Below are 57,122 nucleotides of genomic sequence, written 5' to 3' on the forward strand. Positions count from 1 at the left end.
CTCCTCGGCCGTGGCGCTCGCCAACCTCGACATCTTCGAGCGCGAGGGCCTCAACCAGCACGTGCTCGACAACGAGTCCGCCTTCCTGGGCACCCTCAGCAAGCTGCGCGACCTGCCGATCGTCGGCGACGTCCGCGGCAACGGGTACTTCTACGGCATCGAGCTCGTCAAGGACAAGGTCACCAAGGAGACCTTCAACGACGAGGAGACCGAGCGCGTGCTCTACGGCTTCCTCTCGAAGGCCCTCTTCGACAACGGCCTGTACTGCCGCGCCGACGACCGTGGCGACCCGGTCGTCCAGCTGGCCCCGCCGCTGATCTCCGACCAGTCGACCTTCGACGAGATCGAGCAGATCCTGCGGACCAGCCTCACCGACGCGTGGGCGAAGCTCTGATCCCCTGAGGATCCCCGAGCCCTCTTCCCCACCCTCCGCCGAAGGGCGGTCCCGCTTCCCGCGGGGCCGCCCTTCGGCGTTCGCGGCGGACCCCGCCGCCCGGCGGCACGGCCCCGGACGCCGGACGGCCCCGGACGGCCCCGGACGGCAGCACCCCGGGATCACCCGGGATCACCGTCTGATCACAGTCGTACGACCAAACATGCCTGAATGCGGGTGATTTGCCCGTGATGGACCAGAGCGCCGCAACCGCGCCCGTCCCCGGTCGTTCTAATCTGACGACTGTCATATCCCTGCGGCCACCCAGGATGGAACCCCATGCCAGCGGCACCGCCCGACAACGACGTGCTGTGGGCCCGAGGGATCGTCAAGTCCCACGACGGCACCCCCGCCCTGCGCGGCATCTCGATCGGCGTCCGCGAGGGCGAGGTGCTCGCCGTCACCGGCCCGCGCGGCTCCGGCAAGAGCACCCTGCTCGGCTGCCTCTCCGCCCAGCTCCCGGTCGACGAGGGCGAGGTCTGGTTCAACAGCGCCCCCGTGCACACCCTCGGCCGGACCGGCCGCGAACGGCTCCGCCGCGACCGCTTCGGCTTCGTCGGCTCCGAGCCGCACCTGGTGCCCGAACTGACCGCCCGGGAGAACGTCGCCCTGCCGCTGCTGCTCGCCGGCGCCGGTCACAAGGCCGCCTACACCGCCGCCGGCGAATGGCTGGAGCGCCTCGACGTCGGCGACGCCGCCCGGCACCGCCCCGACCGGCTGGTCCAGAGCCAGCGCCAGCGGATCGCCGTCGCCCGCGCGCTGGCCCCGCTGCCGCCCGTCGTCTTCGCCGACGACCCCACCGCCCCGCTGCACCGCGAGGCCGCCGACCAGGTCCTGCGGATACTGACCAGCGCGGCCCGCTCGCACCAGCTCACCCTCGTCCTGGCCACCCACGACCCCGAGCTCGTCCGGTTCGCGGACCGCGCCGTCGCCCTCGTCGACGGACGGCTCACCGCGCCCGCCGCCCCCGTCCCGCGCGGCGCCGCCGCCCCGGGCACGGCCGGGGCGTCCGCCGTCACGGCCACCCGCCGCTGACCGCACCGAACCGCCGAGCCGACGAGCCGCCGGCGCCGAGCCGCTGAAAGAGTCGCCGTGTTCTACCTCCGCCTGGCCCGGGGCTACCGGGTGTCCGACCTCGGCCGCTGGCTGCTCACCACGCTGGCCGCCGGCCTGGTCGCCGCCTTCCTGCTGCGCTCCCTCGGCCGGGCCATGAGCGACCCGCACGGCGGCGCCGACCCGCTGGTCCGGCTGCTCTGGTGCCTGCCGCCGCTCGTCGCCGTCGCCTGGTTCGCCGCCGTCGCCGCCCGCTCGGTACCCGCCCGGCGGCCCGCCCGGATCGCCGGACTCACCGCCGCCGGCGCCGGCTCCGGCCGTATCCGGGCGCTGATCGCCGGCGAGGTCGCCCTCGCCTGCACCCTCGGCAGCGTGCTCACCCTGCTGCTCTTCCTGGTCCTGCGCAACGACATCGCCGGGCCCTCGCTCGCCCCCGACCTCGGCATGGGCGTCCCGCTGCCGGCCGCCGCGCCCGTCACCCTGCTCGCCCTGGTGCCGCTCACCTCGGGGATCGCCGCCGCCTGCGCGGTGCCGCACCCCGCGGCCATGCCCGGCGCCCGCGTCCACGACCGCACCGGCTTCGCCGCCTGGCGGATCGCGCTGCCGGTCGGACTCGTCGTGATCGGCGCCGCCCTCGAACTCATCGCCCTGCGGCCCGGCGCCGCCGAGGACGGCCGCCCCATCCACCTGCCCGCCGGGCTCGGCTCCACCAGCACCGCCGCCCTCGGCGGCTGGGCCGCCAGCGCCCTCGGCCTCGCCCTGCTCACCGGCCCGCTGCTCGGCTGGACCGGCCGGCTGCTCGCGCTCGGCCGGCCCACCCCGCTGCGCCTGCTGGCCGGCCGCGGGCTCACCGCCCAGGCCCGCCGGCTCGGCCCGCCGCTGGCCGTCCTCACCCTCGTCCTCGCGGTGGTGCTCACCACCATCCGCTACTGGATCGGCACCCCGGACAGCGCCGACGCGCTGCCCGCCGTCGAGGCCTGCCTGGTGCTCGGCTGCGCGGCCGCCGCGGTGGTCGCGCGCCTCGCCGAGGTCCGCACCGACCGCCGGGCCGTCACCGGCGCGCTGCTGCGCCTGGGCACCTCGCCCCGGCTGCTGGTCGGCGCGGTCGCGCTGCGCACCCTGGCGGTCGGCACCACCCTGCTGCTCACCGGCGGGGCGACCGCCGCACTGGCGGCCGCCGGGCTGCGGTAGGGCCCGGCTCCGCTCAGCCGGCCGCGGCGAGCTGACCGCAGGCGCCGTCGATCTCCTGGCCGCGGGTGTCGCGGACGGTGGTCGGCACGCCGTGCGCCTGCAGCCGGCGGACGAACTCGCGCTCGTCCTCGGGCCGCGAGGCCGTCCACTTGGAGCCGGGCGTCGGGTTCAGCGGGATCAGGTTCACGTGCACCCGCTTGCCCTTGATCAGCCGGCCGAGCAGGTCCGCGCGCCACGCCTGGTCGTTGATGTCCTTGATCAGCGCGTACTCGATGGAGATCCGGCGGCCGGACTTCTCCGCGTAGTTCCACGCGGCGTCCAGCACCTCGGCGACCTTCCACCGGGTGTTCACCGGCACCAGCTCGTCGCGCAGCTCGTCGTCCGGGGCGTGCAGCGAGAGCGCCAGGCGGCAGCTCAGGCCCTCGTCGGCGAAGCGGTGCATCGCCGGCACGAGGCCGACCGTGGAGACGGTGATGCCGCGCTGGGACAGGCCGAAGCCGTCCGGCGCCGGGTCGGTCAGCCGGCGGATCGAGGCCAGCACCCGGTTGTAGTTGGCCAGCGGCTCGCCCATGCCCATGAAGACCACGTTCGACAGCCGCGCCTCCCCGCCGGGGACCTCCCCGGTCTTCAGGTCGCGCATCCCGGCGGCGATCTGCTCGACGATCTCCGCGGTGGACAGGTTGCGGGTCAGCCCCGCCTGGCCGGTCGCGCAGAACGGGCAGTTCATGCCGCAGCCGGCCTGCGAGCTGATGCACATGGTGACCCGGTCCGGGTAGCGCATCAGCACGGACTCGACCAGCGTCCCGTCGAACAGCCGCCACAGCGTCTTGCGGGTCGCGTCGTCGTCGCAGGAGACGTGCCGGACGACCTTCATCAGCTCGGGCAGCAGGCTCTCGGTGAGCTTCTCCCGGCTCGCCGCGGGGATGTCCGTCCAGCTCGCCGGGTCGTTCGACATCCGGCCGAAGTAGTGGTTGGAGAGCTGCTTGGCGCGGAACGGCTGCTCGCCCAGCTCGGCGACGGCCTCCTTGCGCTCGGCGGGGCTCAGGTCGGCGAGGTGTCGCGGGGGCTTGGCGCCGCGCGGCGCGACAAAGGTGAGTTCTCCGGGCTTAGGCATGGTTGTTCCAGTGTCGCAGACGCGCGAGGGCCCCGGACGCCGTGCGTCCGGGGCCCCGCCGTGATCGGTGCCTCAGCTGCCGACGAAGGCCGCCAGCAGCAGCCAGACCACCGGGGCGGTCGGCAGGAGCGAGTCCAGCCGGTCCATGATCCCGCCGTGGCCGGGCAGCAGCGTGCCCATGTCCTTGATCCCGAGGTCGCGCTTGATCATCGACTCGCCCAGGTCGCCCAGGGTCGCGGTGACGGCCGCGCAGCCGCCCAGGATCAGGCCCTGCCACCAGCTGCCGTCGTCGATGATCAGCTGCATCAGCAGGGCGCCCGCCAGCATCGACAGCGCGATGCCGCCGGCCAGGCCCTCCCGGGTCTTGCCCGGGCTGATCGTCGGGGCCAGCTTGTTCTTCCCGAACTTGTAGCCCACCGCGTAGGCGCCGGTGTCGCTGCAGATCGTGACGATCAGGAACAGCACGATCCGCTGGGGGCCGTCGTCGGCCGCCAGCATCATCGCCACGAAGGTCGCCAGGAACGGCACGTAGAAGGCGGTGAACACGCCTGCCGTTATGTCGCGCAGGTAGTTCTCCGGCGGCGCGGCCATCCGCCAGACCATCACCGCCAGCCCGGTCAGCGCGAGCGAGGCCGCCGCCCACTGGACGCCGGCCCAGTAGCCGGTGGCGACCATAGCGACGCCGCCCACCACCAGCGGCACCAGCGGCGCCTTGATCTGCTTGCGCTCGGAGAGCCGGCTGGTCAGCTCCCAGACGCCGACCGCCACGGCGGCCATCACGACGACCAGGAACAGCGCCTTCACCACGAACAGCGAGGCGACGATCACCGCGCCGAGGCCGACCCCCACGCCTATGGCGGCCTGGAGGTTGCGGCCGCCGCGCTGCTTGCGCGGCTCCGGTTGCGGGGCGGGCTGGGCGGCCACGGGTGTCTCCTGCCCTGGGTGGGACGACGGCGCGAAGGCGGGCTGCCCGGCCGCCGGGTGGCTCGGCGGCGGCGCGGGATGCACCGGAGCCCCCGGGTGCGGCGGGGTGCCGTGGCCGGGGGCGGGGGTGGCGTCGCCGGTTATCGCGCGCAGCACGACGGTCTCCGACCCGCCGGGGGCGTCCGGACCGGACGGCTCGTCCCGGAACAGCGGACCGCTCAGCCGACCGGCCTCCCGGGCCGGACCGGAGCCGTCAGCGGCCTGCGGGCCGGGGTCGGGCGCGCCGGGGAACGGGCCGGGGTCGGCCGGTACGGGAGGCATGACCTGAGTCTCCTCCGCGTCGCCGCCCCAGTACACCGGAGGCTGCTGCGGGTGATCCGAACGGATGCCGCCGCCGCCCGGCGCGCCCGGGTGGACCGGGGCACCGGGGTGGCCCGGGGCCGGCGCGGGAGCCGGGTACTCGCCGTACCCCGGCGCCGGGTGGGCCGGGGTACGGGGTGCCTGCGGCTGCGGCGCCGGTCGGTAGGGCTGGAACTGCTGGTCGGACGGGCCCCAGTAGCCAGGGGCGTCAGGGGCGTCGTTCATCAGACCTCGAGCAGCTCGGCTTCCTTGTGCTTCAGCAGCTCGTCGACCATGGCCACGTACTTGGCCGTGGTGTCGTCGAGCTCCTTCTCGGCGCGGCGGCCGTCGTCCTCGCCGACCTCGCCGTCCTTCACCAGCTTGTCGATGGCGTCCTTGGCCTTGCGACGCACCGAACGGATCGAGACCTTGGCGTCCTCGCCCTTGGTCCGCGCGATCTTGATGAACTCGCGGCGGCGCTCCTCGGTCAGCTCGGGCAGCACCACCCGGATGATCGAGCCGTCGTTGGACGGGTTGACGCCCAGGTCGGAGTCGCGGATCGCCTGCTCGATGGCCTTCAGCGCGGTCTTGTCGAACGGCGAGACGACCGCCATCCGCGGCTCCGGCACCGAGAACGAGGCCAGCTGGTTGATCGGCGTGATGGCGCCGTAGTACTCGGCGACGATCTTGGCGAACATCGCCGGGTGCGCACGGCCGGTGCGGATGGCCGCGAGGTCGTCCTTGGCGACGACGACGGCCTTCTCCATCTTCTCCTCGGCCTCGAGGAGGGTCTCTTCGATCACTGTGGTCTCCCTGTCCGGTTCATCTGCTGTGGTCCCGACCGGTCCCGGCGTCGAGGCCGGTCACGGCGTCGGCGCCGTCCGGTGCGGCTGATTGCTGCTCAGGCCCGGACGGAATCCTGGCTGATGAGTGTGCCGATCTTCTCACTCTTCACCGCGCGCGCGATATTGCCCTCCGCCAGCAGTTCGAAGACCAGCATCGGGAGGTTGTTGTCCTTGCACAGCGTGATCGCGGTGAGGTCGGCGACCTTGAGGTCGCGCGCGATGACCTCGGAGTACTCCAGGGCGTCGAACTTGACCGCGTCCGGGTTGGTCCGGGGGTCGGAGTCGTAGACGCCGTCCACGCCGTTCTTGCCCATCAGCAGGACGTCCGCGTGGATCTCCAGGGCGCGCTGGACGGCGGTCGTGTCGGTGGAGAAGTACGGCATGCCCATACCGGCGCCGAAGATCACCACACGGCCCTTCTCCAGGTGCCGGACGGCTCGCAGCGGCAGGTACGGCTCGGCGACCTGGCCCATCGTGATGGCGGTCTGGACCCGGGTCTCGATGCCCTCCTTGACCAGGAAGTCCTGCAGCGCGAGGCAGTTCATGACGGTGCCGAGCATGCCCATGTAGTCGGAGCGGGCCCGGTCCATGCCGCGGACCTGCAGCTCGGCGCCCCGGAAGAAGTTCCCGCCGCCGATGACCACCGCGACCTCGGTACCGGCGCGGACGACGGTGGCGATCTCACGGGCGATCGCGTGCACGACGTCCGGGTCGACGCCGAGCCCGCCACCACCGGCGAAGGCCTCACCGGACAGCTTCAGCAGCACCCGGCGGCGCGAACCGGCCTTGGGGTCCTGCGCGGTCTCCTGCGTCTCCTGCATGGACTTCTCCTTTTTGCACCTGCTGGCTCACAGGCCCGGGCGTGCGGGGCCCCGGTCTGCGCGTACACGCGAGGAGGCCACTGCCGCGGGAACCGGTTCGGTGTCCTGCACGGCAATGGCCTCCTCGTCGTTCATGGTGCCGACGCGGGCCGCCCGTTGACGGTTGGCGCTGGGTGAGCCCGTTCGGCGTTCCTCCCGCCCCGGTCAGCGGGCGGGGGCGGTTCCCAGCCTAGAGGGGCCGGGGACCAGGGGGAACGTGGCTCAGGCGCCGACGCGGAAGCGGGCGAAGCGCTTGAGGGAGACGCCGGCCTCCTCGAGGACCTTGGCGACGGTCTTCTTGTTGTCCTTCGCGAAGGCCTGCTCCAGGACGGAGTTCTCCTTGACGAAGCCGGTGACGCGACCCTCGACGATCTTCGGCAGGGCGGCCTCGGGCTTGCCCTCCTCGCGAGCGGTGGCCTCGGCGACGCGGCGCTCGTTCTCGATGGCCTCGGCCGGGATCTCCTCGCGGGACAGGTACTTCGGCGCGAAGGCGGCGATGTGCTGCGCGACGTCCTTGGCGACCTCGGCGTTCTCCTTGTCCAGCTCGACCAGGACGCCGACGGCCGGCGGCAGGTCGGGGCTGGTCTTGTGGAGGTAGACCGCGACGAAGCCCTCGCCACCGAACTGGGCGAAGCGACGGAAGACGATCTTCTCGCCCAGGGTCGCGTTGGCCTCGTCCACGAACTGCTGGACGGTCTTGCCGGCCTCGATCTCGGAAGCCAGGGCGGCGTCCAGGTCGGCCGGGGCCGTCTTGGCGACGTGGGCGGCGATCGCGTCGGCGACCTCGACGAAGTTGTCACCCTTGGCGACGAAGTCGGTCTCGCAGTTCAGCTCGACCAGGACGCCGGACTTCTTGTCCTCGGCGATCAGCGCGGCGACGGCGCCGTTGGAGGCGTCACGGCCCTCGCGCTTGGCAACGCCCTTCTGGCCCTTGATGCGCAGGAGCTCGACGGCCTTCTCGACGTTGCCCTCGGCCTCGTCCAGGGCCTTCTTGCAGTCCATCATGCCGGCGCCGGTGAGCTCACGGAGCTTCTTGACGTCCGCGGCGGTGAAGTTCGCCATGGTGTGAATCTCTTCTCGCGTCTCGCGTGTCTGCGTGGGGATGCGCCGGGACCGTTGGTTCGGTCCCGGCGCGGGAGAGAGGGGCACCCGCCGGCTTCGTACCGGCCGGTGCCCCTCACCCTTGGTACGTCAGGCCTGCTCGGCCGGAGCCTCGGCGGCCGGGGCCTCGGCGGCGGCGGGGGCCTCCTCGGCCTTCTTCTCGCCCTCGATGAGGTCCTTCTCCCAGTCGGCCAGCGGCTGGTCGGCGCCCGGCTCGGCCTTGGCGTCGCCCTTGGCGACACCGGCGCGGGCCTTCAGGCCCTCGGCCACGGCGTCGGCGATCACGCGGGTCAGCAGGGTGACGGAGCGGATCGCGTCGTCGTTGCCCGGGATCTTGTAGTCGACCTCGTCGGGGTCGCAGTTGGTGTCGAGGATGGCGACGACCGGGATGTTGAGCTTCCGGGCCTCGCCGACCGCGATGTGCTCCTTCTTGGTGTCCACGATCCACACGGCGCTGGGAACGCGCTGCATGTCGCGGATACCGCCGAGGGTCTTCTCCAGCTTGTCGTGCTCGCGCTGGAGGACCAGGAGCTCCTTCTTGGTGAGGCCGGAGCCGGCCACGTCCGAGAAGTCCAGCTCGCCGAGCTCCTTGAGGCGCTGCAGACGCTTGTAGACGGTCGAGAAGTTGGTCAGCATGCCGCCGAGCCAGCGCTGGTTCACGTAGGGCATGCCCACGCGGGTGGCCTGCTCGGCGATGGCCTCCTGGGCCTGCTTCTTCGTGCCGACGAAGAGGACGCTGCCGCCGTGGGCAACGGTCTCCTTGATGAACTCGAAGGCGCGGTCGATGTAGTTCAGCGACTGCAGGAGGTCGATGATGTAGATGCCGTTGCGCTCCGTGATGATGAAGCGCTTCATCTTCGGGTTCCAGCGGCGGGTCTGGTGACCGAAGTGGACGCCGCTCTCCAGCAGCTCCCGCATCGTGACGACGGCCATGGCCGTGCTCCTCAGGTGTTACGGCCCGGCTGTGGCGTTCCCTCGTGGGGTGGCCGCCCTCGGCCGGGTCAGTCTCGGTTTGTCCGTGGCAGCCAGGTGACAGCCACGCCTGACGCCCCGAACGTGCCGAGCCGCTACCACCCTCCCGGTCCTGGGACCGTTCGGGCTCGGGCGGACCGAGCGGCACTCGCACCTGGCGGGGGCTGCGGTCGAACCGTGTCCGTCCACCGGTGGCGGGGCGTGCGAAGTCGACCCGGCGGACCGGGTCGCGTGTGAAGTGTACGGGAAGCGCCGAGGGGCGGGCGACTCCGCGAGCGGCGGAGGGCCCGGGGCGGGCGCGCTCGCGGGGGCGGAAGGGGCCTCGATCGGGCCCGGCGTCTCCCGGCGGTATGCCGCCGGGACTCCCCGCGTATGCCGTTTCTACACCGGATGGCGGCGTCCGTACACCCGTTGGGGGGACGGGCGCGGGGCGGGGAGGCGGTTTGTCCACAGGAATCCGGAAGTGGGTGGAGCGGGGGGCGGGAGCGCGGTGAGCCTGGGCGCATGACTGTTCGTGCAGGGATGGTGCTGGTGGTCCTGCTGCTGCTCGCGCCGTCCGGGTCGGCCGGGGTGCCGGGGGTCTCCCCGATGGGCTCTGCCGCCAGGGGTTCTGTCGCAGGGGGTTCCGCCGCAAAGGGTTCTGCCGCGGGGGGCCGTGTGGTCGCGGGGGGCCGTGTCGCGGGCACGGCGGGCGGCGGGGGCGGGCGGGCCTGGCCGGTGGGCGGGCCCGGCAGCGTGCTGGGGCGCTTCGAACCGCCGCCGAAGCCCTGGTCCGCCGGCCACCGCGGGGTGGACCTGGCCGCCGCGCCGGGCGCGCCGGTCCGCGCGGCCGCGGGCGGGGTCGTCGCGTTCTCGGGGCTGGTGGCGGGGCGCCCGGTGGTGACCGTCACCCACCCGGGCTCCGGCAGTCCCCCGCTCCGGACCACCTACCTGCCCGTGCTGGGCGCCGTACCGGTCGGCACGACCGTGGCCGCCGGGCAGCCGATCGGGCTCCTCGCCCCGGACGGCCGGCACTGCGCCGGACGGGACTGCCTGCACTGGGGGCTGCTGCGCGGGGGCCGCTACCTCGACCCGCTGGCCCTGTTCGGGACGGGCGCGGCACGGCTGCTGCCGCTGGGCGGCGCGGGTGGGGCGGACAGCGGGGTGGGCGGAGTGAGCGGGGTGGGCGGCTCAGGGCCGGTCGAGGCCGTGCAGAGCCAGGGCGACAGCGGCATCGGCGATCGCCTCGGGGCGCTCGACCAGGCATCCCGGCCGGCTCCCGCCGGCCGTCTGCTCGACCTGACGGACGGCCGCCTCCACGATCCCCTGCAGCAGCGCCGCGGCCAGCCGGGGCCGCTCGTGGCCCAGGTCCTCCAGCGCCTGGACGACCAGCCCGACCAGCTTCCCGTGCGCCGCGCGGATCCGCTCGCGCGCCGCCTCGTCGAGTTCCAGCGCCGAGATCGCCACGACCGCCCGGTGCCGCGGGTCGGCGGCCAGCGCCAACTGGCCCCGGACGTACGCCTCGATCCGCTCGGCCGCGGTGTCACAACTGCCCATGCCGGCCTCGATCTCGGCCGCCCAGAGCGGGAAGTCCACCTCGCACAGCGCCTCGACCACGGCGGCGCGGGAACGGAAGTACTCGTAGACCGAGGAACGCGCCAGCCCGGTCCGCGCCGCGAGGGCCGGGAAGGTCAGGGCCTCCATGCCGCCCTCGGTGAGCAGGGTGCGGGCGGCGTCGAGGAGGGCTGCCCGCTGCAGCTGGCGATGCTCGGCCACCGTGGCCGCTCGGATCTTGGGCACGCACCCACTGTACGGAGCCCTACCTCCGGCCGGTACGGTGCCGCGCAATCGAAGGACGGAGGGGCCCCGGCGGGCCACCCCGGCGTACCGGGCGAGGGGCCGGGCGCCGCCGGAACCGGGCGCTACCGGACGTCCGACAGCTTGGCCCGCAGCTGCAGCACGGACTTGGTGTGGATCTGGCTCACCCGGCTCTCCGTCACGCCGAGCACCTGGCCGATCTCGGCGAGGGTGAGGCCCTCGTAGTAGTAGAGCGTCACCACCGTCTTCTCCCGTTCGGGGAGGGTGTTCACCGCCTGGGCCAGCAGCCGGCGCAGCTCGCGGTCCTCCGCCACCTCGACCGGGTTGTCGGCACCGTGGTCCTCCAGGGTGTCCATCAGGCTGAGCCGGTCGCCGCCCTCCCCCACCGGATGCAGCAGCTCGTCCAGGGCCACCACGTTGGCCAGCGACAGCTGGCTGAAGATGGCGTGCAGGTCCTCGATCGCGATGCCCATCTCGGCCGCGACCTCGGGATCGTGCGGCGTTCGGCGCAGCCGGGCCTCCAGGGTGGCGTACGTCCGCTCGACGGCCTTGGCCTTCTGCCGGACGGAGCGCGGGATCCAGTCCAGCGCCCGCAGCTCGTCGATGATCGCGCCGCGGATCCGGCTGATCGCGTAGGTCTCGAACTTGATGGCCCGGTCGACGTCGAACTTCTCGATCGCGTCGATGAGTCCGAAGACGCCGGAGGAGACGAAGTCGGCCTGCTCGACGTTGGCCGGCAGGCCGACCCCGACCCGGCCCGCCACGTACTTGACGAGTGGTGAGTAGTGCAGGATCAGCTGTTCGCGCAGGCGCGGGTCGCCGGTCGCCTTGTAGGCGCGCCAGAGTTCTTCGAGCGCGCTGCGGCCCTGGGCCGCGGGCTCGACCGCCTCGGGCGCGGCCGCCTCGGGCGCAGCGGTCCGGGGCACCGCCGCCTCGGGTCCGGCCCCGCCCGGCGCACGCCCACCCGGCTCGCGCCCGGTGGGCGTGCGGGCACCGGTCCGCTGCGCCCCCGGCGCCCCCGGTACCCGCGGCGCCCGTTCCCGCCGGGGCGGGGAGACCGGCGGAGGGGCCGCGTCGGGCGCCGGCGCGTCGCCGGTCGGGTGGGGCGCGCCCGCGGCGGCCGCGCCCTCCACGGCCGCGTGGCCGGCGGCGGCACCCTCACCGGCCGCGCCGTCCGCGTCCGCAGGCTGGCCTGGCACCGCCGCCGGCCGGCCGCCCTGGCGCGACAGGCCTCCCATCGTCCCCGTCTGCTTCGACGGGAACTCGGTCACGGGGCGCCGATCGGTCCTCGGCCCTCCCGAGGACCGGGCGCCACCGGTCACTCTGTGGCCGGGAATGTGTGTGGGCATGCGTAGGTCTGCGCCGTTCTGCCGGGTCATGTGCTGATAGGGAAGGCAGGTGGAGCGTAGCGTGACCGACTCGATGCAAAGCGCTACCGCCACTCGGTCGTCCCCCGATCCGGTGGCGTTCGCCCGCCGGAACCGGGCACCCGATCGGAAGAACCGGATCAGCAGGTCAGCCGCGCGATATCGCTCGGACACCCCGTGGCGGTCCGCCGTCCTGAGCCGCCCTCCGTTCTGGTCCGTCCTCCGCTCCCGCGATCACCTCCTCCGCACCACGCGCCAGTGCGCGCCGTGCCGCTCCACGAAGCCGAGCGAGCCCAACTCGTAGAGCTTCTGCAGCACTTCGTCCGGCGGCAGGCCGGACTGCCGGGCCAGCCGCTCGATCGGCGCGCCCTCGGCCGTCGCCGGGACGGCCTCCAGGACCCGGGCCACCCCCGGCTCCAGCAGGTCCCGGGGCAGCACCGGGCCGGCCTGCTGCGGCGCCAGGTCGTCCCCGATCGCCCCGATCAGCTCGGTGACCTCGGCCGCGTCGGTGACCAGGGTGGCCCCGCTGCGGATCAGGGCGTGCACCCCGGACGAGAGCTCCGAGGTCACCGGGCCGGCCACGCCCATGGTGTGGCGGTTGAGGTCGCGTGCCCGTCTCGCCGTGCTCAGGGCGCCGCTGCGCATCGCCGCCTCCACCACCACGGTGCCCCGGGTGAGCGCCGCGATGACCCGGTTGCGCAGGACGAAGCGGAACCGGTTGGGGTGTTCGCCGGGCGGGAGCTCGCTGACCAGCAGGCCCTGGACGCCGATCCGCCGGATCAGTTCGGCGTTCCCCTTGGGGTAGGCCACGTCGACCCCGCAGGCCAGCACGGCGACGGTCGTCCCGCCCACCGCGAGCGCCCCGCGGTGCGCGGCCGCGTCGATCCCGTAGGCGGCGCCGGAGACCACCACCCAACCGCGCTCGGCCAGTTCGGCCGACAGTTCGCCCGCGACGTGGGCGCCGTACGCGGTGCAGGCCCGGGAGCCGACCACCGCCACCGAGCGGAGCGCCAGCAGCCGCAGCGAGCCGGTGCCGGTCGTCCACAGCCCGATCGGGCGTCCGTCGCCCAGGTCGTCCAGTTGACTGGGCCACTCCGTGTCCCCCGGAATGATGAAGCGCCCACCCGCGTCCTGTACCCGTTTCAGGTCGTCGGCCGGGTCCGGCCCGGGGAGCCGTGCCTGGTAACCGGCGAGCCGGGCGGGGTCCAGGCCAGGGTGTGCGGGGACGGTGCCGTCCCGGATCGCCCGCACGACCTCGGTCGCGGGGAGCCGGCCGAGCCAGCGGCCGACCACCGCGTCCCCCGGCTCGCTGACCCGGTTGAGCAGGGCCCGGGCCAGGCGCTCCGGCTCGGGTTCGACCGCCGTCCGGTCCGTGCCGGGCGGTCGGGGGTTCCTCAGCGACTGGTTCACGTCTCACCGCTTCCGTTGTCGTCGATCGTTCGTCGGCGGTCGCGGGCACCGGCCCGGCCGTCGTTCGGGCCGCCGCGCTGGCCGGGGATGCCGCCGAGCTGGCCGAAGACCCGCTCGGTCAGCGGGAGGGCGCCCTGCTCCACCCCGGTGCGCAGGACCAGGGCGGTGCGCACGTCCCGCTGGTCCGGTCGGTCGCGGCCGGCGAGGTCGGCGACCGTCCAGGCCACCCGGAGCACCCGGTCCAGCCCCCGGGCGGTGAGCAGCCCCCGCTCCAGCTGGCGGGCGACGTCGTTGAGCGCGTCCGACGCGAGCTGCCACCGGGTGCGCAGCTCGTGGCCCGGCACCTCCGCGTTGGTCCGCCACGGGGTGTTGGCCAGCCGGTCCGCCGCCCGCTCCCGGGCGGCCAGCACCCGGGCCGCCACGGTCTCGGTGCTCTCCGCCGAGGCGTCCCGCTCCATGAGTTCGGCCCTGGTCACCGGGGCGACCTGGACCTGGAGGTCGACCCGGTCCAACAGCGGCCCGGAGAGCCGCCCTTGGTAGCGGCTGACCATCACCGGGGTGCACTCGCAGCCCTCGCCCCGCCGCGAGTACCGGCCGCAGGGGCAGGGGTTGGCCGCCAGGCAGAGGAGGAAGCGCGCAGGGAGCCGGAGCGATCCGGCCGAGCGGGCGACCACCACCTCGCCCGACTCCAGCGGCTGGCGCAGCGCGTCCAGCACCCGAACGGGGAACTCGGGCGCCTCGTCCAGGAAGAGCACGCCCCGGTGGGCCAGCGAGACCGCACCCGGTCTCGGCAGGCCGCTTCCGCCGCCGACGATCGCGGGCATCGTGGCGGAGTGGTGCGGGGCGCAGTAGGGCGCGGTGTCGATCAGCGGTCGCCCGGCCGGGAGCAGGCCCGCCACCGAGTGCACGGCGGTGACCTCCAGTGCCTCCTTCTGGGTCAGCGGCGGGAGCAGTGCGGGCAGCCGCTCCGCCAGCATCGTCTTGCCCGCGCCGGGCGGGCCCTTCAGGTACAGGTGGTGTCCGCCGGCGGCGGCGATCTCCAGGGCGCGCCGGGCCTCGTACTGGCCGGCCACGTCGGCCATGTCGAGGTGGGCCCGGTCCGCGGGCAGGCCGCGGACGCTCGCGCTGGGCAGCATCAGCCCGGCCATCAGCGGGTCCGGCCGGCCGCTGATCGGATCGGGCGGTTCCTCCGGCACGGGCATCCCGGTCAGGATCGCGACCAGTTCGCGCAGGCTCCGGACGCCGATCACCGACACTCCGGGGACGAGCGAGGCCTCGGGCGCCGTCTGCTCGGCGACCACGACCCGCTCGTACCCGGCGTCGGCCGCGGCCAGCACCGAGGGCAGCACGCCGCGGACGGGCCGCACCCGGCCGTCCAGCCCCAGCTCGCCGATGAGCAGCAGGTCGGCGATGGAGGCCGGCTCCAGCCGCTCGGCGGCGGCCAGCACGGCACAGGCCACCGCGAGGTCGAAGCCGCTGCCGCTCTTGGGCACCGAGGCGGGGCTCAGCCCGACCGTCAACTTGCGCTGCGGCCAGGCCTCCCCGCTGTTGCAGACGGCGGCACGGACGCGGTCGCGGGCCTCGGTGAGGGCCTTGTCGGGCAGGCCGACCAGGGTGAACGCGGCCACCCCGGGCTCCAGATCGGCCTGGACCTCGACGACCACGCCGTCGACCCCGACGAGGGCGACGGAACAGGTGCGGGCGAAGGCCATCTCAGACCACCCCCCGCAGGTGGTCGACCAGGGCCGCACCCCGCGCCCGGTTGACGACCGCCACCAGGTCGATCCGCACGCCCCCGGGCGGTGCGGGCGGCCACTGCGGATCGGCCGGCCCGGGCTCGTACCCGGGCCCGGCGAGCCGGGCGAAGTGGTCGGGCCAGCGCTCGGCCAGCCAGCGCTCGGCGAGGCGCCGCAGCCGGGCCGCCTTGGCCCGGTCGATGGCCTCGCTGGGCTGTTGGAAGCCCCGCTCGGAGCGGGTCTTCACCTCGCAGACCGCGACGGTGTCGCCGTCGAGGGCGACGATGTCCAGCTCGCCCTCGGCGCAGCGCCAGTTGCGGTCCAGGATGCGGAGCCCGGCCTCGGTGAGGCGGCGGGCGGCGACCCGCTCGCCGTAGCGGCCGAGCCCGTTGTTGGTGCTGCGGCCCGGGGCCCCTCGGGGGCTCCCGGCGCTCGTGGCGCGATCCGGCCCGGCCTGCTCCCGTACGGCCCGGCCCGGTTCGCGGACGTCCTGCGTGACGGTGTTCCGCGTGTTCTGCACGACGGTGTGCTGCATGGTGACCACCTCCGCCGAGGAGGCTGCACCGTCGCGCACGATCAGGCCGGGGAATTTCGCTCCCCTGTGGATAACTCGGGCCTGTGGAAAACCTCTGTCACCCTCAGGAGTGAGAAGCCCCGTTCACGCGAAATTCGGCTGGACAACGCGGGCCCGAGTCGTTCAACGTCAGTTCCCGAAGCCGGACTCGTCCGAGGGCAGCTCCAGATCGCTCTTCGCGAGTTCCTCGATGTTCACGTCCTTGAAGGTCAGCACCCGGACCTTGCGGACGAACCGGGCCGGCCGGTACATGTCCCAGACCCACGCATCCGCCATCGACACCTCGAAGAACACCTCGCCCTGGACCGAGTGCACCTGCAGCTCGTAGTCGTTGGTGAGGTAGAACCGTCGCTCGGTCTCGATCACGTACTTGAACAGGCCGACGACGTCCCGGTACTCCCGGTAGAGCTTGAGCTCCATCTCGGTCTCGTACTTCTCGAGATCTTCGGCACTCATCCAGGCGTCCCCTCAACTCGTCACGTCCACCCATTGTGGACCACCGCACCCACGCTCAGAGCCGTTCCGGATCGACCGGCGGGCCCTCCCTGAGCAGTCGCTCCAGGAAATCCGCCAGTCCGGCCGGATAGACCGTCTCGGCCGTCGACCTCAACTCGTCGACCGTCCACCAGCGCGCCCCGAGCAGTTCGGCGTGTTCGTCCTCGCCCATGCCCGAGTGGTCCAGATCCGTCTCGGCGGTCCGGGCCAGGTGGAACCACTGCTCCTGCTCGTAACGCTGCCCCCGAAAGGAGAACGACACCGTGCCGTACGCCACCAAGGGCCCCAGGTCCACGCCCCGCAAGCCCGTCTCCTCCGCGAGCTCCCGCTCCGCGGCCTCCCGGACGCCCTCCCCCGCTTCCAAGCCGCCGCCGGGCGTGAACCACCACGTCTCGCGGGGTTCGGCCGGGTCGGCGCCCAGGAACAGGAGGATGCGGTCCAGTCCGTCGAGCAGCAGGATCCGCGCGGCCTTCCGCCGTTGTGCTGTCATGGCCGCGCTCCACGCTCCTTCCGTCCGCATCGGTGGCGCTTCCGATCCTGCCACCCGGCGCGGCCGTCCGGGGCGATGTTCGGCAGAGCGGCCCGCCCCGCGACGCTCCCGGTCAGGAGGCGGCGTCCTCCCGGCGGAACCGGCGCGCCAGACCCGCCACCCCGCTCACCGCGCACACCACGATGATCAGCGCCGCGCCGCCAACGGTCGCGTACGCGGCCGGCGCGAGCGGGCCGGGCGAACCGGCCTTCGGGCCGGCGAGGCCGTCGAAGGCGGCCGTCCGGTCCAGCAGGCCGGTGCGGCCGAACGGAAGGAGAGTGGCCTCGACCCTGGCCTCCACCCCATCGGCCGGGACGGTCCCGCCGTCGACCTCCAGGTGGGTGCGGGAGTCGAGCGAGCCCTGCCGGTTGTCGCCGAGCAGGAACAGGCGGCCCGGCGGTACCGTCACGCTGAAGGAGTCGCCGCCCTTCGGGCCCTGGTCCGCCAGGTAGGGCTCGTCCACCGGCTGGCCGTTGACGGTCAGCCGGCGGTCCTCCCTGGTGGTGGCGACGGTGTCCCCGCCGACCGCGACCACGCGCTTGACCATGAGCTGGCCGCCCCAGGCCTGGTCCCGGAAGACCACCACGTCGCCCCGGCCGACCGAGCCGCCGTCGACCTTGCGGGCGAGCACGGTGTCCCCGACCTGGAGCGTGGGGGACATCGAGGCGGTGGGGATGTCGTAGGGCCGGTAGTCGACGGCGATCAGCACGAAGCCGCCGATCATCAGCACCAGCCCGAGCGCGATCGCCACGCCCTGCAGCACCGCGGAGACCCGGAGGCGCGGGCGGGCGGGCGCGGCCGCGCGGTCGTCGGCCGTCTGTTCCACCACACCGCTCATAGCAACCGTCCACCTCTGGCCGACCGGAGAACGCCACTGGCGCGCCGGGGTCACGGGCGCGAAAGCCGGCGGGCCGTGGCACGTCCGAGCAGATTACTCGTCGGTACCACGGCCCGCGCAAGAGCTGGGGAGAACCCCGTCGACCTCAGGACTCCTTCCGGCGCCCCACCCGAGCCCGCACCCGACGCACCAGCGGGAGCAGGACGACCGCACCCACCGCACCGGCCACGGGAGGCGCCAGCGGCGCGCCCGCCGCCAGGCCCTTCTGGTCGAAGGTGTCCGGCACCGGGAGCGTCGACCAGTGGCCGACCGGCCAGGCCACCACGAAGGCGCGCCCGATCACGTTGTCCACCGGAACGGCCCCGCCGCCCGGCTGGTCCATGTGGTAGCGGGAGTCCAGCGAGTTGGAGCGGTGGTCGCCCATCACCCAGATCCGGCCCTTGTCCACCTTCACCGGGCCGAAGGGCAGGGTGCCGCACGCGGGGTTGCCCTGGAAGACGTAGGGCTCGTTCAGGGCGACGCCGTTGACCTTCAGCGGGCCGTTGCCGTCGCACTCGACGGTGTCCCCGCCGACCGCGACGACCCGCTTGATCAGGTCCTTCTCGTTGGCGGAGGGCATCAGGCCGACGAAGCTCAGCACGTCCTGGACGCCACGGACGAAGGAGTTGTCGCTCTGCTGGGCCGGCTCGTCGTTCAGCCAGCCGCCCGGGTCGTGGAACACCACGACCTCACCGCGCTCGGGCTCGGCCCCGAACCAGGGGGTCAGCTTGTCCACCAGGACGCGGTCGCCGACCTGCAGCGTGTTCTGCATCGACTCGGAAGGAATGGAGAACGCCTGGACGAAGAAGGTCTTGATCACGAGCGCGAGGACCAGCGCGATGCCGACCAGGATCGGCAGCTCCTTCCAGAAGGAGCGCTGCTTGCGCGGCTTGTCCGACGCCTCCGGCTCCGCGTCCTCCGCCGGCTCGGAATCCGGCCGTTCGGGCTCCGGCCGCTGGGAGTCGGGCCGCTGGGGCTCTGCCGAGCCCTCCATGCCGTCACCGTGCTCGTCCGCGGTCTGGGCCGCCGCGTCCTCGACCGAGGCCGAGGCCGCCGTGGACTCGGCGGACCGGGCCACTCGGCGGCCGGAGCCCTCGGGCTCTCCGGCGCCTGAGCGGGCGCCGATCACCACATCCCCCACAACGTCTCCTCCCTGCTGTGCGGACGCCCGCGCGCCCGCTCTCACAGTGCCGCACAGCGGGCACCACGCCGACCGATGGCCATGAACGCCTCAGGGCTGCCCACAGCGGGCTCCCCTGACACCAGCACGGCCACGGCACGCGGCCGGGACCTCCGGCCGCACCTGCACTTCTCTATCACTCCGAGGCATCCGGCTCGCGATCCCACACGCGCGGCCCGGCCGGTCGAGCGCGGGACGCGGCTCACTCCGGGGGCCGCCCCGGCCGGCGAACGACGAGCGGAAGGATGCCCAACACACCCATAACGAGCGGGGGTTCTACGGGAAGCGGCCCAACCGCCACCGAATCCGGCGCAGTTCCGTCAGCCCGCGCGGCCCGCGCGAGAGAGGAGAGTGAACTCGGCGCATCGAGTTGATGCATGCGGCCCAGCGGCCAGGTGATCGCGAACGCGCGACCGACCACGCCGCTCAGCGGGATCGTCCCCTGGCCCGGATTCCCCATGTGGAAGCGGGAGTCGGCGGAGACGTCCCGGTGGTCGCCCATGACCCAGAGCCGCCCCGCCGGCACCTTCACCTTGAACGGCTGCCGGGACGGCGGGTTGCCCGCCGCCAGGTAGGGCTCGCTCACCGGCGTGCCGTTGACGCTCAGCCGCCCCTGCGCGTCGCAGCACTCGACGGTGTCCCCGCCGACGCCGATGACCCGCTTGATCAGATCCTGCTCGTCGCTGGACGGCAGCAGCCCGACGAAGGTGAGGACCTGCTTGGACGCCCGCAGCACCGGGCCGTCGTCCGAGGCCTTGTGGTCCTGCTCCAGCCAGCCGCCCGGGTCCTTGAACACCACCACGTCGCCGCGCTGCGGCTCACTGCCGAACCAGGGGGTCAACTTGTCCACCAGCACCCGGTCCCCGACCTGGATGGTCTGCTCCATCGAGCCCGAGGGGATCACGAACACCTGGATCAGGCAGGTCTTCAGCACCAGCGCCACCACCAGGGCGACCAGGATGATCAGCGGGAACTCGCGCAGCAGCGAGCGCCTGCGGCGACGAGCGGCGCGCCGGGCACTGCGGCGGCGCTCGGCCCGGCCCCGGCCCGACGGGGCGGTGTCGGGCCCGGCGCCCCCGGGCCCGGCGCCTCCGGGCGGCCCGGCCTCGGCCGGTTCCCCGGCCGGACGGTCGACGACCCGTCCCCTACCTCTGGTCCCCATGACCACCCGTCCCCGCGAGGGTGGTGAAGGCGGCCGGGCGGTCCAGGCTCGTCCAGCGGGAGAACGGGTAGACCACCCAGTCGGCCCGGCCGATCACCTTGTCCTCGGGCACGAAGCCGCCGCCGGGCTCTCCGAGGTGGTCGCGCGAGTCGCGGGAGGCGCTGCGGTGGTCGCCCATCACCCACAGCTCTCCCGCGGGGACGACCACGTCGAAGGCCACGCTCGACGGGTCGTCGCCCGGGGCCAGGTAGGAGGTCTCGTCCAGCGGCACGCCGTTGACGGTGAGCGGTCGGCCCGGGCCGGTGCTGGTCACCCGGTCCCCGCCGACGCCGATGACGCGCTTCACGAAGACCGTGTCCGCCGCCGGGACCAGTCCGAGGTCCCGGCCCACCGAGCGCAGCTCGTCCCCGATCCCGGGCGGCTGCTCGGACTCCCGCAGGAAGGAGCCCGTACCGTCGAAGACCACGACGTCGCCCCGCTGGGGGTGACCGCCGAAGGCGTAGGCGAGCTGGTTCGCGATGATCCGGTCGCCGGGGCGCAGGGTGTCCTCCATCGACCCGGAGGGCACCGCGTACGGGCGCGCGACGAAGGCGTTCACCAGCAGCAGGGTGAGCAGGCAGATCCCCGCGAGCATCAGCAGGTCCCAGGAGCGCGACCGGCCCGGCTCCTCCTCGGCCTCCCCGGCCTCCTCGCCGCCGCCCTCGGCCTTCTCGCCGCCCTCGGCCTTCTCGCCGCCCTCGACGACGTCGACGCCCGCGCCGCCCTCGACGTCCCCGGGCCCCCCGGCGCCCTCGGGGCCCTCGGGGGAAACGACCGCGGACCGCGACAGCGGCTCCGCACCGGTGGGTGCGGGACTGCCGTCGCGGTCCGCGGGTGGCTCGTGCGTGCTCATCGGGGGCTGAGCTTACCGTGTGGTCGGCCCCGCCCCCCGAGCGCTCCGGTCCCCGGCCGGGCCGGGGGTCGGAGATCAGTTGTCGCGCTTCTCCTTGATCTTCGCGGCCTTGCCGCGGAGGTCACGCAGGTAGTACAGCTTGGCGCGGCGAACGGCACCGCGGGTGACGACCTCGATCTTCTCGACGACCGGGGTGTGCACCGGGAAGGTGCGCTCCACGCCGACGTTGAAGCTGACCTTGCGGACGGTGAAGGTCTCGCCGACACCGGCGCCGTGGCGGCGGATGACGACGCCCTGGAAGACCTGGACACGGGAGCGGTTGCCCTCGATGACCCGGACGTGGACCTTCAGGGTGTCACCGGCGCGGAAGGCCGGGATGTCGGTGCGCAGCGAGGCCGCGTCGACAGCAGCGAGCTTGTTGCTCATGATGCTCTCCATCGCAGGCGCCACGGGCCGCCCACGGAAGTTCGTCGCAATGGGGTCTGCTGCGGGCCGCATCGGCTGGCGGCGATCCCCCCGTGGCGGGGGCGCCGGTCCACGTAGCTCCTACGGAAGGAGCCCAGCGACAGACAGCAGCGGCCTATTCTTCCACACCACCGGCCACGGACCGAAATCGGCCGAGCCGCTCGTCCCAGGCCAGGCCGAGGACGCTGAGCGCCTCCCGCTCCTTCTTGTCGAAGTCGCCGTGCTGCCAGCGCGCGACGAGGTCGGGCCGGTTGGCCAGGGTGCGCGCGAAGGCCTGCTCGCGCCGCCAGCGGGCGATCTTGCCGTGGTTGCCGCTGAGCAGCACCTCCGGCACTTCCCAGCCGCGCCACTCGGCGGGCTTGGTGTAGACCGGGCCCTCCAGCAGGTCGGCCATGGCGCCGGGCGCGAAGGAGTCGTCCCGGTGGGACTCGGCGTTGCCGAGCACGCCGGGCAGCAGCCGGGCGATCGCCTCGACCATGACCAGCACCGCGACCTCGCCGCCGGCCAGCACGTAGTCGCCGATCGAGGCCTCGACCACCGGCATCCGGGTGGCCGCCTCCTCGATCACCCGCCGGTCGATGCCCTCGTACCGGGCGGGGGTGAACGCGAGCCAGGGGCGCCCGGCCAGCTCCTGGGCCAGCTCCTGGGTGAACGGGCGGCCGCTCGGGGTGGGCACCACCAGGGTGGGCAGTTGGCCCTCGGGGCCGCCGGCGATCACCGCGTCCAGCGCCTCGCCCCACGGCTCGGGCTTCATCACCATGCCGGGGCCGCCGCCGTACGGGGTGTCGTCCACCGTGCGGTGCACGTCGTGCGTCCACTCCCGCAGGTCGTGGACGTGCACGTCCAGCTGGCCGCGGGCGCGGGCCTTGCCGACCAGCGAGATGTCCAGCGGTTCCAGGTACTCCGGGAAGATCGTGACGACGTCGATCCGCATCCCGCTCTGGACGGTCGGCGCGGCAGGCGCGGTCTGGACGGCCGACACGGCCTGTGCGGACGGCGCGGACGCCTGCGGCACTTCCTGGAAGGGCTGCTCGACGGTCACTCCGACTCCTCCGCAGCCACGTCGGATCCCGAGCCCGAACCCGCGCCCTCGCCCGACTCCTCCGCGGTCTCGCCGCGCGAGCCCGCGACCTCGGCCTGCTCCGGGTCGATGAGCCCGGCCGGCGGGGTGATCACGGCGCGCTGGTTCTCCAGGTCGATGGTCGGCACGATCTGGCTGACGAAGGGCACCAGCACCTCCGTCCCGTCCGCCTTCTTCACGGTGAGCAGGTCCTGGTACGGCAGGTGGACGACCTCGGTCAGCTCGCCGACCAGGGTGCCGTCGAGCAGCACCACGTCCAGCCCGATCAGCTGGTGGTCGTAGTACTCCTCCGGGTCCTCGGGGCGCTCCTCGGGGTCGACCTCCGAGATGAGCAGGGTGCCGCGCAGCGCCTCCGCCGCGTTGCGGTCCTTGACGCCGGCGAAGCGCAGCAGCAGCCGGCCGCTGTGCACCCGGCCGGACTCGACGGTCAGCGGTCCGACGGACGCCGGGTCGGTCAGCACGACGGCGCCCGGGCCGAGCCGGAGCTCCGGCTCGTCGGTGCGGACCTCGACGCTGACGTCCCCCCTGATGCCGTGGGCACGGCCGATCCTGCCGACGACGAGCTGCACGGTGATCGTTCTCCTGGAGTTCCTGTACCGATTCGGATTGCGCGCCGGCGCCCGACGCGCCGGGATGCGAAAAAGGCCGACCGGGACGACATGCGTCCCGGTCGGCCTCAAGCCCCTGACGGCTGCACGAGCAGCTGCGTCAGCGAATGTTGTCCACGTCGACCAGGTCGACCCGGACGTTGCGACCGCCGAGGGCGCCGACCACGGTGCGCAGAGCGCGCGCCGTGCGGCCGCCCCGGCCGATCACCTTGCCGAGGTCATCGGGGTGCACCCGCACCTCGATGGTGTTGCCCCGACGCAGGTTGCGCGAGCGCACCTGCACCTCGTCGGGGTGCTCGACGATGCCCTTCACCAGGTGGTCGAGGGCGTCCTCGATCACGATCAGGCCTCGGCGGCGGCGTCGGCCTCAGCCTCGGCCTTGTCCGACTTCTTGGCCTTCGGGGTGATGGCGACGCCGGTGGTGGCGTCCTCGAAGCCGGCGACGGCCTTGGCGAACAGGTGCGAGAAGTCCTCGACCTTCGGCTCCGCGACCTTCAGCGGGGCCGGAGCCGGCAGGCCCTTGAACTTCTGCCAGTCGCCGGTCAGCTTCAGGATGGCGAGCACCGGCTCGGTCGGCTGGGCGCCGACGGACAGCCAGTACTGGGCGCGGTCGCTGTCGACCTCGATCTTCGAGGGGTTGTAGGTCGGCTGGTAGATGCCGATCTCCTCGATCGCGCGACCGTCACGCTTGGTGCGGGCGTCGGCGACGACGATGCGGTAGTGCGGGGAGCGAATCTTGCCGAGACGCTTGAGCTTGATCTTGACTGCCACGGGAGTGGATTCTCCTGGTGTTGACGTGGGTGAGCGACCGCGCCGTCCGCGTGGGGTTGCGGGGCGCAGCGTTCAAGGGACACGCCAGCCGTAGGAGAGAGGGGTCCTGCTCGGCTGCCGAGTACTCAGCTGTCCATTCTGCCATACCGGCGCGAACCGCCTTCACCCGGCCGTAAACCTCCCCGGCGCGCGCACCTCCGTGCCGCCTGCCGCCCGGGGCTCGACCGGGAGCCCCCGCTCCCGGTCCAGCCCTTGGAGACCCACCGTCCGACCGCTCGGCCCGCCGACTGCCCGCACAGTCGCCGACCGTTCTCCGGTTCCCCCCGGTTTCGAGCGGTCCCGGCCCGGATTACGCGATCTTGAACGGTTGCTGGCACGCACCGCAGACGATGGACGCCTGCGCGAGCACCGACGGCACGACGCGGACGTTGCGCCCGCAGCCGCAGACCGCCTTGACCCGGACGCCGCCCCCGGAGGAGCCGTGCCGGGCGGCCGGTCCGCGGAAGGCCCGCGTCCCGCCCTCGCCGGCCACCGCTTCCTGGTGCGCGCCCAGGGCGCGGTCCAGGCGCTCGATGGTCCCGGCGTAGCGCTCCTGGGTCTCCTTGAGCATGGTCACCTGGGAGAAGCCGCTGCTGGCGTGCGGCTCCACCGGGTGCGCCAGGCCGAGCTCGGAGGCGAGCATCAGGAAGCGCCGGTTGTGGTAGCGGCCGGCCCGCGAGGTGTCCCGGATGTCCCGGGCCGCGGCCAGACCGTGGGCAGCCTCGTGGAGGAGCCGCTCGAAGCCGAGCCGCGTGCCACAGGCCGAGGAGGACTCGCCGATCAGGGCCTCGGGCGAGGCCAGGTCGGGGAGGTCCTGGTGGTAGGCCTGGATGTCGCTCCAGGCGGCGGCCAGTTCGGCCGCGAGAACGAGGGGCTGTGTCGTGCTCACGCTAGACCAACGATGGAGTGCGAGCCGATGTTCCGCATGTTCCCGTTCTCCGGGAATTCCCAGGGAACTCCCAGGAATGCAAGGCCGCGCGCGAATTGCGCGTTCCGGATCTGACGCAAGACCAACCCCCTGCCGGTTTCGGCGCGCCGCGAGGTCGACGTGCCTGGTGAATTCCGTCCTGGGGCGGGCTGTCGCCGACAGGACGTACGGCCCGTGAGCCCTGCCGAGTTGACAGGGCCACGGGCCGTACACCGTACCGCTATTCCGTTAATGCCGGGAGTTGACCGGTCAGTAGCAATCCGGGCCGCCGGTGCGGCCGGGAAGAGTTACCGATTTCTTACCCCGCCGCATTACGGGCAAATGTCGCCCGAGCCGGTCGACAACCTCACCCGATCGGGCGCGGAACACGATCCGTACACCCGATCGGACCACGATCAATGCGGCCGATCGGGTGATCCGGTCAGTACGCGCGCGCGACGATCGCGACGTTGCCGTCCTGGTCGTCCGACGCCGGCACCGAGCCGTCCGCCGCGACGATGCAGCGCACCGTGACGCCCTGCTCGGCCAGCTTGGCCTCGCCCTCCGCGCCGAGGTCCGCCCAGGAGATCCGGCCCCAGCCGGTGGCGGCGGCCTCGACGGCCTCGTCGATGGTCTTGACGTCCACCGTACGGGCCTCGCGGCGCTCGCGGGACTGGCGCAGCAGCAGCGCCTGGTCCTCCTCCAGGACGCCCGGCAGCAGCGCGGCCAGCGCGTCGATGGCGACCGGCTCCTTGCCGCCCGGGATGCGGCGGGCCAGCATCGCGGTGCCGTTCTCCAGGTCGCGCGGGCCGACCTCGATGCGCAGCGGAACGCCCTTGAGCTCCCAGTCGACGGCGCGGCGGCCGAACGGGGTGTCGGTGCGGTCGTCGACCACGACCCGGATGCCGGCGGCCTCCAGCTGGGCGCCGATCTCGCGGACCTTGGCGATGACGGCGTCGTCGCCCTTGATCGCGAGCACGACGGCCTGGACGGCGGCCAGGCGCGGGGGCACCCGCAGGCCGTTGTCGTCGCCGTGGGACATGATCAGGCCGCCGACCATGCGGGTCGAGACGCCCCAGGAGGTCTGCCAGACGTGCTCGCGCTCGGCGCCCTGCAGCTGGTAGGTGGTGTTGAACGCCTTGGCGAAGTTCTGGCCCAGCTCGTGGCTGGTGCCCAGCTGCAGCGCCTTGCCGTCGCCCATCATGCCCTCGAGCGTGAGGGTGTTGATGGCGCCGGCGAAGCGCTCCTTGGCGGTCTTGCGGCCGAGCACGACGTCGATGCCGAGCACGTTCGTCATGAAGTCGCCGTAGACGTCGGTGTGGATCATCGACGCGTACGCGCGGGCGTCCTCGTAGGTGGCGTGGGCGGTGTGGCCCTCCTGCCAGAGGAACTCGGTGGTGCGCAGGAAGACGCGCGGGCGCAGCTCCCAGCGGACCACGTTGGCCCACTGGTTGATCAGCAGCGGCAGGTCGCGGTGGCTCTGGACCCACTTGGAGAAGTACTCGTTGATGATCGTCTCGGAGGTCGGCCGGACGACGACCGGCTCCTCCAGCTGCTTGCCGCCGCCGTGGGTGACCACCGCGAGCTCGGGCGCGAAGCCCTCGACGTGCTCCGCTTCCTTGGTCAGGTAGGACTGCGGGATGAACATCGGGAAGTAGGCGTTCTGCGCGCCGGCCTTCTTGATCCGGGCGTCCATCTCCTGCTGCATCCGCTCCCACAGGCCGTAGCCGTACGGTCGGATGACCATGGTGCCGCGCACCGGACCGTTGTCGGCCAGCTCGGCCTTGTTGATGAGGTCCTGGTACCAGCGCGGGAAGTCTTCCGCCTGGGGGGTGAGAACGGGTGCCTTAGCCATGGGCGGAATGGTACGGGGGGTGGCCGCCCGACTTCGAATCGGTTCACACCCGCGTCAGCGGATCACCGCCCGCAGGGGGCGCACGACCGCGACACGCGCGCACCACCCCGCACCCCTCTGGACGCCGGGCCCGACCCGCTGTTCGCTGGAGTGGGGCGGGACTTTGGGGGAGCCGTAGCAGCACACCGAAGGACCGGATGGGAGGCCGCGATGGCTTCAGCTCGGACGACCGGCAGGACCGGCACGAGCGGCACGGCCGTACGACCGACGGGCGCCCGGCAGACGGGCGCGCGACCAGCGGACGCACGCTCGCCGGACGCACGCCCGCACCGCCCGCTCCCCGGGGCCGCCGGGCCCGCGCGGGCGCGCGACTGGGCGGAGATCCAGGAGCGCATGCTGGTGCCGCTCTACGAGGCCGTCCACGACCGGCTGGAGGTCGGCCCGGCGAGCAGCGTGCTGGGGCTGGGCTGCCGCTCCGGGCTGGCGCTGCTGCTGGCCGCCGGGCGCGGCGCCCAGGTGGCCGGGCAGGAGCCGCTGGACGAGCTGCGCGAGCTGGCCCGCGGACGGCGGCTGCGGGTGTGCGCCGGGTCCCGTCCGGCCGCCGCCGTCCCCCGCTCGGCCCATTCGCTGGTGACGGTTTTCGAGCAGTTGCCGGGCGCGGCCGATCCCGGCGCGGTGGTCGCCGAGGCGGCCGGGCTGACGGTGCCGGGCGGGCACGTGGTGCTCGCCGTCTGGGGCCCGCCGGAGCGCTGCGAGAGCGCGCCGGTGCTGGACGTGGCGCGCCGGTTGGCGGGCCGAACCACCGCGCGCGACCCGTTCGAGCTGAGCGTGCCCGGCGCGCTGGAGGACCTGCTCGCCCCGGCCGGCCTGCGCCCGGCCGGCAGCGGGCGGGTGGCCTGCCCGTTCGCCTATCCGGACCTCGACAGCGCGGTGCGCGGGCTGCTCTCCACCGGGCTGTTCGAGGCGGCCGAGGAGTTCTCGGGCGCCACGCTGGTGGCCAAGGAGCTGGAGGAGGCGCTGCAGCCGTACCTGCGCCCGGACGGCTCGGTGCGGATGGAGAACGTGTTCCGCTACCTGATCGCCGAGCGGCCGCGCTGAACCCGCGCGGCAGCGCGGGAGCGCCGAGACCGGGGGCGCCCGCCACCACGGCGGGCGCCCCCGGCCTCCGACCTCACGCCTCCCCTGCCGTCCGACCTCGCGCCTCCCCGGCCCTCCGGCCGCTCACGCCTCCTCGGCGCCCTCCCGCGGCACCCCGGCCGCCCGGTAGGCCTGCTCCTCGTCCAGCGTCTCCGCCTCCAGCAGCGCCGCCGCGAGCGCGTCCAGCCGGTGCCGCTGCTCGATCAGCAGCCGGACCGCCTCGTCGTAGCACTCGGAGACGATCCGCCGGGCCTCCTCGTCCACCGCGTCCAGCGTGGTCGGCGCGGCCGACAGCCCGTACGCGCCCTGCGGGTCGCTGGGCACGGCGGTGAGCCGGCCGACCCGCTCGCTCATCCCCCAGCGCCCGGCCATCCCGCGGGCGATGTTGGTGACCTGCTCCAGGTCGCTCTCCGCGCCGGTGGTGATCACGCCGTAGACCACCTGCTCGGCCGCCATCCCGCCGAGCGCGCCGATGATCCGGCCGCGCAGGTAGGGCTCGGTGTACGAGTAGCGGTCGTTCTCCGGGGTGGAGAGGGTGACGCCGAGGGCCCGGCCGCGCGGCACGATGGTGATCTTGCGGACCGGGTCGGCGCCCGGCTGGAGCATGCCCAGCAGGGCGTGCCCGCTCTCGTGGTACGCCGTCCGCTCGCGCTCCTCCTGCGGCATCACCAGCGGCCGTACGGCGCCGAGTTGGACCTTCTCCAGGGCGTCCGAGAGGTCCCGCTCGTTGACCGCGTCCTGCTGCCGCTTGACGGCCAGCAGGGCGGCCTCGTTGACCAGGTTGGCGAGTTCGGCGCCGGTCATCCCGGGGGTGACCTTGGCCAGTTGGGTGAGGTCGGCGTCGCCGGACAGCGGGACGGTCCGGGTGTGGATGCGCAGGATGGCGGCGCGGCCGTCCCGGTCGGGCGGGCTGACGGTGATCCGCCGGTCGAAGCGGCCGGGGCGCAGCAGCGCCGGGTCGAGCACGTCGGCGCGGTTGGTGGCGGCGATCACGATGACGCCCTCGGAGCCGCTGAAGCCGTCCATCTCGGTGAGGATCTGGTTGAGCGTCTGCTCGCGCTCGTCGTGCCCGCCCATGCCGCCGCCGGCGCCGCGCTGGCGGCCGATGGTGTCGATCTCGTCGATGAAGATGATCGCCGGGGCCACCTTGCGGGCCTCGGCGAACAGTTCGCGGACCCGGCTGGCGCCGACGCCGACGATCATCTCGATGAACTCGGAGGCGGAGGCGGAGAAGAACGGCACGTCCGCCTCGCCGGCCACGGCCCGGGCGAGCAGGGTCTTGCCGGTGCCGGGCGGGCCGCTCAGCAGCACGCCGCGCGGCATCTTGGCGCCGAGCCTGCGGTACCGGTCGGGGTTCTTCAAGTAGTCGACGACCTCGGTGAGTTCGGCCTCGACCTCGTCGATGCCGGCCACGTCGGCGAAGGTGGTGCGCTTGCCCTGCTCGGCGGTGACCGGCTTGGGCGGGGCCTTGCGGCCGAGCGGCCCGCCGCCGAGGCCGCCGGCCATCCGGCGGGCGAGCAGCACCCAGATGAAGACCAGCAGCAGCATCGGGGCGAGCGAGAGCAGCAGGTTGGTGAGGAAGCTGCGCTGCTGGACCGGCGAGGTCGCGGTCACCTCGACGCCCTGCTGCTGCAGGGTGGTCCACAGGTTGTCGCCCGCGAACGAGGGCCGCTGGGTGTCGAACTCGGTGTAGTTCCCCTTGCCGCCGTCCGGTTTGGGCTGGGCGCTCTTCAGGGTGCCCTCGATCGCGTCGCCCTTGGCGTAGATCTTGGTGATGTTGCCCTTGTTCAGCTGGTTGTTGAACTCGGTGTAGGAGATCGTGGTGGCGCCCTCGTTGCCGAAGAACGACAGCAGCAGGTCGGAGATCAGGAACACCACGAGGGCGGTGAGGACGAGGCCCGTCCAGCCGCCGGGCATCCGGCGGCGGGGCGGCGGCGGGGGCGGGGCGCCCTCGGACCGCCAGGGCTGGTCGGGGGTCTGGCGCGGCGGCACTGGTTCGGTCACCCACCGGACGATACGGACAGGCGCTCGGACGAGCCAACCGCAACGCCGCGCCCGGACCCCCGCCGCGGGCCTCGGGGCCCGCCCTACCCGCCGGAGCCCGGCCACTCCTCGGCGGTCAGCGCGAAGCGCTCGTGGTCGCGCCAGTCGTCCTGCAGGTAGAGCATCCGCGGGGTGTAGCCCTCGTGCCGGAAGCCCAGCCGCTTGGCCATCGCGATCGAACGCTCGTTCTCCGGCTGCACGTTGATCTCCAGCCGGTGCAGGCCCAGCCCGCCGGCGGCGGCCGGGGCGAAGCAGCGGTCCAGGACGAGCCGCAGGCCCTCGGTCATCCGCCCGGTGCCGGCGAACGGCAGGTACGCGTCGTAGCCGAGCGTGGCGTTGCAGAAGCGGCCCATCACGATGTTGGCGACGTTCACCTTGCCGACCATCCCGCCGGACTCCCGGTCGAAGATCAGGAAGGTCCGCAGGCCCGCCCCCTGGCGCTTCAGCAGGTCCGGCAGGCCGTCCGGCTCGACCGGGTTCCACCGCCCGATGTGGTCGGCGGAGCGGCGGACCGCCTCGGCGTAGGGCGCTTTGTCCTCGGGCCTCGGGGCCCTGATCATCACTCGCACGGCAACATCATCGGACATGCGAGCGGCCCGCCGCCCGGAATACCGGGCAACGGGCCGTGCGGCCACGAGAACCGGCGAGGACCGGTTCTCGTGAGGACTACAGCAGGTCCTTGAACTCCTTCGGCAGCTCGAAGTCGGCCGGGCCCTTGCCCGCGCCGAGCCCGAACGCGCCGCCGTCGGCCGGGGCCTGGGCGCCGCCCGGGCCGAGCGCGCGGCGCTCGGCGGCCGCGGCCTCCTCCTGCGCGCGCTTCAGCGGGTTGCCGCTCTTGCGCTTGCCCTTGGCCTGCGGGGCCTTCTTGCCGGACTTCTTCGCGCCGCCGCCCATGCCCGGGATCCCCGGCATGCCCGGGATGCCCTTGCCGGAGGCCATCGCGGACATCATCTTGCGGGCCTCGAAGAACCGCTCGATCAGGTTCTTCACCTCGCCGACCTGGACGCCCGAACCCTTGGCGATGCGGGCCCGGCGGGAGCCGTTGACCAGCTCCGGCTCGGCGCGCTCGGCGGGGGTCATCGACTTGATGATCGCGCCGACCCGGTTGACGTCCTTGTCGTCGATGTTGTTGATCTGCTCGCGGATCTGGCCCATGCCGGGCAGCATGCCGAGCAGCTTGGAGATCGAGCCCATCTTCTGGACCTGCTCCAGCTGCGACAGGAAGTCGTCCAGCGTGAACTGCTTCGGGCCGCCGCGCAGCTTGGCGGCGATCTTCTCGGCCTCGGCCTGCGAGAAGGTCTGCTCGGCCTTCTCGATCAGCGAGAGGACGTCACCCATGCCGAGGATGCGCGAGGCCATCCGGTCCGGGTGGAAGGCGTCGAAGTCGTCGACCTTCTCGCCGTTGGAGGCGAACATGATCTGCCGGCCGGTGACGTGCGCCACCGACAGGGCGGCACCGCCGCGGGCGTCGCCGTCGAGCTTGGACAGCACGACACCGGTGAAGTCGACGCCGTCGAGGAAGGCCTGCGCGGTGGTGACCGCGTCCTGGCCGACCATCGCGTCGACGACGAACAGGACCTCGTCCGGGTTGACGGCGGCGCGGATGTCCGCGGCCTGCTGCATCAGCTCGGCGTCGATGCCGAGGCGGCCGGCGGTGTCGACGATGACGACGTCGTACTGCTTCTGCTTGGCGTACTCGATGGAGTCGCGGGCGACCTGCACCGGGTCGCCGACGCCGTTGCCCGGCTGCGGGCCGTAGAAGGCCACGCCGGACCGCTCGGCCATCACCTCGAGCTGGGTGACGGCGTTCGGGCGCTGGAGGTCGCAGGCGACCAGCAGCGGGGTGTGCTTCTGCTTCTTCAGCCAGTGGCCGAGCTTGCCCGCGAGGGTGGTCTTACCGGCACCCTGCAGACCGGCGAGCATGATGACCGTCGGGCCGTTCTTGGCGAACCGCACCCGGCGGGTCTCGCCGCCGAGGATCGCGATGAGCTCCTCGTTGACGATCTTGATGATCTGCTGCGCGGGGTTCAGCGCGCCCGAGACCTCGACGCCGAGCGCCCGCTCCTTGACCTGCTTGATGAAGGCCCGGACGACCGGCAGCGCGACATCCGCCTCCAGCAGCGCGATGCGGATCTCGCGGGCGGTGGCGTCGATGTCCGCCTCGCTCAGGCGGCCCTTGCCCCGGAGGTTCTTGAACGTCGCTGCGAGGCGATCGGAAAGGGTGTCGAACACGTCGGCGCGGGTCCTCTGCGGCATCGGAATCGGTACGGTCGTCGCCCACAAGGGTATCCGGCCGCCCCGGCAACGGTCTCCACCCCTGCACGACCGCCGCCGGCACGGCCGTTCAGCCCAGCGCCGCGCGCACCGCCGCCGCCACCTCCCCGGCCCGCTGGGCGGCCAGCGGGCGGCCCGCCGGGTCGGTCAGGTAGAAGGAGTCGACGGCCTCCGCGCCGAGCGTGGAGACGTGCGCGGTGCGCACCCGCACGCCCGCCCCGTCCAGCGCCCGGCCGATCCGGTGCAGCAGCCCGGGGGCGTCGTGCGCGCGCACCTCCAGCACCGTCGCGGTCGCCGAGGCCACCGCGGGCGCCACCGCGACCAGCGGCGGCGGGGTGGGGATGCCCTTGCGGCGCGGGGCGGCGGCGTCCCGCTCGGCGAGGCGCCGGGCGACGTCCAGCGAGCCGTCCAGCGCCCGGCGCAGGTCGGCGCGCAGCCGGGCGGCCTCCGGCAGCTCGCCGAACTCGGCGGCCACCCGCCAGGCGAGCAGCAGCACCGGCCCGGCGCCGACCGGGTCCAGCTCGCGCAGGCTCGCCGAGCGGACGGTCAGCCGGTGCAGCGCGAGCACCCCGGCGACGGTGCCGAGCAGCCCGGGCCGGTCCGGGACGGCCAGGTTCAGCTCGACGCCCATCGGCTCGGCACCCGGGTCGGCACCCGGCTCGTCCCCCTGCGACGGCGCCCGCAGTCCCCCGGTCCGCAGCGCCTGGGCCCGCAGCGCCAGCGCCGGCCCGCCGGTGCGGGCGGCCTCGACGGCCAGCCGCTCCTGCTCCGCGGTCGGCGCGGCCTCGACGACCGGGCTGCCGGCCCCGGCCAGCCGGTCGGCGACCCGGGCCACCAGGCCGTCGACCAGCGAGGCCCGCCAGCCGCTCCACGCCGCCGGGCCGGTGGCCAGCGCGTCGGCCTCGGTGAGCGCGTGCAGCAGTTCCAGCTCGGGCAGCGTGCCGATCACCTTGGTGATCGCCTCCACGGTGGCCGGGTCGTCCGGGTCCCGCCGGGTCGCGGTGTCGACCAGGGTCAGGTGCTGGCGGACCAGCACCGCGAGGGTCTGCACGTCCTCGGGCGGGAAGCCCATCCGGGCGGCGAGGTCGCGGACGATCACCTCACCGGCCTCGCTGTGGTCGCCGGGCCAGCCCTTGCCGATGTCGTGCAGCAGCGCGGCGACCAGCAGGAGGTCGGGCCGGGCCACCCGGCGGGTCATCGCGGCGGCCCGCACCGCCGTCTCCACCAGGTGCCGGTCCACCGTCCAGCGGTGCACGGCGTTGCGCTGCGGGCGGCAGCGGACCCGCTCCCAGTCCGGCAGCAGCCGGGTGACCAGCCCCTCCGCCTCCAGCGCCTCCCACACCGGGACGGCCGCCTCCCCCGCACCGAGCAGGGTGACCAGCTGCTCGCGCGCCTCGTCCGGCCAGGGCACCGGCAGCGGGCGGCACTCGGCGGCCAGCCGGCGCACCGTCGCGTACGAGACGGTCAGGCCGTTCTGGGCGGCGGCGGCCGCGGCGCGCAGCGGCAGCACCGGGTCGGCGGCCGGCCGGGCGCCCTGGGCGAGCACCGCCTCGCCGTCCTGCTCGACCACGCCCTCGGCGAGCGGACGGCGCTCGACGGCGCCGCGGGCCACCGCGCCGCCGCCGCGGCCGGCGCCGGTGAACGGGATGGCCAGCCGGCCCACCCGGCGGCCCCGGCCGGAGCGGGCGGCCAGTATCCGGTCGACGGCCCGCCAGGTGACGTCGCTCGCGTAGGCGACGGTGCGGGCGGCCTCGTAGACCTGGCGCAGCAGGGTGTCGGCGTCGAGCACGCCGAGCCGCTCGGCGACCTGGTCCTGGTCCTGGAGGCCGAGCCGGTCGGTGGCCCGGCCGGTGGCCAGGTGCAGCGCGTCCCGGACGTCGGCCAGGCGCTGCGCGGCGGCGTCCAGGCCGTCCCGGGGCGCGTCGGCGAGCCAGGTGGCGGCGATCGCGTCGAGCGCGACCAGGTCGCGCAGGCCGCCGCGGGCCTCCTTGAGGTCGGGCTCCAGCAGGAAGGACAGCTCGCCGTGCCGCTCGGCCCGCTCCCGGCCCAGCTCGCGCAGCTCGGGCAGCCGGGCGGGGGCGCTCGCGCGCCAGTCGGTGAGGACGGCGGAGCGCAGCGCGGCGGTGAGCGCGCCGTCCCCGGCGAGGTGGCGGGCGTCGAGCAGGCCGAGCTGGGCCTTGAGGTCGGCGGCGGCGACGGTACGGGCCTCGGCGACGGTGCGCACCGCGTGGTCGAGCTTGGCGCCCGCGTCCCAGACCGGGTACCAGATCCGCTCGGGCAGCTCGCGGGCGATCGGGCCCTCGTGCAGCAGCAGGACGTCCAGGTCGCTGCGCGGGGACAGTTCGCCGCGCCCGTAGCCGCCGACCGCGACCAGCGCGACCCCGGAGGCCGGGGCGCCGGCGGCGGCGAGCAGTCCGGCCAGCCAGTCGTCGGTGAGCCCGGCGAGCGCGGTGCGGCGCGGGCGGCCCGCCGGGCCGGGGGCGTCGAGCAGCGCGGCCCGGGCGGCGGGGTAGTCCTGCGGGGCGGAAGGACTGCTGGGGGTGCTCATGCGCGTGGGTCCCGTCCGTCGTGCCGGGGCTTGTCGGACAAGCCCGAGGGGGAAACGCCACCGGCGGGCCCGTTCCCCCGAAGGGGTGACGGGCCCGCCCGGGCCGGATCAGAGGGCGTCGGGGCCGCGTTCGCCGGTGCGGACCCGGACGGCGGTGTCGACCGGGACGCTCCAGACCTTGCCGTCGCCGATCTTGCCGGTCCTTGCGGCCTTGACCAGGACCTCGATCAGGTCGTCGGCGTCCTCGTCCTCGACCAGGACCTCGATCCGGACCTTCGGGACCAGGTCGACGGTGTACTCGGCGCCCCGGTAGACCTCGGTGTGGCCGCGCTGGCGGCCGTAGCCGCTGGCCTCGGTGACGGTCAGGCCGTGGACTCCGAAGGCCTGCAGGGCGGCCTTCACCTCGTCCAGGCGGTAGGGCTTGATCACGGCGGTGATGAGCTTCATCGGGCGTCGACCTCGGTCTTCTCGGCGGGCTTCACGGCGGTCCTCTCGGCGGCGGCTCCGGTCAGGCCGGTGACGGCCCGGGCCAGTCCGGCACCCACGGCGCTGAAATCGTAGGCGGACTCGGCGTGTTCGGCCTGGTCGATGCCGGCCACCTCGACCTCCTCGGCGACCCGGAAGCCGACCGTCCTGTCGATCGCCTTGGCCAGCAGCCAGGAGACGGCGAAGGAGTACGCGGCGACCACGGCCACGCCCATCGCCTGCTTGCCGAGCTGCTCCAGCCCGCCGCCGTAGAACAGTCCCTTGGCGGCCTGGCCGACCCCGCCGGTGGCGAACAGGCCGATCAGCAGCGAGCCGATCGCACCGCCGACCGCGTGCACGCCGACCACGTCGAGCGAGTCGTCGAAGCCCCAGCGGTACTTGAGCGAGACGGCGGCGGCGCAGACGACGCCCGCGATCAGGCCGATCGCCACCGCGCCGAGCGGGCTGACCGAGCCGCAGGCCGGGGTGATCGCGACCAGGCCGGCGACGGCCCCGGAGGCGGCGCCCAGCGTGGTGAACGAGCCGTGCTTGAGCTTCTCGTAGGCCAGCCAGCCGATCAGCGCCGCACCGGTGGCGACCTGGGTGTTGACGAAGGCCATCGCGGCGACGCCGTTGGCGGCCAGCGCCGAGCCGGCGTTGAAGCCGAACCAGCCGAACCACAGCAGGCCGGAGCCGAGCATCACCAGCGGCAGGCTGTGCGGGCGCATCGGGTCCTTCTTGAAGCCGACCCGCTTGCCCAGCACCAGGCAGAGCGCGAGGCCCGCGACGCCGGCGTTGATGTGCACGGCCGTCCCGCCGGCGAAGTCGATCACGCCGTTGCGGTCGCCCAGCCAGCCGCCGTTGCCGTTGTCGGTGAAGAACACCCAGTGCGCGACGGGGAAGTAGACGATGCTCACCCAGAGCGCGACGAACAGGCCCCAGGCGGCGAACTTGGCCCGGTCCGCGATGGCGCCGCTGATCAGCGCCGGGGTGATGACCGCGAACATCAGCTGGAACATCGCGAAGGCGGTGACCGGGATGGTCCCGTTGAGGTCGTTCAGCCCGATGCCGCGCATCCCGAGGAAGTCCAGGTTGCCGATCAGGCCGGCGAAGGAGTCGGGCCCGAAGCTGAGCGAGTACCCGTAGAGGACCCAGAGCACGGTGACGATGCCGAGCGAGAGGAAACTCATCGCCAGCATGTTCAGGGTGCTCTTGGCCCTGACCATGCCCCCGTAGAAGAAGGCCAGGCCCGGGGTCATCACCATGACCAGGGCCGCACTGATGAGCACGAAGGCGGTGTCGCCCGCGCTGAAGCCGTCCGGCATCGGCGTCTCCTCTGCGTGAAAACCGATCCACACCCGGGTCCTGTCCCGTGCCACCCGGGGTGTCGGCGATGAGGAGGAGCGTGCCGAAGGCTGGTTTCGGCTGGTGCGGCCGGTTGTTTCACGGCCGTGAAGCGTGCGACGCACGGGTTACGGCCGCGTGAACGCCGCCGTGCCGCCCGGCCGGACGGGCTAGGGTCCGCCGTCGAGTTCCCGGCGGACGCACGAACGCCACCGACCGTGACGGCGGCCGGTGGCGTTCACGACGGAGGGGCCGGGCTCAGACCACCGACACGTACTCGGGGATGTCCTGGACGACGCGCTCCTTGAGCCGCGACACCGCGTCCACGCCCTTGAACCGCTCGGCCGCGGCCTCGGTGGTCTTGCGGACCCGCGAGTTCAGCCGCTCCGAGCGCACCTTGGTGGCGATCTCGACGGCCTGCTCGGCCATCACCACGGCCTGCTCGGCCTCCTTCTGCAGCAGGTGCACGCTGGCCATGCCGATCAGGTTGAAGGCGTACGAACGCACGTGGTCGTCGTCCTGGCGGAACAGGTCGACGGCGCGCTCCATGACCGGCGCGGAGAGCGAGGCGTACAGCTCGGAGTTGTCCGAGTGGTACGCGAGGTCGCGGAAGGAGTGCGCGTTCTCCGCGTTCAGCTCGGCCGGCGAGAAGAACTTCAGCCAGTCCGGCTCCTCGTCCCCCTCCCGGATGTCGGTGAAGGTGTCCTCGGACAGCCGGATCGCCCGGGCGCAGCGGTTCACCTCGCCGATGGTGGCGTAGGCGCGCGCCTCCATCGCGTACAGCAGGGACTGCTGGCGCGGGGTGGCGGTGTCCCGGCTGCCGTACTGGGCCAGGTGGATCAGCTCCAGGGCGTCCTCGCCCCGGTTGAGGTGGATCATCTGGCGGCTCATGTCGGTGAGGATCAGCGCGCCGAACGGGCGGTCGCCGGCCTCCTTGGCCGCGTGCAGGGCGAGCACGTAGTACTTCTGCGCGCTGGGGTGCATGCCGACGTCGTAGGACATCCAGCCGGCCAGGTGGGCGAGTTCGGCGGTGAGCCGGAACAGCCGCTTGGTGGTCAGCTCCGGGTACGTCTCCTGGAGCAGGTCGGTGACCTCGTGCAGCTGGCCGACGACGGCCTTGCGGCGCAGGCCGCCGCCGTTCTGCGCGTCCCACTGGCGGAACATGACCGTGGTCTGCTCCAGCAGTTCCAGCTCGGGCTCGGAGAGCCGGCCGGTGAACGGCTCGCCGCCGTTGGCCGCGGTGAGGATCGGGGTGGGGACGCCGGTCGGGCCGGGGGCCAGCCAGCGCTGCATCGGCTCGATCAGCGCGGCGCCGGCGGTCAGTGCGAGCGAGGTGCCGAGGAAGCCGCGGCGGTTGAGCATCAGGTCGCTGCGGGAGTAGTCGCTGATCAGCTGGACGGTCTGCGGGCCGCTCCACGGCAGGTCGACGCCGCCGCCCACGGTGGAGACCGGGATCGCGGCGCGCAGGCCCAGGTCCTCGATGGAGACGACCGAGCCGAACCGCTCCGAGAACAGCTCCGACATGATCTTCGGGATCGGCTCGCGCGGCTGCTCGCCGTCCAGCCAGCGGCGCACCCGGGAGGTGTCGGTGGACACGTGGAGGGCGCCGATCTGCCGGGCCCGGCGGTTGACCTGGCGGGCCAACTCCCCCTTGGACCAACCGCTGCGGGCGAACCACGTGGTCAGCTTCTCGTTGGGTTGCTTCTCTGCCATGGGAACGTCCCCATCCCGCCCGGCCCCTGCGGGGCCCCCGATCGTGACCGCCCGACGGTTGCGGGCTCTTGCCAGACGTGCCGTGCCTGTGGTGAACAACGCTTCTTCGCACTGGCGTGCCATCCTCGCGGACGGTCCGTCAGATCCCCAACTCCCGTTTCCTGTCGGCCCGGAGTCGACGCCTCGAGAACGCCCGCATGCTGAACGTAACGCCCGGCGCGGCACCGATGGGAGCGGCCCTGGCGAAACGCCACCTTTCGCCACCCCCGGGAGGGAACCGAAGCAGAGGGGCACGCGCTTGACTGGGAGCTCCGAACGGTCCGGCATATGCGGGCCGCCAAGTCCTCCGGTGCACCCCGGCAGCTCCGACAGGCCCGGCAATCCACCGAAGCCACAGGCGAGTTCACCGACCACTCGGGTCGGCAACCGACTCGCGCACCCGACGATCCGGCATCCGCGCCGCCCGCACAAGGCGGCGCCCGAGGCGCACCACCGCAACAGGCGCACGCCGCGTGGCGCGCGCCGCCACCGCACCACGCACCACGCAACGGACAATCAACACACAGTCACCATCCCGTAACCACCGGCAACGAGAACCTGTTGGGGGAGGCATGGACAACCTGTTCGGCGAACTTCGGCTGGGACACCTGCGCCTGGCACCGCTGGGCGTGCGCCGCCGCACCAAGGTCACCGCGTCCCAGGCCGCCGCGGAGTACACCGGCCGCTGGGGCTGGGCCGTCGCCACCGGCGAACCGGCCGGCGGTGACGCCGCCCCGACCCGCTGTCCCTGCGGCTCCGTCCGCTGCGCCGCCCCCGGCCTGCACCCCGTCCCGGGCACCGAGAGCCGGGCCCGCACCGCCGGCGCCGAGGCCTCGGTGCTGTTCCCCACCGGCCGCGCCTTCGACGTCCTCGACGTCCCCGAGCAGGCCGGCCTGCAGGCGCTGGTCCGGCTGGAGCGGATGGGCACCCAGGTCGGCCCGGTGCTGGCCTCCCCCACCGGCCGGCTGCAGTTCCTGGTCGCCGCCGGCACCGCCCGCCGGCTGCCCGACCTGCTGTACCGGATGGGCTGGGACGACGCCGCCCTCGACCTCACCTGCCACGGCGAGGGCAGCTACGTCGCCGCCCCGCCCACCGTCCTCGGCGGCCTCGGCCCGGTCCGCTGGCTGCGCCGCCCCACCCGCGACAACGCCGGCTGCCCGCCCGAGGCCCGGCTGCTGCTCGGCACCCTCGCCTACGCCTGCCACCGCGGCCGCGAGCGCACCGCCGAGCCCGCGTGGATCGCCTCGTAGGTCTCGTAGGACTCGTAGGACCCGCAGGAACGGCTCAGGGCAGGCGAAAGGGCCCGCCCCCCACGGGAGCGGACCCTTCACCGGACGGGAAGCCTCAGTCCCCGATCAGCGCGTCCACGAACGCACCCGGCTCGAACGGCGCCAGGTCGTCCGCGCCCTCGCCGAGGCCGACCAGCTTGACCGGCACGCCCAGCTCGCGCTGGACCGCGATCACGATGCCGCCCTTGGCGGTGCCGTCCAGCTTGGTCAGCACGATGCCGGTGATGTCGACCACCTCGGCGAACACCCGGGCCTGGATCAGCCCGTTCTGGCCGGTGGTGGCGTCCAGCACCAGCAGCACCTCGTCCACCGGGCCGTGCTTCTCGACGACCCGCTTGACCTTGCCCAGCTCGTCCATCAGGCCGGTCTTGGTGTGCAGCCGGCCGGCGGTGTCGACCAGCACGGTGTCCGCGCCCTCGGCGATGCCCTCCTTGACCGCGTCGAAGGCGATCGACGCCGGGTCGCCGCCCTCCGGACCGCGGACGGTACGGGCACCGACCCGCTCGCCCCAGGTCTGCAGCTGGTCGGCGGCGGCGGCACGGAAGGTGTCGGCCGCGCCGAGCACCACCTTGCGGCCGTCCGCGACCAGGACGCGGGCCAGCTTGCCGGTGGTGGTGGTCTTGCCGACGCCGTTGACGCCGACGACCAGGACGACGGCCGGGCCCTCCTCGTGCTTGGTGGAGTGGACGGTGCGGTCGGCGTCCGTGCCGATCAGCTCGACCAGCTCCTCGCGCAGCAGGCCGCGCAGCTCGTCCGGCGTCCGGGTGCCGAGCACCTTGACCCGGGTGCGCAGCCGCTCGACCAGCTCCTGGGTGGGGGCGACGCCGACGTCCGCGGTGAGCAGGGTCTCCTCGATCTCCTCCCAGGTGTCCTCGTCCAGGTGCTCGCGGGAGAGCAGCGAGAGCAGGCCCTTGCCGAGCGAGTTCTGCGAGCGGGAGAGCCGGGAGCGCAGCCGGACGAGCCGGCCGGCGGTGGGTTCGGGGACCTCGACGGCGGGAGCGGCCTCGGCCTCCTCGGGGGCCTCGACCTCGACGGCCTCGGGCGCCTCGGGGAGCTCGACCTCCTCGACGGTGCGGCGCGGCTCCTCGGTCGGCGGCGCGGCCTCCTCGCCGACCTGGGGTTCCTGCGGCGTGGGCTTCGGCGCCGTGATGACCGGCGCCTGCGACTTCGGGGGCAGCTGCTGGCGTCGTCTGCCGGAAACGACGAGGCCGGCGATCGCGCCGATGGCGACCACGGCGATGACTACGGCAAGAATCACGAATTCCATAACGCGTCCCAGTATCCGTGACCGGAGCCCGAAAGGACCGCAGCGGGACTACACGGATACCGCTCGGGGCCGCTCGCGGTGCTCGTCCCGCAGCCGCTGGCTGATCACCTGCGAGATGCCGTCCCCCTTCATGGTCACCCCGTACAGGGCGTCGGCGGACTCCATGGTGAGCTTCTGGTGGGTGATCACGATCAGCTGGGAGCTCTCCCGCAGCTCCTCCATGATCCCGACGAGCCGGCGCAGGTTGGTCTCGTCCAGCGCCGCCTCCACCTCGTCCATCACGTAGAACGGGCTGGGCCGGGCCTTGAAGATCGCCACCAGCAGCGCCACCGCGGTCAGCGAGCGCTCGCCGCCGGAGAGCAGCGACAGCCGCTTGACCTTCTTGCCCGGCGGCCGGGCCTCCACCTCGACGCCGGTGGTGAGCATGTTGTCCGGGTCGGTGAGCACCAGCCGGCCCTCGCCGCCCGGGAACAGCCGGGCGAAGACGCCCTCGAACTGGGCGGCGGTGTCGTGGTACGCCGAGGTGAACAGCTGCTCGACCCGCACGTCCACGTCCCGGACGATGTCCAGCAGGTCGCGCCGGCTGCGCTTGAGGTCGTCCAGCTGCTCGCCGAGGAACCGGTGGCGCTCCTCCAGCGCGGCGAACTCCTCCAGCGCCAGCGGGTTCACCTTGCCGAGCTGCTGGTAGGCCTTCTCGGCGGCCCTGAGCCGCTTCTCCTGCTCGGCCCGGACGTACGGGTACGGCTCCCCCGGCTCCCCGCCGTCCTCCGGGGGCGACGGCGGGACGAGCCGGTCCGGCCCGTACGAGGCCAGCAGCTCGCCGCCGTCGATGCCGAACTCCTCCAGCGCGCGGGCCTCCAGCTGCTCGATCCGCAGCCGCTTCTCGGCCCGCAGCACCTCGTCCCGGTGGCCGGCGTCGACCAGCTTGTCCAGCTCCTCCTTCAGCCCCCGCCCGTGCTCGCGGTGCTCCCGGAGCTCCTGCTCGCGCTCGGTGCGGGCCTGTTCGACGGCCGCGCGCCCGGCGTCCGCGCGGGCCAGCGACACCTCCAGGCAGGCCAGCAGCTGCCGGGCGCCGGCCGCGACGGCGGTCGCCACCGCGGCGTCGTGCGCGGCGCGTCGGCGGCGCTCGGCCGCCCGGGCCCGGGCCTCGCGCTCGGCGCGGGCGGCCCGGTCCAGCTGGTCGGCCCGGCCGGCCAGCGCGCGGACCCGCTCCTCGTGGGTGCGGACCGCGAGCCGGGCCTCCAGTTCGGCCTGCCGGGCGGCGCTCGCGGCCTCGGCGAGGCGCTGCTGCTCGGCCTGGTCGGGCTCGTCCTCACCCGACTCGGCCGACTCCTGCGCGACGGCCAGCCGCTCGGCCGACTCCTCGGCGGCGGCGAGCAGTTCGGCCACGCCCTGCTCGGCCCGCGCGGCCGCGGCGGACAGCCGCTCGGCCTCGCCGGCGGCGGCGCGGGCCTGCCCGCCGAGCCGGCCGAGCGCGCCCGCGACCTCGGCCCGTGCCCGCTCGGCCTGCCGCCGCTGCTCGGCGAGCCGCTCCAGCTCGGCGGCCGACGCCCGGCGCAGCGCGGTGAGTTCGGCCAGCCGCTCGGCCGATTCGGCGCAGCGGACGGCGAGTTCGTCGATCGCCCGGGCCGCCTCGTCCACCGCCGCCCGGGTCTCCAGCAGGCTCGGCGCGCCGCCGGAGCCGCCGTGCGCGAAGCCGGCGCCCAGCCGGTCGCCGTCCGCGGTGACGGCGGCGAGCCCGGGGTGTCCGGCGACCAGCGCCAGCGCCTCGTCCAGCGTGCCGACGACGGCGACGCCGGCCAGCAGGCCCCGCAGCGCGGCGGTCAACTCGACCGGCCCGTCGACCAGTTCGGCCGCCCACCGGGCGCCCTCCGGCAACTCGCCGATCGCGTACGGGACGTCGGGCGCCCCGGCGACCAGCAGCGCGGCGCGGCCGGCGTCCTCGGCGCGCAGCAGCCGCAGCGCCTCGGCGGCCGCGGCGGGCGAGGCGACGGCCACCGCGTCGGCGGCCGCGCCGAGCGCCGCGGCGACCGGCACCTCGCACCCGGCCTCGATCCGCAGCAGCGCGGCGGCCGGCCCGAGCAGCCCGGTCAGCCGCTCCCCCGCGTCCAGCAGGGCACCGGTGCCGTCCTTGCGGCGCAGGCCGAGCGAGAGCGCCTCGTGCCGCGCGGTCAGCCCGGCCCGCTCGCGTTCGGCGGCGCCGGCCGCCTCCCGGGCGGCGGCCAGGTCCCGCTCCAGCTCGGCGAGCCGTTCGCGGGCCGCCCGGAGCTCGGCCTCGGCCTCCTCCGCGCCCCCGCCGGAGCCGCCGTCGACCTGCGCGTCCAGCTGCTCGTACTCGTCCTGGGCGGCCCGGGCCCGCAGCAGCGCCTCGTCCCGGGCCTCGGCGAGCCGGCCGGTCTCGGCCTCGGCGGCGGCGGCCCTGGACCGGGCGGCGGCGGCCTGCCCCTGGAGTCGGGCCAGGCCCTCCCGGCGGTCGGCGATGGCCCGGGCGGCGTCCCGCAGCCGGCGGTCCTCGGCGGCCAGGTCGCGTTCCAGCTCGTGCTTCCGCTCGACCGCCTCGGCCAGCGCGTACTGCGCCTCCTCCAGCGCCTCGGTGAGCGCGGCCTCCTCCTCGCGGACCCGGGCGGCCTCCCGTTCCAGCTCCTCGGGGTCGCGGCCGCGCCGCTCCTCGGCCCCGCCCCCGGCGGCGGCGTGCCGGGCCCGGGCCTCGGCCAGTCCGATGGTGCCGCGGGTGCGCTCGGCGAGCGCGGAGAGCCGGTACCAGGTCTGCCGGGCGCTCTCCAGGCTTGGGCCGAGCCGCTGCACCTGCGCCTCCAGCACCGACTCCCGCTGCACCGCGCGGGCCAGTTCCTGTTCGACGGTGGTGCGGCGCAGCCGCAGCGCCAGCTCGTCGGCGACCTCGGCCTCGACGGCCCGGCGCAGGGTGAGCAGGTCGTCGGCGAGCAGCCGCAGCCGGGCGTCGCGCAGGTCGGCCTGGATGCCGGCGGCCCGGCGGGCGATCCGGGCCTGCCGGCCGAGCGGTCCGAGCTGGCGGCGCAGTTCGCCCACCAGGTCCTGGACGCGGTTGAGGTTGGCCTGCATCGCGTCCAGCTTCCGCAGCGCCTTCTCCTTGCGCTTGCGGTGCTTGAGGACGCCGGCGGCCTCCTCGATGAAGGCGCGCCGGCCCATCGGGTCGGCGTGCAGGACGGAGTCGAGCCGGCCCTGGCCGACGATGACGTGCATCTCGCGGCCGATGCCCGAGTCGGAGAGCAGTTCCTGGATGTCCAGCAGGCGGCAGGTCTCGCCGTTGAGCGCGTACTCGCTGCCGCCGTTGCGGAACATCGTCCGGGTGATGGTCACCTCGGCGTAGTCGATCGGCAGGGCGCCGTCACCGTTGTCGATGGTGAGGCTGACCTCGGCGCGGCCGAGCGGGGGGCGCCCGCTCGTCCCGGCGAAGATGACGTCCTCCATCTTGCCGCCGCGCAGGGACTTGGCGCCCTGCTCGCCCATCACCCAGGACAGCGCGTCCACGACGTTCGACTTGCCGGAGCCGTTCGGGCCGACCACGCAGGTGATGCCCGGTTCGAAGCGCAGGGTGGTGCTGGAGGCGAAGGACTTGAACCCGCGCAGCGTCAGACTCTTCAGGTGCACGCGGTCGGTCTCCTCGTTCGCTCACGGCAGGGACCGACTGTATCCCCGGCGAGCGACCCGCCCGGCCCCCGGACACGACGAAGGGACGCCGTATCCGGGCGTCCCTTGCAAAGCTGCGTCCCTTTCGGGGCGGCTCAGTGCACAGCTGCGTCGACCTGCGGTGGACCGGGGCGGGGCTCAGGTGAGAGCCGGCTCCCGCTGGTCCAGATCGATGCTGTTGAGCAGCGAGTGCTCGTCAGCGACAGCGGTGAGAGCGTCGTTCTCAGCCTGCATCCGAAGAAGTTCGGCCTCCAGGTCCTGGACGCGCTGCTGCAGCCGTCGCATCTCGGAGAGCATTCGCGGGTCGGGGCCGCCGACGTACCCGAGAAGCGCCTTTGCCATGATGAATGGTCCTCCACGCTGAGTGACCGAACCGGAACGGTACAGGTCTAGGGGGAAGGGGGACGCACGCGCGATCCGCTACCGGAAGTGCCGACTGGGCACCCGGCACAACCACCGTGAGCTGGGCTCACGAGGGCATGCGCCGGCCGGGAGAACGCGGTCGTGTGCGCGGGCTTCCAGCGTCTCACCAAAGACGGTACGGGTCAACACGATCACCGCACGCTACCGCGCCCCTGTCACCTGCCTGGCGGTGTGGTCACGCCTGGCGGTCTCGGGCCGGTCCACCCTCGTACTCGTGGATCATCGTCGATGCGGAGTCAACCACGAGTCTGCCCGGATGGCAACCTCATGACACCGTTCGTTGCGCACGGATTCGCGTGGGGGCGGCGACCAGCGGGTCAGCGGATCTCGAAGCCCGGATAACCGGCGCCGACCGCCGTCCAGATCTCCGTCACGCCGGTCACGTTCCCGGGCGTGTCCGGGCCGCGCAGCAGCGCCAGCAGCTGCTCGCAGTCGGCGGCCTGCCCCTCGGCCACCACCTGCACCCGGCCGTCGCCGAGGTTGCTCGCGTAGCCGGTCAGGCCGATCTCCAGCGCCCGCGCCCTGGTCCACCAGCGGAAGCCGACCTGCTGGACCTTCCCCCGGACCCAGGCGGTGACCCGGACCGGTTCCTCACTGTGGGCTTCGCGACCGTGCATGCAACGACCTTAGATGCCGCACCTCGGTCAGGGCTCGACGGGCCCCTCGACCGCCCAGCCCGGCGTGTGCACCTCGGTGTGCAGCTCGCCGCGCCGGGCCCGCTGCCCGCAGGTGCGGCAGACGAAGACCGGCTCGTACGGGTGCGGCTCCCCGCCCTCGGGCTGGTGCGTGAAGGTCAGCGGCGACTCGGGCACCAGCCAGCGGTCGCCCCAGGTGCGCAGCGCCTGCGCGACCGGGGCGAGGTCCCGGCCCGCCTCGGTGAGGTGGTACTCGTAGCGCGGCGGCCGCTCGCTGTACGGGCGGCGCTCGACCACGCCCGCCTCCTCCAGGGCCCGCAGCCGCGCGGTCAGCCGGTCGCGGGGCGCGCCGGTGTTGCGGGCGATCCGGTCGAAGCGGTGGTTGCCGAAGAACAGCTCGCGGACGGCCAGCAGGGCCCACTTCTCGCCGACCACCTGCAGCGCCGCCGCCATCGAGCAGGGCCGCCCGGGAACGGCGGCGGGCGGCCGGACGGTCGGGGTGTCGGAGGTCACGGTGCCAGCCTGCCACACCGGGTTGCCTTCTCAAACCGCGTCGCCCGGCCCGCCCCGGGACGACGAACGGCCCCGCCGGAGGAACCGGCGGGGCCGTACGGTCGTGCGCGGGACAGGCGCGGGTCAGCGCGACGTCACCAGTCGTCGCCACCGCCGCCGAAGTCGCCGCCGCCGCTCCAGTCGCTGCCGCTGAAGTCCGAGGCGTTGAAGTCGGCGCCGGTGTAGTCGCCGCCCTCGTACTGGTCCTGGTAGCCGCCGTGGTGGCCGTCCATCATCGGCGCCGCGGCGTAGGCCGGGGTGCTCATCATCGAGCCGAGCATGGTGCCGACCAGCAGGCCGGGCAGCAGGCCGCCGCCGAAGCCGCTGTAGTAGCCGCCCGCGTACGGCGCGTAGGCCGGGCCGGCGTTCCAGTACGGCTGCGGGCCGTACTCGGTGTCGACGGTGCGGACCGCCGGGTCGAGACCGGCCGCGACCCGGTCCGCGTCGGCCTGGCAGACCGGGACGGAGCGGGGCGCGCCGCCGGCCGGGGCCCAGTCGACGTCCTTGACGGACGGGCCGTGCCGCGGGTCCATGAAGCACGGGGGGCGACGCTCGGGCAGCGGGCGCTTGTCCCGCCGGGCGGCCAGGGTGGCCAGCTGGAACCGGCCGTCCTCGATCGCCTCGGTGACCTGCTTGACGTCCTCGGGCTTCTTCGCCTCGTCCATCAGCCGCTTGGACTTCTCGTACGAGTCCAGGGCGCTGCTGTAGTCGGCGCGCTGGGCGTCGTCGGCGTCCGCGGCGCGCGGGTTGAAGTCGAGCCGCTCCAGCTCGGTGCCGAAGGCGGTGATGTCCTCGTCGACGACGCGGCGCAGCTGCTCCAGCTCGGCGCGGGCCTTCTCCTCCTTGCGCTTCTTGGCGCGGCGGAAGAGGAAGAAGACGCCGGCGCCGGCCAGCGCGACCAGCACGACCGGGATGATCACCCAGGCGATCGAGGTGCTGTGGTTGACCCCGGTGCCCTTGGTCTGCGGGGCGGCCTGGTCGACGAAGTCGTTCAGGGTGGCGTTGATGTCGCCCTTGTCGGCGCGGCCGACCGCGCTGCCGATCCGGTCCGCGGCGCCGGCGGCCATCGCGCCGCGGTCGGAGCGGGCCATGAAGCCGCTGCTGCCCCGCCAGACGCCGTAGACGCCGTCGATGCCCACCAGGGTGCGCAGGTCCGTGAGGACGGTGTCCTTGTTGGCGGCGTCCGGGACGACCGCGATGAAGATCGGCTTGTCGGCCTTCTCGATCTTCTTGGTCAGCGCGTCCGCCTGGGCCTGGCTGAAGCGGTCCTGCATCTGCGGGGCGACGTAGACCTGCCCCTTCTTCAGGGTGGCCGCCGCGTCGCTCAGGCCGCCGGCGGCCGAGGCCGAGGGCGCCAGCAGGAGCATCACCCCGAGCAGCGCCGCCACCAGGGCAAGTGGCCCGGCGCCCCGGGTACGTCGTGCAAGGGTTCTCATGCCCCCGACGCTACCGCGAGCGGCGTCGAAGCACGCCATACCCTTCGCATACTGGTGATGAGGGGATTCCCCGCCGTCCGCCGGGTCGGCTCCCCTTCCCGGGGATGATGTTTCCCCGATTCCCCCCTGAGGCGGCCGGGGCGCGGGAACCGCCACGAACTCCCGGACGTACGTCCCGGCGGGCCCGGCGCGGAACCGGAAGCGGTCCGGAAGCGGTCCGGAAGCGGTTCGGCGGCGGCTGGGGAGCGGCACGGGGTGTGTGCCGACCGTACCGCGCGACCGGGCATAGTGGTCCCCGTACTCGTCGCCCATTACCTGTTCTTGACCCTTCTCCCGATCGGAGCACCCGGTGATCATCGGCCTCGTCACCGCCGTGGCGGCCTCCGCCTGCTACGGCACCGGCTCGGTCCTGCAGGCCGTCGGCTCCCGCCGGTCCGCCCGCGAGGAGGCCGCCAAGGGCGTCACCACCTCGACCACCGAGCACGGCGGGCCCAGCCTCTCCTCGACCGCCAAGGCCGCCGTGACCTGGGAGTTCATGATCGGCACGGTGCTCGATCTGATCGGCTTCGCGCTGGGCGCGCTGGCCGCCCGGCTGCTGCCGCTGTTCCTCTCCCAGACCATCATCAGCGCCAACCTGGTGATCACCGCGGTGCTCAGCATCAAGCTGCTGGGCATCCGGCTCAAGCAGCTGGAGTGGGCCTCGATCGGCGTGCTGTGCTCGGCGCTGGTGCTGCTGGCCGTCTCGGCCGGCCCGGAGGGCGGCCACCACGCGGACATGTCCTTCCACTGGTGGCTGCTGATCTCGATCACCGTGCTGCTGGTCGGCGGCGGCCTGCTGGTGCGGCGGATGGGCGCCAACGGCGCGATCCTCGCCGGTCTGCTCTCCGGCCTCGGCTTCGGCGCGCTGGGCGTCGGCGTGCGCGTCCTGAACGGCGTCTCCCCGTTCGAGCTCGGTCCGCTGCTCTCCGACCCGGCGCTGTACGCCGTCCTGGTCGGCGGCCTCGGCGGCATGTACGTGCACACCGTGGCGCTGCAGATCGGCTCGGTGAACGGCGCGACGGCCGCGCTGGTGGTCGGCGAGACGGTGCTGCCCGGCGCGGTCGGGGTGATCTGGCTCGGCGACTCCTCCAAGTCCGGCCTCGCCTGGCTCGGCGTGGTCGGGTTCCTGCTCGCGGTGGTCTCCGCGGTCGGCGTCGCCTACTTCGGCCAGGAGGGCCACGGCGGGCCCGCCGAGCCGGCCGCCGACCACCCCGAGCTCGCGCACAAGTAGCGCGCGCTCCGGGCGCTTTCAGCCCCCGCTGCGGGTGCGCGGCACGCGCTGGCAGCGGGGGCAGAAGTAGCTGGAGCGGTTCATCCAGGCGGCCCGGCGGATCGGGGTGCCGCAGCGGCGGCAGGGCTCGTGCTCGCGGCCGTAGGCGTCCAGGTCCCGGGAGAAGTAGCCGCTCTCGCCGTTCACGTTGACGTACAGGCTGTCGAAGCTGGTCCCGCCGACCGCGAGCGCGGCGGTCATCACCTCGCGGGCGTTGGCCAGCAGCAGGGCGGCCTGCGGGCGGGTGAGGGTGGCGGTCGGCCGGTCGTAGTGCAGCCTGGAGCGCCACAGCGCCTCGTCGGCGTAGATGTTGCCGACGCCGCTGATCAGGGTCTGGTCGAGCAGCGCGCGCTTGACCGTGGTGCGCCTGGCGCGCAGCGCGGCCGCGAAGGCCCCGTCGTCGAAGCGCGGGTCGAGCGGGTCGCGGGCGATGTGCGCGATCGAGACGGGCGTGCCCTCCGGGTCACCCTCCTCGGCCTCCTCGACGGCCAGGCCGCCGAAGGTCCGCTGGTCGACGAAGCGCAGCTCGCGACCGCCGTCGGTGAAGCGCAGCCGGACGCGCAGGTGGGTCTCGTCCGGCGCGGTCGGGTCCTGGACGAGGAGTTGGCCGCTCATCCCGAGGTGGCCGATCAGCGAGAATCCCGCCCCGGAGCCGCTCAGCGGCACCCAGAGGTACTTGCCGCGGCGCTGGGCGGCGCCGAGGACGGTGCCGGTCAGCCGGGCCGTGAAGTCGGCGGCGCCGGCCGGCTGGCGGCGCACGGCGCGCGGGTGCAGCACCTGGACGTCGGCGACCGTCCGGCCGGCGACCCAGCTGGCCAGACCTCGGCGGACGACCTCGACCTCGGGGAGTTCGGGCACGGAAACTGTCCTCCTGCGAGAAGAAACCGGCAGGAGGACAGGCTACTTCGCGATCAACTGCCCGCGGGCAGCCGGTCGGCGTACTTCTCCTTGATCGCGCGCCAGGCGCTCTCGGCGGCCTTCTGTTCGGCTTCCTTCTTCGAGCGGCCGACGCCGCTGCCGAAGTCCTCGCCGGCGACCCGGGCCGCCGCGGTGAAGGTCTTCTCGTGGTCCGGACCGGACTCCATGACCACGTACTCGGGCACGCCGATGCCCACCGAGGCGGTGAGCTCCTGCAGGCTGGTCTTCCAGTCCAGGCCGGCGCCGAGCTGAGAGGACTCCTCGATCAGCGGGTCGAACAGCCGGTGGACGAACTCGGTCGCCGCCTCCAGACCGCGGTCGAGGTAGACGGCCCCGATCACGGCCTCGACGGTGTCCGCGAGGATCGACGACTTGTCGCGGCCGCCGGTGCCCTCCTCGCCCTTGCCGAGCCGGATGAACGCGCCGAGTTCGAGGCCGCGGCCGACGTCCGCGAGCGCGCGGGAGTTGACCACCGCGGCGCGCAGCTTGGCGAGCGTGCCCTCCGGGACGTCCGGGTGGACGCGGTAGAGGGTGTCGGTCACCACGAGGCCCAGCACCGAGTCGCCGAGGAACTCCAGGCGCTCGTTGGTGGGCAGACCACCGTTCTCGTACGCGTACGAGCGGTGGGTCAGGGCACGTACCAGAAGGGCGCGCTCGAGCGTGTACCCGAGGCGCCCTTCCAGAACGTCGTATTCGGTCGAAGCCGGCCCGCCGGCCTTGCCGTTGCCCGAAGAACCCTTCGAGGCACCGGATGCCTTGCGGGTGGAGTTACCGTCCGACATCGATCCGTACACCCCGCCGATCAGACCGAGAGGACCTGGCGACGGTTGTACGTGCCGCAGCTCGGGCACGCGATGTGGCCCAGCTTCGGCTCGTGGCAGCGGTCGCACGCCACGAGGGCCGGAACGACGGCCTTCCAGTTGGACCGGCGGTGGCGCGTGTTGCTGCGCGACATCTTCCGCTTCGGAACAGCCACGGCTACTTCTCCTGGTTCTCGGCGAGACCCTCACGGGTGTCGCTGTCCTTGTTCTCGTCACCCTCGTCGCCGGGGGCGGCGGAGAGTCCCTGCAGAGCCGCCCACCGGGGGTCGGCGGCGTCGTGGTGGTGCGCCGGGTCGTCGCTCAGGCGCGCTCCGCACTCGGAGCACAGGCCCAGGCAGTCTTCCTGGCACACCGGCTGCAGCGGCAGTGCGAGCACCACCGCGTCACGCAGCACCGGCTGGAGGTCGAAGTAGTCGCCCTCCAGGCGGTAAGTCTCTTCTTCCGCGTCCTCGTCGAGGTCGTCGGCCCCGGTCGCCGCGGCGCGGTGGCGCTCGTCGGACTCCGGGTAGTAGTACAGCTCCTGGAAGTCCACGTCGATGTCGAAGTCGACGGGCTCCAGGCACCGGACGCACTCGCCCTCGACCCGCGCCTCGGCGGTCCCGGTGACCAGCACGCCCTCGACCACGGACTCCAGGCGGAGTTCCAGCTCGATCTCGCTCTTCTCCGGGACCCCGATCACGTCGATGATCCCCAGGCCCTCGGGGGCCTCCAGGGTCCGGCTCACCTTGCGCATGGCGCCCGGACGCCGACCGAGCTCGTGCGTGTCGAACACGAGGGGGTCGCGGTGGTCGAGGCGGTTCAAGGTGTCCTGACTTCCATGGGAATCGATCGAGGGGCTCCCCCAGTCGGTCGGCCTGTGGCTCGGCGCCGCGAGGGCAAGCCGACAGCCGGACATGGGGATGCCGGAGTGGTCAGACTACCCGAGTCTCCCGCCAGGCCCAACTTCGGTCCCGTTCGGGCACCTCGGGAGACCTGCTGGGAGACCCCGGGGAGGCCCCGGGGAGGCTCGGCCGCGGGCGCTCAGCGCCCGCCGAGCTCCCGGAGCCGGGTCATGTCGATCATGCTGGTGTCGAAGAAGCTGGTCTCGTCCAGCCCCTGCTGCTGCTGGTGCGGCAGGGCCGGGGGCAGCGCGGGCTGCGGCGGCTGCTGCTGGGGCTGCTGCTGGTAGCCGTAGCCGTCGTACTGCTGGGCCCCGTAGCCGCCCTGCTGCTGCGGGTAGGCGTAGCCGTCGTGCTGCTGCTGGCCCTGGTAGTCCGGCTGCTGCGGGTAGCCGCCCTGCTGCTGGGCCCACTGGGCCTGGTACGGGTCGCCGTGGCCGGCCGCCGGGTCGAAGCCGCCGCCGTACACCTCGGCGTACTGGACGCCCGGCTGCTGGACGCCCTGCTGGGCGGCCGCGTACTGGTCGGCGCCCTGGGCCTGCCAGCCGGCCGCGGCCGGGGTCTGCTCCGGCCAGGTCTGCTGCTGCGGGACGTCCTCGCGGTACCAGGCGATGTCCCTGCCGTCCGGGTCCTCGGCGAAGCCCGCGGCCACCGCCTCGGCCCGCTCCTTGGCCTGCTGCGCCTCGTCGGCGGCCGCCAGGTAGGCGCCCAGGTCGTCGATCGGCCGCTTGCCGAGCAGCTTGTCGCGGCCCTTGCCGACCGCCTCCAGGGTGGCGCCGAGCACGGTCTCCAGCGTGGCGAGCTTCACGTCGACGTACTCGTCGACCTCCGGGCTCGGGCTGGTCCGCTGCGGCTTGAACTCCTCGCCGTCGCCCTCGCCGTCGTACTCGGCCTCGAAGACGCCGGCGTCGCCGCGCAGCTTGGTCCGGCCGCGGCCGACCGCGCCGAGCGTCTTGGTCAGCACGACCTCGAAGTTGGCGAGCTTGCTGTCCACGTAGTCGTCGGCCTCGGCGCGCTGGGCCTCGACCTCGGCGCGGGCCTCGGCGAGGATCCGGTCGGCCTCGGCCTGCGCGCGGCGCACCACCTCGGTGTCGGAGATCAGCGAGCCGCGCTCGGCGTGCGCGCCCTGGATGATCCGCTCGGCCTCCGCCTGGGCGTCCGCCACCAGCTGGCCGTGGTCGGCCATCACCGACTGGGCCTGGGCGAGTTCGGCGGGCAGCGCCGCCTTGAGGTCGTTGAGCAGGCCGATCAGCTCGGCCCGGTTCACCACGCAGGAGGCCGACATCGGCATCGAGCGGGCGCTCTCGACCGCCGCCACGATCTCGTCGACCTGGTTCTGCACGTCCACGGGGCTTCGTCTTTCCGTGTGCCGCCCGACTTCTCCGGCGGAGGCAGGCCCGGCGCGGTGGACCTCACCGCAGGGCAGGAGTACAGACTGTACGGCCCCCGCGCGGCGAGGTCACAACACCGCGGTCCGCACGGTCCCCCCGCTACCGGACGAACCATGACGAACCAGCAGAAAAGGGCGCGCAGCGCCTACTGCTGGGCCTTGCGCTCCGCGATCCGCTCGACCAGCCGGCGGTGCACCGTCGCGGGCAGCAGGTGCGAGACGTCGCCGCCGTACGAGGCGACCTCCTTGGCCAGCGTCGAGGAGAGGAAGCTGTACGTCGGCGAGGTCGGCAGGAACAGCGTCTCCACGCCGGTCAGGCCGTGGTTCATGTGCGCCATCTGCAGCTCGTAGTCGAAGTCGCTGACCGCGCGCAGGCCCTTGACGATCGCCGGGATGTCGCGCTCGCGGCAGTAGTCCACCAGCAGGCCCTGGTGCGACTCGACCACCACGTTGCCGAACTCCGCGGTGACCTCCTCGATCAGGCCGATCCGCTCCGCGATGCTGAACATGCCCTGCTTGTTCGGGTTCACCAGGACCGCGACGTGCACCACGTCGTACAGCTTCGAGGCGCGCTCGACGATGTCGAGGTGGCCGTTGTGGATCGGGTCGAACGAACCGGGACAGACGGCTCGACGCATGGCGTGTGTGCTCCCTCGTGGGGTGACGGCTGCTGCGGGCCGCGGCCCGTTACTCGTGATCACCGGCCGCGGCGGCGGCGCGACCGTACCAGAGCGTGCCCTCGCCGTAGCGGCGGGAGCGCAACTCCTCGAAACCCTCGGGCCAGTCGAACGCTCCCCCGCGGGTGCTCCGCTCCACGGTGACGAGTGCGTCCGCCGCGAGCCAGCCCCCAGCGAGGAGTGTGATCAGCATCTCGCGCAGCTCCTCGTCCGTCACGGCGTACGGCGGATCGAGGAACGCCAGGTCGTACGGGGTCTCCGGGGCCGGCCCGGCGATCACCTTCTCCGCCTTGGCCGCCCGGACCTCGGCGCCCGGCAGGCCGATCGTGCGGACGTTCTCCCGGATCACCCGGGCCGCCTGGCCGTCCGCCTCCACCAGCAGGACGTGCCCGGCGCCGCGCGACAGCGCCTCCAGGCCGACCGCGCCCGAGCCGCCGAACAGGTCCAGCATCCGGACCCCGTGCAGGGTGCCGTGCAGTGCCTCCAGGGTGGAGAACATCGCCTCACGGGCCTTGTCGGAGGTCGGGCGGGTGCCCCGGCCGGGCGGTACGGCCAGCCGGCGGCCGCCGGCCGCCCCGGCGATCACGCGGGTCATGGTGGTGGGAGGTCCTTTCGTCGCTGCCCGACCACGCTATCCCGACCACCGCACCGCGCTCACGCCGAGCGGGCGGGTGACGGCCCGGAGGCCGCACCCGCCCGCTCAGGTGGTCAGCTCGCCTCGGAGCCCGCGCCCTGGGCCGGGATCGCGGCGCCGAGCAGGGCCGGCGAGGCGTAGCGGGACCAGGACAGGCAGCCGTCGGGCGGGCAGAACTCGGGGCGGCGCGGGTCGTGCCCGAGCTCGCGCAGCTTGGTGCGGACGGAGTCGGGCGTGCGGCCGAAGCGGGCGGCGATCCGGGCGACGGTCTCGCCCTCGTGGAACCGCCGGACCAGCTCCTCCTCGTGCTGCGGCACCCAGGGGGCGCCGTGGCCGGGGTACAGCTCGCGCAGCACGTCACGGTCGGGGATGGGCTCGGAGACGTCGGCGACGATCGCCAGCGCCCGCAGCGCGCGGTTGAGCGCGATCCGCAGCGAGGCGACGTCCTCGACCGGCAGGCGGAGCTTGCCCGAGGCGAGCGGCGCGGCGGCCGCCCCCTCGCGCCAGCCGGTCAGGGTGAGGGTGACCTCGCGGTCGTCGTCGCTGGCGAGTTCGATCCGGAAGACCTTGTCGCCCAGCGGGAGCTCGTTGAGATGACGGAATGCCATGGCAGGACCCCCAAGTGTCGCGCCAGGTACGCACCTTGAGGGTGCGTCCTGAACACCTTCATTCTCTCGTGGGGGTCTGACAATTCCCGGGCCAGGAGGGGCCCGGAGGGCCCGCTCAGCCCTTCTCCATGTAGGCCGCGCGGTCCTCGTCGAGCAGGCTCTCCAGGGCGGTGCGCAGCTCCGGGTGCGCGGCCAGCTCCGGGTCCTCGGCGACCAGCCGGGTGGCCTCCGTCCGGGCGGTGAGGATGACCTCCTCGTCCTCCAGCACCGAGAGGACCTTGAGCGAGGACTTCACCCCGGACTGCGCCTGGCCCAGCACGTCGCCCTCGCGGCGCTGTTCGAGGTCGATCCGGGACAGCTCGAAGCCGTCCAGCGTCCCGGCCACCGCGTCCAGCCGGGCCCGGGCGGCGCTGCCGGCGGGCATCTCGCTGACCAGCAGGCACAGGCCCGGGGCAGTGCCGCGGCCCACCCGGCCGCGCAGCTGGTGGAGTTGGGAGACGCCGAAGCGGTCGGCGTCCATGATGACCATCGCGGTGGAGTTGGGGACGTTGACGCCGACCTCGATGACGGTGGTGGCGACCAGCACGTCGACCTCGCCGGCCGTGAACCGGCGCATCACCTCGTCCTTGGCCTCCGGGGCCAGCCGGCCGTGCAGGATCTCCACCCGCAGGCCGCTCAGCGGGCCCTTCAGGAGCTGCTCGGCGGTCTCCACCACCGAGAGCGGGGGCCGCCGTTCGTCGCTCGCGGTGCCCTGCTCGGCGACGTCCTCGAAGTCCTCGTCGGCCGGCTTGCGCTTCTTCTTCGCCTTCGGGTCGGCGGCCGGCTCCTCGTCCCCGATCCGGGGGCAGACCACGTACGCCTGGTGGCCCTTGCCGACCTCCTCGCGGACGCGCTCCCAGGCCCGGGTGAGGAAGTTGGGCTTCTCCAGCGCCGGGACGACGTGGGTGGAGATCGGCGAGCGGCCGGCCGGCAGCTGGTCCAGGACGGAGGTCTCCAGGTCCCCGAAGACCGTCATCGCGACGGTGCGCGGGATCGGGGTCGCGGTCATCACCAGCAGGTGCGGCGGCTGCTCGCCCTTGGCGCGCAGCGCGTCCCGCTGCTCGACGCCGAAGCGGTGCTGCTCGTCGACCACGACCAGGCCGAGGTCCTGGAACTGCACCTTGTCCTCGATCAGCGCGTGCGTGCCGATCGCGATCCCGGCGTCCCCGCAGGCCATGTCGAGCAGCGCCTGGCGGCGGGCCGGGACGCCCATCGAGCCGGTCAGCAGCACCACCCGGGTACCGAGGTCGGAGCCGCCGAGCATGCCGCCCTCGGCGAGGTCGCCCATCATCTCGACGATCGAGCGGTGGTGCTGCTGCGCCAGCACCTCGGTGGGCGCCAGCAGCACGGCCTGGCCGCCGGCGTCGACCACGGCCAGCATGGCGCGCAGCGCGACCAGCGTCTTGCCCGAGCCGACCTCGCCCTGGAGGAGGCGGTGCATCGGGTGCTCGGTGGCCAGGTCGGCGGCGATCTCGGCGGAGACCTTCCGCTGGCCCTCGGTGAGGGTGAACGGCAGCCGGGCGTCGAAGGCGTCCAGCAGGCCGCCGTCCCGGGCCCGGCGCGGCTTGGCGGGCAGGGCGGAGTCGGCGGCCCGGCGCCGGGCGAGCGCGACCTGCAGGACGAAGGCCTCGTCCCAGCGCAGCCGGCTCTGGGCGCGCTCGCGGTCGGCCTGGCCGCGCGGGCGGTGGATCAGCTCCAGCGCCTCGGGCAGCGGGATCAGCTCGTGCCGCTCGCGCAGTTCGGCGGGCAGCGGCTCGCCGACCTTGGCCAGGTACGAGTCGAGGGCCATCTCGACGCAGAGCGACAGCTTCCAGCTGGGCATCTGCGCGCTGGCGCCGTACACCGGGATGAGCCGGCCGGCGAACTGCCGGGCGGCATCGGACCCGGCGTCCTCGTCGAGGAGCTGGTAGTCCGGCGATACCAGCTGGCGGGTGCGGTTGAAGACGCCGACCTTGCCCGCGAACAGGCCCTGGGCGCCGGCCTTGAGCTCCTTCTGCCGCCAGCCCTGGTTGAAGAAGACCAGCGAGAGCCGGCTGCGGCCGTCGGTGACGACGACCTCCAGCCGGTCGCCCTTGCGGCCGCGGAACGGGATCAGGGTGACCTTCTCGATCCGGGCCAGGACGGTGACGTGCTCGTCGATCTCCAGCTCGTCCAGGCTGGTGAGCTGGCCGCGCTCGACGTAGCGCCGCGGGTAGTGGTGCAGCAGGTCGCCGACCGTGCGCAGCTTGAGGCTGTCGGCGAGCACCTTCGCGGTGCGGTCGCCGACCAGCTTGGTCAGTGGTTCATCGAGAGCGCCCATCAACGCTCCTGTTTACACCACGGGGCCGACAAACCGAGGGCTACTCCACCCCGATGAGCAGCGGCGCCGACTCCTGCCCGCCGTGGAAGACCGCCGCGTCCACCTCGGGCCGCCGGTGCCGCACGTGCGCGACCAGCC

General features: G+C 73.5%; 53 protein-coding genes and 1 pseudogene (2 of these 54 running past the window's edge). 7 read left to right on the plus strand and 47 right to left on the minus strand.

Annotated elements, in window-relative coordinates:
- From AB2U05_RS10425 to AB2U05_RS10435, 3 genes are all read left to right on the plus strand, one after another.
- Positions 1-394, plus strand: partial view of an aspartate aminotransferase family protein gene (locus AB2U05_RS10425; protein WP_030290419.1) — the 3' portion only. Its footprint begins 1,001 nt before the window's first position; 394 of the gene's 1,395 nt are visible here — the last part of the coding sequence; its start codon lies beyond the left edge, outside the window; the stop codon is at positions 392-394.
- 318 nt (positions 395-712) lie between these two features.
- Positions 713-1,468 (plus strand): ABC transporter ATP-binding protein, encoded by a 756-nt coding sequence (locus tag AB2U05_RS10430; RefSeq protein ID WP_045700209.1) that lies wholly within the window; start codon positions 713-715, stop codon positions 1,466-1,468.
- A 57-nt stretch (positions 1,469-1,525) separates the two neighbouring features.
- Positions 1,526-2,677, plus strand: coding sequence for a hypothetical protein (locus tag AB2U05_RS10435; RefSeq protein WP_052706617.1), 1,152 nt, complete (start codon positions 1,526-1,528; stop codon positions 2,675-2,677).
- A 13-nt stretch (positions 2,678-2,690) separates the two neighbouring features.
- On the opposite strand, the gene rlmN is transcribed toward AB2U05_RS10435, so the two are convergent.
- The 6 genes from rlmN to rpsB form a co-directional block, all read right to left on the minus strand.
- Positions 2,691-3,791 carry a 23S rRNA (adenine(2503)-C(2))-methyltransferase RlmN gene (gene rlmN, locus AB2U05_RS10440; RefSeq protein WP_045700210.1) on the minus strand — a complete coding sequence of 367 codons (1,101 nt, stop codon included), beginning with the start codon at positions 3,789-3,791 and terminating at the stop codon, positions 2,691-2,693.
- Positions 3,792-3,863: 72 nt separating this feature from the next.
- Positions 3,864-5,300, minus strand: a complete 1,437-nt coding sequence (locus AB2U05_RS10445) for a phosphatidate cytidylyltransferase (protein WP_369183084.1) — start codon at positions 5,298-5,300, stop codon at positions 3,864-3,866.
- Positions 5,300-5,857, minus strand: a complete 558-nt coding sequence (gene frr / locus AB2U05_RS10450) for a ribosome recycling factor (RefSeq protein WP_045700212.1) — start codon at positions 5,855-5,857, stop codon at positions 5,300-5,302. Before frr ends, AB2U05_RS10445 begins: the two co-directional genes overlap by 1 nt.
- A gap of 98 nt (positions 5,858-5,955) precedes the next feature.
- The gene (gene pyrH / locus AB2U05_RS10455) at positions 5,956-6,720 is read right to left on the minus strand and encodes a UMP kinase (RefSeq protein ID WP_030056790.1); all 765 of its coding nucleotides are present in this window, start codon (positions 6,718-6,720) and stop codon (positions 5,956-5,958) included.
- A 261-nt stretch (positions 6,721-6,981) separates the two neighbouring features.
- Complete coding sequence (gene tsf, locus AB2U05_RS10460) at positions 6,982-7,821, minus strand: translation elongation factor Ts (RefSeq protein WP_045700213.1); 840 nt, start codon at positions 7,819-7,821, stop codon at positions 6,982-6,984.
- 129 nt (positions 7,822-7,950) lie between these two features.
- On the minus strand, positions 7,951-8,793 hold the full coding sequence (gene rpsB, locus AB2U05_RS10465) for a 30S ribosomal protein S2 (protein WP_045700214.1): 843 nt from the start codon (positions 8,791-8,793) through the stop codon (positions 7,951-7,953).
- Between the two features lie 627 nt (positions 8,794-9,420).
- Between rpsB and AB2U05_RS10470 the strand changes: the two are divergent.
- Positions 9,421-9,894 (plus strand): annotated as a pseudogene (locus tag AB2U05_RS10470) (murein hydrolase activator EnvC); the annotation flags it as partial.
- Between the two features lie 108 nt (positions 9,895-10,002).
- On the opposite strand, the gene AB2U05_RS10475 reads toward AB2U05_RS10470, so the two are convergent.
- The 18 genes from AB2U05_RS10475 to proS form a co-directional block, all read right to left on the minus strand.
- The gene (locus AB2U05_RS10475) at positions 10,003-10,587 is read right to left on the minus strand and encodes a TetR/AcrR family transcriptional regulator (RefSeq protein WP_045710415.1); all 585 of its coding nucleotides are present in this window, start codon (positions 10,585-10,587) and stop codon (positions 10,003-10,005) included.
- A gap of 146 nt (positions 10,588-10,733) precedes the next feature.
- Positions 10,734-11,555 (minus strand): RNA polymerase sigma factor WhiG, encoded by an 822-nt coding sequence (gene whiG, locus AB2U05_RS10480; RefSeq protein ID WP_045700234.1) that lies wholly within the window; start codon positions 11,553-11,555, stop codon positions 10,734-10,736.
- Between the two features lie 675 nt (positions 11,556-12,230).
- Positions 12,231-13,406, minus strand: a complete 1,176-nt coding sequence (gene dprA / locus AB2U05_RS10485; protein WP_208615527.1) for a DNA-processing protein DprA — start codon at positions 13,404-13,406, stop codon at positions 12,231-12,233.
- A complete protein-coding gene (locus AB2U05_RS10490; RefSeq protein ID WP_369183085.1) occupies positions 13,403-15,118 on the minus strand; it encodes a YifB family Mg chelatase-like AAA ATPase in 1,716 nt (571 codons plus the stop codon). Before AB2U05_RS10490 ends, dprA begins: the two co-directional genes overlap by 4 nt.
- A gap of 1 nt (position 15,119) precedes the next feature.
- A complete protein-coding gene (locus AB2U05_RS10495; protein ID WP_078860462.1) occupies positions 15,120-15,677 on the minus strand; it encodes a YraN family protein in 558 nt (185 codons plus the stop codon).
- A 168-nt stretch (positions 15,678-15,845) separates the two neighbouring features.
- Positions 15,846-16,172, minus strand: coding sequence for a DUF2469 domain-containing protein (locus AB2U05_RS10500; RefSeq protein ID WP_030056781.1), 327 nt, complete (start codon positions 16,170-16,172; stop codon positions 15,846-15,848).
- A 55-nt stretch (positions 16,173-16,227) separates the two neighbouring features.
- Positions 16,228-16,701: an NUDIX hydrolase gene (locus tag AB2U05_RS10505; RefSeq protein WP_045708663.1), complete on the minus strand. Its 474-nt coding sequence runs from the start codon at positions 16,699-16,701 to the stop codon at positions 16,228-16,230.
- A gap of 112 nt (positions 16,702-16,813) precedes the next feature.
- A complete protein-coding gene (gene lepB / locus AB2U05_RS10510; RefSeq protein ID WP_045700215.1) occupies positions 16,814-17,578 on the minus strand; it encodes a signal peptidase I in 765 nt (254 codons plus the stop codon).
- 145 nt (positions 17,579-17,723) lie between these two features.
- Complete coding sequence (lepB, locus tag AB2U05_RS10515) at positions 17,724-18,758, minus strand: signal peptidase I (protein WP_369183086.1); 1,035 nt, start codon at positions 18,756-18,758, stop codon at positions 17,724-17,726.
- A gap of 241 nt (positions 18,759-18,999) precedes the next feature.
- Positions 19,000-19,959, minus strand: a complete 960-nt coding sequence (gene lepB, locus AB2U05_RS10520) for a signal peptidase I (protein WP_369183087.1) — start codon at positions 19,957-19,959, stop codon at positions 19,000-19,002.
- The gene (gene lepB / locus AB2U05_RS10525; protein ID WP_369183088.1) at positions 19,943-20,851 is read right to left on the minus strand and encodes a signal peptidase I; all 909 of its coding nucleotides are present in this window, start codon (positions 20,849-20,851) and stop codon (positions 19,943-19,945) included. The genes lepB (AB2U05_RS10520) and lepB (AB2U05_RS10525) overlap by 17 nt, the downstream gene beginning before the upstream one ends.
- Before the next feature lie 75 nt (positions 20,852-20,926).
- Positions 20,927-21,277: a 50S ribosomal protein L19 gene (gene rplS / locus AB2U05_RS10530; RefSeq protein ID WP_033824618.1), complete on the minus strand. Its 351-nt coding sequence runs from the start codon at positions 21,275-21,277 to the stop codon at positions 20,927-20,929.
- 154 nt (positions 21,278-21,431) lie between these two features.
- Positions 21,432-22,250, minus strand: coding sequence for a tRNA (guanosine(37)-N1)-methyltransferase TrmD (gene trmD / locus AB2U05_RS10535; RefSeq protein ID WP_369185937.1), 819 nt, complete (start codon positions 22,248-22,250; stop codon positions 21,432-21,434).
- A gap of 104 nt (positions 22,251-22,354) precedes the next feature.
- Positions 22,355-22,966, minus strand: coding sequence for a ribosome maturation factor RimM (gene rimM / locus AB2U05_RS10540; protein ID WP_045700218.1), 612 nt, complete (start codon positions 22,964-22,966; stop codon positions 22,355-22,357).
- A 139-nt stretch (positions 22,967-23,105) separates the two neighbouring features.
- Entirely contained in the window at positions 23,106-23,345 is a 240-nt protein-coding gene (locus tag AB2U05_RS10545) for an RNA-binding protein (protein ID WP_030056773.1), read from the minus strand.
- 2 nt (positions 23,346-23,347) lie between these two features.
- Entirely contained in the window at positions 23,348-23,776 is a 429-nt protein-coding gene (gene rpsP / locus AB2U05_RS10550) for a 30S ribosomal protein S16 (RefSeq protein WP_045700219.1), read from the minus strand.
- 349 nt (positions 23,777-24,125) lie between these two features.
- Positions 24,126-24,704 (minus strand): hypothetical protein, encoded by a 579-nt coding sequence (locus tag AB2U05_RS10555; RefSeq protein ID WP_045700220.1) that lies wholly within the window; start codon positions 24,702-24,704, stop codon positions 24,126-24,128.
- A 460-nt stretch (positions 24,705-25,164) separates the two neighbouring features.
- Positions 25,165-26,577 (minus strand): proline--tRNA ligase, encoded by a 1,413-nt coding sequence (gene proS / locus AB2U05_RS10560; protein ID WP_045700221.1) that lies wholly within the window; start codon positions 26,575-26,577, stop codon positions 25,165-25,167.
- A gap of 393 nt (positions 26,578-26,970) precedes the next feature.
- Between proS and AB2U05_RS10565 the strand changes: the two genes are divergently transcribed.
- Positions 26,971-27,675, plus strand: a complete 705-nt coding sequence (locus tag AB2U05_RS10565; RefSeq protein WP_045700222.1) for a class I SAM-dependent methyltransferase — start codon at positions 26,971-26,973, stop codon at positions 27,673-27,675.
- A gap of 123 nt (positions 27,676-27,798) precedes the next feature.
- On the opposite strand, the gene ftsH is transcribed toward AB2U05_RS10565, so the two are convergent.
- The 7 genes from ftsH to AB2U05_RS10600 form a co-directional block, all read right to left on the minus strand.
- Complete coding sequence (ftsH, locus tag AB2U05_RS10570) at positions 27,799-29,718, minus strand: ATP-dependent zinc metalloprotease FtsH (RefSeq protein ID WP_045700223.1); 1,920 nt, start codon at positions 29,716-29,718, stop codon at positions 27,799-27,801.
- Between the two features lie 83 nt (positions 29,719-29,801).
- On the minus strand, positions 29,802-30,344 hold the full coding sequence (locus AB2U05_RS10575) for a GNAT family N-acetyltransferase (protein ID WP_045700224.1): 543 nt from the start codon (positions 30,342-30,344) through the stop codon (positions 29,802-29,804).
- 79 nt (positions 30,345-30,423) lie between these two features.
- Positions 30,424-31,989, minus strand: coding sequence for a signal recognition particle protein (gene ffh, locus AB2U05_RS10580; protein WP_045700241.1), 1,566 nt, complete (start codon positions 31,987-31,989; stop codon positions 30,424-30,426).
- A 112-nt stretch (positions 31,990-32,101) separates the two neighbouring features.
- Positions 32,102-34,579 (minus strand): [protein-PII] uridylyltransferase, encoded by a 2,478-nt coding sequence (locus AB2U05_RS10585; RefSeq protein ID WP_369183089.1) that lies wholly within the window; start codon positions 34,577-34,579, stop codon positions 32,102-32,104.
- A gap of 108 nt (positions 34,580-34,687) precedes the next feature.
- Positions 34,688-35,026 (minus strand): P-II family nitrogen regulator, encoded by a 339-nt coding sequence (locus tag AB2U05_RS10590; protein WP_045700226.1) that lies wholly within the window; start codon positions 35,024-35,026, stop codon positions 34,688-34,690.
- Complete coding sequence (locus tag AB2U05_RS10595; RefSeq protein WP_045700227.1) at positions 35,023-36,369, minus strand: ammonium transporter; 1,347 nt, start codon at positions 36,367-36,369, stop codon at positions 35,023-35,025. Before AB2U05_RS10595 ends, AB2U05_RS10590 begins: the two co-directional genes overlap by 4 nt.
- A 277-nt stretch (positions 36,370-36,646) precedes the next feature.
- Entirely contained in the window at positions 36,647-38,101 is a 1,455-nt protein-coding gene (locus AB2U05_RS10600) for a hypothetical protein (RefSeq protein WP_045700228.1), read from the minus strand.
- A gap of 611 nt (positions 38,102-38,712) precedes the next feature.
- Here AB2U05_RS10600 and AB2U05_RS10605 point away from each other — a divergent pair.
- Positions 38,713-39,390, plus strand: a complete 678-nt coding sequence (locus AB2U05_RS10605; protein ID WP_045700229.1) for a bifunctional DNA primase/polymerase — start codon at positions 38,713-38,715, stop codon at positions 39,388-39,390.
- Positions 39,391-39,484: 94 nt separating this feature from the next.
- Here the strand turns inward: AB2U05_RS10605 and ftsY are convergent, their stop codons facing one another.
- The 6 genes from ftsY to AB2U05_RS10635 form a co-directional block, all read right to left on the minus strand.
- Positions 39,485-40,696, minus strand: coding sequence for a signal recognition particle-docking protein FtsY (gene ftsY / locus AB2U05_RS10610; protein WP_045700230.1), 1,212 nt, complete (start codon positions 40,694-40,696; stop codon positions 39,485-39,487).
- A 48-nt stretch (positions 40,697-40,744) separates the two neighbouring features.
- Entirely contained in the window at positions 40,745-44,326 is a 3,582-nt protein-coding gene (smc, locus tag AB2U05_RS10615; RefSeq protein ID WP_369183090.1) for a chromosome segregation protein SMC, read from the minus strand.
- Positions 44,327-44,503: 177 nt separating this feature from the next.
- Positions 44,504-44,707 carry a hypothetical protein gene (locus tag AB2U05_RS10620; protein WP_045702518.1) on the minus strand — a complete coding sequence of 68 codons (204 nt, stop codon included), beginning with the start codon at positions 44,705-44,707 and terminating at the stop codon, positions 44,504-44,506.
- 398 nt (positions 44,708-45,105) lie between these two features.
- Positions 45,106-45,405: an acylphosphatase gene (locus AB2U05_RS10625; protein ID WP_045702521.1), complete on the minus strand. Its 300-nt coding sequence runs from the start codon at positions 45,403-45,405 to the stop codon at positions 45,106-45,108.
- 27 nt (positions 45,406-45,432) lie between these two features.
- Positions 45,433-45,936, minus strand: a complete 504-nt coding sequence (locus tag AB2U05_RS10630) for a winged helix-turn-helix transcriptional regulator (RefSeq protein WP_369183091.1) — start codon at positions 45,934-45,936, stop codon at positions 45,433-45,435.
- Between the two features lie 134 nt (positions 45,937-46,070).
- Positions 46,071-47,411, minus strand: coding sequence for a hypothetical protein (locus tag AB2U05_RS10635; protein WP_369183092.1), 1,341 nt, complete (start codon positions 47,409-47,411; stop codon positions 46,071-46,073).
- A gap of 349 nt (positions 47,412-47,760) precedes the next feature.
- Here AB2U05_RS10635 and AB2U05_RS10640 point away from each other — a divergent pair, with 349 nt between their 5' ends.
- Positions 47,761-48,681, plus strand: a complete 921-nt coding sequence (locus tag AB2U05_RS10640) for a hypothetical protein (protein WP_045702525.1) — start codon at positions 47,761-47,763, stop codon at positions 48,679-48,681.
- 18 nt (positions 48,682-48,699) lie between these two features.
- Here the strand turns inward: AB2U05_RS10640 and mutM are convergent, their stop codons facing one another.
- From mutM to AB2U05_RS10690, 10 genes are all read right to left on the minus strand, one after another.
- The gene (gene mutM / locus AB2U05_RS10645) at positions 48,700-49,578 is read right to left on the minus strand and encodes a bifunctional DNA-formamidopyrimidine glycosylase/DNA-(apurinic or apyrimidinic site) lyase (protein WP_045702527.1); all 879 of its coding nucleotides are present in this window, start codon (positions 49,576-49,578) and stop codon (positions 48,700-48,702) included.
- A 53-nt stretch (positions 49,579-49,631) separates the two neighbouring features.
- Positions 49,632-50,420 carry a ribonuclease III gene (rnc, locus tag AB2U05_RS10650; protein ID WP_045702530.1) on the minus strand — a complete coding sequence of 263 codons (789 nt, stop codon included), beginning with the start codon at positions 50,418-50,420 and terminating at the stop codon, positions 49,632-49,634.
- 20 nt (positions 50,421-50,440) lie between these two features.
- On the minus strand, positions 50,441-50,614 hold the full coding sequence (gene rpmF, locus AB2U05_RS10655) for a 50S ribosomal protein L32 (protein WP_030056747.1): 174 nt from the start codon (positions 50,612-50,614) through the stop codon (positions 50,441-50,443).
- Between the two features lie 2 nt (positions 50,615-50,616).
- The gene (locus AB2U05_RS10660; protein WP_045702532.1) at positions 50,617-51,261 is read right to left on the minus strand and encodes a DUF177 domain-containing protein; all 645 of its coding nucleotides are present in this window, start codon (positions 51,259-51,261) and stop codon (positions 50,617-50,619) included.
- A gap of 218 nt (positions 51,262-51,479) precedes the next feature.
- On the minus strand, positions 51,480-52,685 hold the full coding sequence (locus tag AB2U05_RS10665; RefSeq protein ID WP_045702534.1) for a hypothetical protein: 1,206 nt from the start codon (positions 52,683-52,685) through the stop codon (positions 51,480-51,482).
- A gap of 188 nt (positions 52,686-52,873) precedes the next feature.
- Complete coding sequence (coaD, locus tag AB2U05_RS10670) at positions 52,874-53,365, minus strand: pantetheine-phosphate adenylyltransferase (protein WP_045708676.1); 492 nt, start codon at positions 53,363-53,365, stop codon at positions 52,874-52,876.
- Between the two features lie 49 nt (positions 53,366-53,414).
- A complete protein-coding gene (gene rsmD, locus AB2U05_RS10675; RefSeq protein ID WP_045702538.1) occupies positions 53,415-53,999 on the minus strand; it encodes a 16S rRNA (guanine(966)-N(2))-methyltransferase RsmD in 585 nt (194 codons plus the stop codon).
- A 113-nt stretch (positions 54,000-54,112) separates the two neighbouring features.
- Positions 54,113-54,646: a hypothetical protein gene (locus AB2U05_RS10680; protein WP_045702540.1), complete on the minus strand. Its 534-nt coding sequence runs from the start codon at positions 54,644-54,646 to the stop codon at positions 54,113-54,115.
- A gap of 115 nt (positions 54,647-54,761) precedes the next feature.
- Positions 54,762-56,984 (minus strand): ATP-dependent DNA helicase RecG, encoded by a 2,223-nt coding sequence (gene recG, locus AB2U05_RS10685; RefSeq protein ID WP_369183094.1) that lies wholly within the window; start codon positions 56,982-56,984, stop codon positions 54,762-54,764.
- A 40-nt stretch (positions 56,985-57,024) separates the two neighbouring features.
- Positions 57,025-57,122 carry the end of a DAK2 domain-containing protein gene (locus AB2U05_RS10690; protein ID WP_369183095.1) on the minus strand. The gene runs 1,531 nt beyond the window's last position, so 98 of the gene's 1,629 nt are visible here — the last part of the coding sequence; its start codon lies beyond the right edge, outside the window; its stop codon occupies positions 57,025-57,027.

The organism is Streptomyces sp. Y1, assembly GCF_041053115.1.
Taxonomy (GTDB): Bacteria; Actinomycetota; Actinomycetes; order Streptomycetales; family Streptomycetaceae; genus Kitasatospora; species Kitasatospora rubellomurina.

Coding starts and splice junctions, on each gene's coding strand:
- tsf (WP_045700213.1), bottom strand. CDS start 7,821: ATGGCGAACTTCACCGCCGCGGACGTCAAGAAGCTCCGTGAGCTCACC.
- AB2U05_RS10625 (WP_045702521.1), bottom strand. CDS start 45,405: ATGCACGGTCGCGAAGCCCACAGTGAGGAACCGGTCCGGGTCACCGCC.
- AB2U05_RS10595 (WP_045700227.1), bottom strand. CDS start 36,369: ATGCCGGACGGCTTCAGCGCGGGCGACACCGCCTTCGTGCTCATCAGT.
- AB2U05_RS10605 (WP_045700229.1), top strand. CDS start 38,713: ATGGACAACCTGTTCGGCGAACTTCGGCTGGGACACCTGCGCCTGGCA.
- trmD (WP_369185937.1), bottom strand. CDS start 22,250: ATGCGGATCGACGTCGTCACGATCTTCCCGGAGTACCTGGAACCGCTG.
- pyrH (WP_030056790.1), bottom strand. CDS start 6,720: ATGCAGGAGACGCAGGAGACCGCGCAGGACCCCAAGGCCGGTTCGCGC.
- rnc (WP_045702530.1), bottom strand. CDS start 50,420: ATGTCGGACGGTAACTCCACCCGCAAGGCATCCGGTGCCTCGAAGGGT.
- AB2U05_RS10565 (WP_045700222.1), top strand. CDS start 26,971: ATGCTGGTGCCGCTCTACGAGGCCGTCCACGACCGGCTGGAGGTCGGC.
- coaD (WP_045708676.1), bottom strand. CDS start 53,365: ATGCGTCGAGCCGTCTGTCCCGGTTCGTTCGACCCGATCCACAACGGC.
- AB2U05_RS10505 (WP_045708663.1), bottom strand. CDS start 16,701: ATGACAGCACAACGGCGGAAGGCCGCGCGGATCCTGCTGCTCGACGGA.
- rplS (WP_033824618.1), bottom strand. CDS start 21,277: ATGAGCAACAAGCTCGCTGCTGTCGACGCGGCCTCGCTGCGCACCGAC.
- recG (WP_369183094.1), bottom strand. CDS start 56,984: ATGGGCGCTCTCGATGAACCACTGACCAAGCTGGTCGGCGACCGCACC.
- AB2U05_RS10635 (WP_369183092.1), bottom strand. CDS start 47,411: ATGAGAACCCTTGCACGACGTACCCGGGGCGCCGGGCCACTTGCCCTG.
- AB2U05_RS10590 (WP_045700226.1), bottom strand. CDS start 35,026: ATGAAGCTCATCACCGCCGTGATCAAGCCCTACCGCCTGGACGAGGTG.
- ftsY (WP_045700230.1), bottom strand. CDS start 40,696: ATGGAATTCGTGATTCTTGCCGTAGTCATCGCCGTGGTCGCCATCGGC.
- AB2U05_RS10495 (WP_078860462.1), bottom strand. CDS start 15,677: ATGCAGCACACCGTCGTGCAGAACACGCGGAACACCGTCACGCAGGAC.
- AB2U05_RS10500 (WP_030056781.1), bottom strand. CDS start 16,172: ATGAGTGCCGAAGATCTCGAGAAGTACGAGACCGAGATGGAGCTCAAG.
- AB2U05_RS10620 (WP_045702518.1), bottom strand. CDS start 44,707: ATGGCAAAGGCGCTTCTCGGGTACGTCGGCGGCCCCGACCCGCGAATG.
- AB2U05_RS10575 (WP_045700224.1), bottom strand. CDS start 30,344: ATGTCCGATGATGTTGCCGTGCGAGTGATGATCAGGGCCCCGAGGCCC.
- AB2U05_RS10445 (WP_369183084.1), bottom strand. CDS start 5,300: ATGAACGACGCCCCTGACGCCCCTGGCTACTGGGGCCCGTCCGACCAG.
- rsmD (WP_045702538.1), bottom strand. CDS start 53,999: ATGACCCGCGTGATCGCCGGGGCGGCCGGCGGCCGCCGGCTGGCCGTA.
- lepB (WP_369183088.1), bottom strand. CDS start 20,851: ATGAGCACGCACGAGCCACCCGCGGACCGCGACGGCAGTCCCGCACCC.
- proS (WP_045700221.1), bottom strand. CDS start 26,577: ATGGCTAAGGCACCCGTTCTCACCCCCCAGGCGGAAGACTTCCCGCGC.
- AB2U05_RS10585 (WP_369183089.1), bottom strand. CDS start 34,579: ATGAGCACCCCCAGCAGTCCTTCCGCCCCGCAGGACTACCCCGCCGCC.
- AB2U05_RS10600 (WP_045700228.1), bottom strand. CDS start 38,101: ATGGCAGAGAAGCAACCCAACGAGAAGCTGACCACGTGGTTCGCCCGC.
- AB2U05_RS10680 (WP_045702540.1), bottom strand. CDS start 54,646: ATGGCATTCCGTCATCTCAACGAGCTCCCGCTGGGCGACAAGGTCTTC.
- AB2U05_RS10490 (WP_369183085.1), bottom strand. CDS start 15,118: ATGGCCTTCGCCCGCACCTGTTCCGTCGCCCTCGTCGGGGTCGACGGC.
- AB2U05_RS10430 (WP_045700209.1), top strand. CDS start 713: ATGCCAGCGGCACCGCCCGACAACGACGTGCTGTGGGCCCGAGGGATC.
- rpsB (WP_045700214.1), bottom strand. CDS start 8,793: ATGGCCGTCGTCACGATGCGGGAGCTGCTGGAGAGCGGCGTCCACTTC.
- lepB (WP_045700215.1), bottom strand. CDS start 17,578: ATGAGCGGTGTGGTGGAACAGACGGCCGACGACCGCGCGGCCGCGCCC.
- rlmN (WP_045700210.1), bottom strand. CDS start 3,791: ATGCCTAAGCCCGGAGAACTCACCTTTGTCGCGCCGCGCGGCGCCAAG.
- lepB (WP_369183087.1), bottom strand. CDS start 19,959: ATGGGGACCAGAGGTAGGGGACGGGTCGTCGACCGTCCGGCCGGGGAA.